At 55.6% G+C, this 57,671-nt stretch carries 60 protein-coding genes and 3 pseudogenes (2 of these 63 cut by a window edge); 44 read left to right on the top strand and 19 right to left on the bottom strand.

The window, feature by feature from the left end; genetic code table 11:
• The 4 genes from IPM59_12395 to IPM59_12380 form a co-directional block, all read left to right on the top strand.
• Window positions 1-2,540: the end of a VCBS repeat-containing protein gene (locus tag IPM59_12395; protein MBK9216367.1), read on the top strand. It extends 6,226 nt beyond the left edge of the window; only the last 2,540 of its 8,766 coding nucleotides appear in the window; the start codon falls outside the window, past its left edge; it ends in the stop codon at window positions 2,538-2,540.
• Window positions 2,537-3,076: a carboxypeptidase regulatory-like domain-containing protein gene (locus IPM59_12390; GenBank protein ID MBK9216366.1), complete on the top strand. Its 540-nt coding sequence runs from the start codon at window positions 2,537-2,539 to the stop codon at window positions 3,074-3,076. Before IPM59_12395 ends, IPM59_12390 begins: the two co-directional genes overlap by 4 nt.
• 157 nt (window positions 3,077-3,233) lie before the next feature.
• A complete protein-coding gene (locus IPM59_12385; GenBank protein MBK9216365.1) occupies window positions 3,234-5,348 on the top strand; it encodes a S9 family peptidase in 2,115 nt (704 codons plus the stop codon).
• Between the two features lie 116 nt (window positions 5,349-5,464).
• A complete protein-coding gene (locus IPM59_12380; GenBank protein MBK9216364.1) occupies window positions 5,465-5,959 on the top strand; it encodes a hypothetical protein in 495 nt (164 codons plus the stop codon).
• Window positions 5,960-5,977: 18 nt separating this feature from the next.
• On the opposite strand, the gene IPM59_12375 is transcribed toward IPM59_12380, so the two are convergent.
• The 5 genes from IPM59_12375 to pyrR are packed head-to-tail and all read right to left on the bottom strand — an operon-like array spanning window position 5,978 to window position 10,205.
• A complete protein-coding gene (locus IPM59_12375) occupies window positions 5,978-6,781 on the bottom strand; it encodes a TerC family protein (GenBank protein MBK9216363.1) in 804 nt (267 codons plus the stop codon).
• Window positions 6,782-6,793: 12 nt separating this feature from the next.
• On the bottom strand, window positions 6,794-7,309 hold the full coding sequence (locus IPM59_12370; protein MBK9216362.1) for a hypothetical protein: 516 nt from the start codon (window positions 7,307-7,309) through the stop codon (window positions 6,794-6,796).
• The gene (locus IPM59_12365) at window positions 7,306-8,712 is read right to left on the bottom strand and encodes a dihydroorotase (protein MBK9216361.1); all 1,407 of its coding nucleotides are present in this window, start codon (window positions 8,710-8,712) and stop codon (window positions 7,306-7,308) included. The genes IPM59_12370 and IPM59_12365 overlap by 4 nt, the downstream gene beginning before the upstream one ends.
• A gap of 3 nt (window positions 8,713-8,715) precedes the next feature.
• On the bottom strand, window positions 8,716-9,660 hold the full coding sequence (locus IPM59_12360; protein ID MBK9216360.1) for an aspartate carbamoyltransferase catalytic subunit: 945 nt from the start codon (window positions 9,658-9,660) through the stop codon (window positions 8,716-8,718).
• A complete protein-coding gene (pyrR, locus tag IPM59_12355) occupies window positions 9,660-10,205 on the bottom strand; it encodes a bifunctional pyr operon transcriptional regulator/uracil phosphoribosyltransferase PyrR (GenBank protein ID MBK9216359.1) in 546 nt (181 codons plus the stop codon). The genes IPM59_12360 and pyrR overlap by 1 nt, the downstream gene beginning before the upstream one ends.
• A gap of 99 nt (window positions 10,206-10,304) precedes the next feature.
• On the opposite strand from pyrR, the gene IPM59_12350 reads away from it, so the two are divergent.
• The 10 genes from IPM59_12350 to IPM59_12305 all read left to right on the top strand — a co-directional run bounded on the left by IPM59_12350 (window position 10,305) and on the right by IPM59_12305 (window position 20,908).
• The gene (locus IPM59_12350; protein ID MBK9216358.1) at window positions 10,305-11,360 is read left to right on the top strand and encodes a quinone-dependent dihydroorotate dehydrogenase; all 1,056 of its coding nucleotides are present in this window, start codon (window positions 10,305-10,307) and stop codon (window positions 11,358-11,360) included.
• Between the two features lie 399 nt (window positions 11,361-11,759).
• Window positions 11,760-14,414, top strand: a complete 2,655-nt coding sequence (locus tag IPM59_12345) for a protein kinase (protein ID MBK9216357.1) — start codon at window positions 11,760-11,762, stop codon at window positions 14,412-14,414.
• Window positions 14,415-14,671: 257 nt separating this feature from the next.
• Window positions 14,672-15,181, top strand: coding sequence for a DUF177 domain-containing protein (locus IPM59_12340; protein MBK9216356.1), 510 nt, complete (start codon window positions 14,672-14,674; stop codon window positions 15,179-15,181).
• A gap of 3 nt (window positions 15,182-15,184) precedes the next feature.
• Window positions 15,185-15,370 carry a 50S ribosomal protein L32 gene (gene rpmF / locus IPM59_12335; GenBank protein ID MBK9216355.1) on the top strand — a complete coding sequence of 62 codons (186 nt, stop codon included), beginning with the start codon at window positions 15,185-15,187 and terminating at the stop codon, window positions 15,368-15,370.
• 97 nt (window positions 15,371-15,467) lie between these two features.
• Window positions 15,468-16,448: a ketoacyl-ACP synthase III gene (locus IPM59_12330; GenBank protein MBK9216354.1), complete on the top strand. Its 981-nt coding sequence runs from the start codon at window positions 15,468-15,470 to the stop codon at window positions 16,446-16,448.
• A 112-nt stretch (window positions 16,449-16,560) separates the two neighbouring features.
• The gene (gene fabD / locus IPM59_12325; GenBank protein MBK9216353.1) at window positions 16,561-17,490 is read left to right on the top strand and encodes an ACP S-malonyltransferase; all 930 of its coding nucleotides are present in this window, start codon (window positions 16,561-16,563) and stop codon (window positions 17,488-17,490) included.
• 12 nt (window positions 17,491-17,502) lie between these two features.
• Complete coding sequence (locus IPM59_12320) at window positions 17,503-17,739, top strand: acyl carrier protein (protein ID MBK9216352.1); 237 nt, start codon at window positions 17,503-17,505, stop codon at window positions 17,737-17,739.
• A 79-nt stretch (window positions 17,740-17,818) separates the two neighbouring features.
• A complete protein-coding gene (gene fabF, locus IPM59_12315) occupies window positions 17,819-19,060 on the top strand; it encodes a beta-ketoacyl-ACP synthase II (GenBank protein MBK9216351.1) in 1,242 nt (413 codons plus the stop codon).
• A 103-nt stretch (window positions 19,061-19,163) separates the two neighbouring features.
• Window positions 19,164-19,940 (top strand): electron transfer flavoprotein subunit beta/FixA family protein, encoded by a 777-nt coding sequence (locus tag IPM59_12310; protein MBK9216350.1) that lies wholly within the window; start codon window positions 19,164-19,166, stop codon window positions 19,938-19,940.
• On the top strand, window positions 19,937-20,908 hold the full coding sequence (locus tag IPM59_12305) for an electron transfer flavoprotein subunit alpha/FixB family protein (protein ID MBK9216349.1): 972 nt from the start codon (window positions 19,937-19,939) through the stop codon (window positions 20,906-20,908). The genes IPM59_12310 and IPM59_12305 overlap by 4 nt, the downstream gene beginning before the upstream one ends.
• An 86-nt stretch (window positions 20,909-20,994) precedes the next feature.
• Here the strand turns inward: IPM59_12305 and IPM59_12300 are convergent, their stop codons facing one another.
• From IPM59_12300 to IPM59_12275, 6 genes are all read right to left on the bottom strand, one after another.
• Window positions 20,995-21,453 carry a VOC family protein gene (locus tag IPM59_12300; protein ID MBK9216348.1) on the bottom strand — a complete coding sequence of 153 codons (459 nt, stop codon included), beginning with the start codon at window positions 21,451-21,453 and terminating at the stop codon, window positions 20,995-20,997.
• 8 nt (window positions 21,454-21,461) lie between these two features.
• Window positions 21,462-21,962 carry an SRPBCC family protein gene (locus IPM59_12295; protein MBK9216347.1) on the bottom strand — a complete coding sequence of 167 codons (501 nt, stop codon included), beginning with the start codon at window positions 21,960-21,962 and terminating at the stop codon, window positions 21,462-21,464.
• Between the two features lie 21 nt (window positions 21,963-21,983).
• Window positions 21,984-22,322, bottom strand: coding sequence for a helix-turn-helix transcriptional regulator (locus IPM59_12290; GenBank protein MBK9216346.1), 339 nt, complete (start codon window positions 22,320-22,322; stop codon window positions 21,984-21,986).
• Window positions 22,323-22,453: 131 nt separating this feature from the next.
• A complete protein-coding gene (locus IPM59_12285) occupies window positions 22,454-23,809 on the bottom strand; it encodes an acetyl ornithine aminotransferase family protein (protein MBK9216345.1) in 1,356 nt (451 codons plus the stop codon).
• Between the two features lie 23 nt (window positions 23,810-23,832).
• Complete coding sequence (locus IPM59_12280; GenBank protein MBK9216344.1) at window positions 23,833-24,180, bottom strand: hypothetical protein; 348 nt, start codon at window positions 24,178-24,180, stop codon at window positions 23,833-23,835.
• Window positions 24,152-24,343 (bottom strand): hypothetical protein, encoded by a 192-nt coding sequence (locus tag IPM59_12275; GenBank protein ID MBK9216343.1) that lies wholly within the window; start codon window positions 24,341-24,343, stop codon window positions 24,152-24,154. The genes IPM59_12280 and IPM59_12275 overlap by 29 nt, the downstream gene beginning before the upstream one ends.
• Before the next feature lie 437 nt (window positions 24,344-24,780).
• Here IPM59_12275 and IPM59_12270 point away from each other — a divergent pair, with 437 nt between their 5' ends.
• Together IPM59_12270 and IPM59_12265 are read left to right on the top strand one after the other, a co-directional pair.
• Window positions 24,781-25,005: a type II toxin-antitoxin system ParD family antitoxin gene (locus IPM59_12270; protein MBK9216342.1), complete on the top strand. Its 225-nt coding sequence runs from the start codon at window positions 24,781-24,783 to the stop codon at window positions 25,003-25,005.
• Window positions 25,006-27,027 carry a thioredoxin domain-containing protein gene (locus IPM59_12265; GenBank protein ID MBK9216341.1) on the top strand — a complete coding sequence of 674 codons (2,022 nt, stop codon included), beginning with the start codon at window positions 25,006-25,008 and terminating at the stop codon, window positions 27,025-27,027. It begins immediately after the preceding gene.
• Window positions 27,028-27,085: 58 nt separating this feature from the next.
• On the opposite strand, the gene IPM59_12260 is transcribed toward IPM59_12265, so the two are convergent.
• Complete coding sequence (locus IPM59_12260) at window positions 27,086-27,370, bottom strand: hypothetical protein (protein MBK9216340.1); 285 nt, start codon at window positions 27,368-27,370, stop codon at window positions 27,086-27,088.
• 223 nt (window positions 27,371-27,593) lie between these two features.
• Window positions 27,594-27,857 (bottom strand): hypothetical protein, encoded by a 264-nt coding sequence (locus IPM59_12255; GenBank protein MBK9216339.1) that lies wholly within the window; start codon window positions 27,855-27,857, stop codon window positions 27,594-27,596.
• Between the two features lie 302 nt (window positions 27,858-28,159).
• Between IPM59_12255 and IPM59_12250 the strand changes: the two genes are divergently transcribed.
• The 6 genes from IPM59_12250 to IPM59_12225 all read left to right on the top strand — a co-directional run bounded on the left by IPM59_12250 (window position 28,160) and on the right by IPM59_12225 (window position 35,533).
• Complete coding sequence (locus IPM59_12250; GenBank protein MBK9216338.1) at window positions 28,160-29,374, top strand: GGDEF domain-containing protein; 1,215 nt, start codon at window positions 28,160-28,162, stop codon at window positions 29,372-29,374.
• Window positions 29,375-29,460: 86 nt separating this feature from the next.
• Entirely contained in the window at window positions 29,461-32,370 is a 2,910-nt protein-coding gene (locus IPM59_12245; protein MBK9216337.1) for a serine/threonine-protein kinase, read from the top strand.
• A gap of 12 nt (window positions 32,371-32,382) precedes the next feature.
• Window positions 32,383-32,985, top strand: coding sequence for a hypothetical protein (locus tag IPM59_12240; GenBank protein MBK9216336.1), 603 nt, complete (start codon window positions 32,383-32,385; stop codon window positions 32,983-32,985).
• Window positions 32,986-33,037: 52 nt separating this feature from the next.
• Window positions 33,038-33,547, top strand: coding sequence for a hypothetical protein (locus IPM59_12235; GenBank protein ID MBK9216335.1), 510 nt, complete (start codon window positions 33,038-33,040; stop codon window positions 33,545-33,547).
• Between the two features lie 7 nt (window positions 33,548-33,554).
• Entirely contained in the window at window positions 33,555-34,937 is a 1,383-nt protein-coding gene (locus IPM59_12230) for an MBL fold metallo-hydrolase (GenBank protein ID MBK9216334.1), read from the top strand.
• Window positions 34,938-35,065: 128 nt separating this feature from the next.
• Window positions 35,066-35,533, top strand: coding sequence for a hypothetical protein (locus IPM59_12225; GenBank protein MBK9216333.1), 468 nt, complete (start codon window positions 35,066-35,068; stop codon window positions 35,531-35,533).
• A gap of 69 nt (window positions 35,534-35,602) precedes the next feature.
• On the opposite strand, the gene IPM59_12220 is transcribed toward IPM59_12225, so the two are convergent.
• Window positions 35,603-36,868, bottom strand: coding sequence for an ABC transporter permease (locus tag IPM59_12220; GenBank protein MBK9216332.1), 1,266 nt, complete (start codon window positions 36,866-36,868; stop codon window positions 35,603-35,605).
• Between the two features lie 77 nt (window positions 36,869-36,945).
• Window positions 36,946-38,190, bottom strand: coding sequence for an ABC transporter permease (locus IPM59_12215; GenBank protein MBK9216331.1), 1,245 nt, complete (start codon window positions 38,188-38,190; stop codon window positions 36,946-36,948).
• Window positions 38,191-38,659: 469 nt separating this feature from the next.
• Between IPM59_12215 and sucD the strand changes: the two genes are divergently transcribed.
• Entirely contained in the window at window positions 38,660-39,547 is an 888-nt protein-coding gene (sucD, locus tag IPM59_12210; protein ID MBK9216330.1) for a succinate--CoA ligase subunit alpha, read from the top strand.
• Between the two features lie 3 nt (window positions 39,548-39,550).
• Here the strand turns inward: sucD and IPM59_12205 are convergent, their stop codons facing one another.
• Window positions 39,551-39,955 (bottom strand): hypothetical protein, encoded by a 405-nt coding sequence (locus tag IPM59_12205; protein MBK9216329.1) that lies wholly within the window; start codon window positions 39,953-39,955, stop codon window positions 39,551-39,553.
• A 176-nt stretch (window positions 39,956-40,131) separates the two neighbouring features.
• Entirely contained in the window at window positions 40,132-40,503 is a 372-nt protein-coding gene (locus IPM59_12200) for a hypothetical protein (protein ID MBK9216328.1), read from the bottom strand.
• A gap of 364 nt (window positions 40,504-40,867) precedes the next feature.
• Between IPM59_12200 and IPM59_12195 the strand changes: the two genes are divergently transcribed.
• The 13 genes and pseudogenes from IPM59_12195 to IPM59_12135 all read left to right on the top strand — a co-directional run bounded on the left by IPM59_12195 (window position 40,868) and on the right by IPM59_12135 (window position 50,561).
• Window positions 40,868-41,728, top strand: a complete 861-nt coding sequence (locus IPM59_12195) for a helix-turn-helix transcriptional regulator (protein ID MBK9216327.1) — start codon at window positions 40,868-40,870, stop codon at window positions 41,726-41,728.
• A 64-nt stretch (window positions 41,729-41,792) separates the two neighbouring features.
• Window positions 41,793-42,209 (top strand): nucleoside-diphosphate kinase, encoded by a 417-nt coding sequence (gene ndk / locus IPM59_12190; GenBank protein MBK9216326.1) that lies wholly within the window; start codon window positions 41,793-41,795, stop codon window positions 42,207-42,209.
• Window positions 42,210-42,304: 95 nt separating this feature from the next.
• Window positions 42,305-43,228: a DUF4190 domain-containing protein gene (locus tag IPM59_12185; GenBank protein MBK9216325.1), complete on the top strand. Its 924-nt coding sequence runs from the start codon at window positions 42,305-42,307 to the stop codon at window positions 43,226-43,228.
• Window positions 43,229-43,241: 13 nt separating this feature from the next.
• A pseudogene (locus IPM59_12180) lies at window positions 43,242-43,762 on the top strand (NADH-quinone oxidoreductase subunit I).
• An 81-nt stretch (window positions 43,763-43,843) separates the two neighbouring features.
• Complete coding sequence (locus IPM59_12175) at window positions 43,844-44,536, top strand: ImmA/IrrE family metallo-endopeptidase (protein MBK9216324.1); 693 nt, start codon at window positions 43,844-43,846, stop codon at window positions 44,534-44,536.
• A gap of 23 nt (window positions 44,537-44,559) precedes the next feature.
• A complete protein-coding gene (locus IPM59_12170) occupies window positions 44,560-44,703 on the top strand; it encodes a hypothetical protein (protein MBK9216323.1) in 144 nt (47 codons plus the stop codon).
• 21 nt (window positions 44,704-44,724) lie between these two features.
• Window positions 44,725-46,008, top strand: a complete 1,284-nt coding sequence (locus IPM59_12165) for a SpoIIE family protein phosphatase (protein ID MBK9216322.1) — start codon at window positions 44,725-44,727, stop codon at window positions 46,006-46,008.
• Window positions 46,009-46,896: 888 nt separating this feature from the next.
• Window positions 46,897-47,130 (top strand): hypothetical protein, encoded by a 234-nt coding sequence (locus IPM59_12160; GenBank protein ID MBK9216321.1) that lies wholly within the window; start codon window positions 46,897-46,899, stop codon window positions 47,128-47,130.
• A gap of 42 nt (window positions 47,131-47,172) precedes the next feature.
• Complete coding sequence (locus tag IPM59_12155; protein MBK9216320.1) at window positions 47,173-47,415, top strand: hypothetical protein; 243 nt, start codon at window positions 47,173-47,175, stop codon at window positions 47,413-47,415.
• Complete coding sequence (locus IPM59_12150) at window positions 47,408-47,851, top strand: HNH endonuclease (protein MBK9216319.1); 444 nt, start codon at window positions 47,408-47,410, stop codon at window positions 47,849-47,851. The genes IPM59_12155 and IPM59_12150 overlap by 8 nt, the downstream gene beginning before the upstream one ends.
• An 826-nt stretch (window positions 47,852-48,677) precedes the next feature.
• Complete coding sequence (locus IPM59_12145; GenBank protein MBK9216318.1) at window positions 48,678-49,874, top strand: PD40 domain-containing protein; 1,197 nt, start codon at window positions 48,678-48,680, stop codon at window positions 49,872-49,874.
• Between the two features lie 101 nt (window positions 49,875-49,975).
• A complete protein-coding gene (locus tag IPM59_12140) occupies window positions 49,976-50,260 on the top strand; it encodes a VCBS repeat-containing protein (protein MBK9216317.1) in 285 nt (94 codons plus the stop codon).
• Window positions 50,235-50,561, top strand: a complete 327-nt coding sequence (locus IPM59_12135) for a VCBS repeat-containing protein (GenBank protein MBK9216316.1) — start codon at window positions 50,235-50,237, stop codon at window positions 50,559-50,561. The genes IPM59_12140 and IPM59_12135 overlap by 26 nt, the downstream gene beginning before the upstream one ends.
• A gap of 289 nt (window positions 50,562-50,850) precedes the next feature.
• Here IPM59_12135 and IPM59_12130 read toward each other — a convergent pair whose 3' ends face one another.
• Window positions 50,851-51,081: a hypothetical protein gene (locus tag IPM59_12130; protein ID MBK9216315.1), complete on the bottom strand. Its 231-nt coding sequence runs from the start codon at window positions 51,079-51,081 to the stop codon at window positions 50,851-50,853.
• 208 nt (window positions 51,082-51,289) lie between these two features.
• Entirely contained in the window at window positions 51,290-51,535 is a 246-nt protein-coding gene (locus tag IPM59_12125) for a CPBP family intramembrane metalloprotease (protein MBK9216314.1), read from the bottom strand.
• 286 nt (window positions 51,536-51,821) lie between these two features.
• Between IPM59_12125 and IPM59_12120 the strand changes: the two genes are divergently transcribed.
• The 8 genes and pseudogenes from IPM59_12120 to IPM59_12085 form a co-directional block, all read left to right on the top strand.
• Window positions 51,822-52,151: a hypothetical protein gene (locus tag IPM59_12120; protein ID MBK9216313.1), complete on the top strand. Its 330-nt coding sequence runs from the start codon at window positions 51,822-51,824 to the stop codon at window positions 52,149-52,151.
• A 245-nt stretch (window positions 52,152-52,396) separates the two neighbouring features.
• Window positions 52,397-53,138 (top strand): annotated as a pseudogene (gene kdsB / locus IPM59_12115) (3-deoxy-manno-octulosonate cytidylyltransferase).
• Window positions 53,139-53,173: 35 nt separating this feature from the next.
• Window positions 53,174-53,323, top strand: a complete 150-nt coding sequence (locus IPM59_12110) for a hypothetical protein (protein MBK9216312.1) — start codon at window positions 53,174-53,176, stop codon at window positions 53,321-53,323.
• Window positions 53,324-53,477: 154 nt separating this feature from the next.
• A pseudogene (locus IPM59_12105) lies at window positions 53,478-55,173 on the top strand (CTP synthase).
• 85 nt (window positions 55,174-55,258) lie between these two features.
• The gene (gene kdsA, locus IPM59_12100; protein ID MBK9216311.1) at window positions 55,259-56,074 is read left to right on the top strand and encodes a 3-deoxy-8-phosphooctulonate synthase; all 816 of its coding nucleotides are present in this window, start codon (window positions 55,259-55,261) and stop codon (window positions 56,072-56,074) included.
• A 37-nt stretch (window positions 56,075-56,111) separates the two neighbouring features.
• On the top strand, window positions 56,112-56,438 hold the full coding sequence (locus IPM59_12095) for a hypothetical protein (GenBank protein ID MBK9216310.1): 327 nt from the start codon (window positions 56,112-56,114) through the stop codon (window positions 56,436-56,438).
• The gene (locus IPM59_12090) at window positions 56,389-56,601 is read left to right on the top strand and encodes a hypothetical protein (protein MBK9216309.1); all 213 of its coding nucleotides are present in this window, start codon (window positions 56,389-56,391) and stop codon (window positions 56,599-56,601) included. Before IPM59_12095 ends, IPM59_12090 begins: the two co-directional genes overlap by 50 nt.
• 29 nt (window positions 56,602-56,630) lie before the next feature.
• Window positions 56,631-57,671 carry the 5' end (the start) of a tetratricopeptide repeat protein gene (locus IPM59_12085; protein MBK9216308.1) on the top strand. 1,215 nt of this gene lie beyond the right edge of the window, so 1,041 of the gene's 2,256 nt are visible here — the first part of the coding sequence; the start codon lies at window positions 56,631-56,633; its stop codon lies beyond the right edge, outside the window.

The raw sequence follows: 57,671 nt of genomic DNA, 5'->3' as shown, positions 1-57,671 counted from the left end.
TTGGGGCATTCCCGGTGAGGGTCGCAGTCGGTGACTTCAACGGAGACGGTAAACAGGACATTGCCTCCCTTGAATTCAGCAGCAATCTCTCGATCTTGCTTAGGAATGCGGCCAACACGGGATTTGAGTCTCCTGTGTCGCATGCACTTCCAGGCCCGCCGGCGTCCATCGTGGTAGGTGACTTTAACGCCGATGGCATCCAGGACATCGTTGTCGGATACGCACCAACCCGTGTTCAGTCGATATTGACCGGAACCTGCACATTGGCCCCGACCCCAACGCCGACGCCGACACCGACGCCGACGCCGACACCGACGCCAACGCCGACGCCGACGCCAACGCCAACACCAACACCAACACCGACGCCAACGCCGACGCCGACACCTACGCCGACACCAACACCAACGCCAACGCCAACGCCGACGCCGACGCCGACACCAAGTCCGACGTGTTATCCGGCACCGAGCGGGATGGTGGCGTGGTATAAGGCCGAGAACAACGCGAGCGATGCGACCGGCCTTAACAACGGCACGCTGCAGGGCGGAGCGGGCTTTGCGGCCGGCATGGTCGGGCAGGCATTGAGCCTAAATGGCACGAACCAGTGGCTCGAAGCCCCTGACAGCCCGAGCCTGCGGCCAAGCGCGTTCTCGCTAGACGCGTGGATCTATAAAACGAGTGCGGCTTCGGGAGGCATCATTGCGAAGGAACTCGGCTCTGGTAATTGGAACTCGTACTTCATGTACGACGGCGGCGGGACGCTCAACCTGCAGGTCAATAACCTCACGGCCGGTGCCTACGCCGACTGGGCCGTCCTCTTCAATCCGACCCCAAACACCTGGTACCACGTCACAGCTACGTGGGCGAACACGAACGGCAACATCAATGACGCCCAACTTTACATCAACGGCGTTCCGCAGCCGACCGCCGGGTTCATTACCAGCAACTACAACTCGGGCTTCACGATCGAATACAACAGCCAGCCGTTCTATGTCGGCAGGCTGCAGTCTGGCGGATATTTCCCCGGCCGGATCGATGAGGCAGAGGTATTCAACCGCGTGCTGGCACCGGCCGAGGTGCTGGGCATATACAACGCAGGAAGTGCCGGCAAGTGTCCGCTGCCGACACCTACGCCAACACCGACGCCGACACCGACGCCGACACCGCCGGATCCTGCACCGACGGCGGTGGGGAATTCAGTGGACATAACGGCACCGGGCGGTGTGATGCACTTCTTTGACGTGACATACACGGACACGGGCTTTAATGCGGGGATGAATGTGAGTTCGCTCGACGGCGGTGACATCAGGGTCACCGGCCCGGGCGGGTTTGACGTGCCTGCGGCCTACTTTATCGTGGACAATCCGACAAACGGCACGCCTCGGACGGCCCAGTACGGGATCATCCCGCCGGGCGGGACGTGGGACTTTGCCGATAACGGGACGTATCAGATCGTGGTTCAGCCGACGCAGGTGGCAGACATCGGGCCAAACTTTGTAGCAACGGGCACTGTGGAGACATTCACGGTGAATATACCCTTCGTAACCCCAAGCCCGACACCGACGCCAACACCGACGCCGACGCCGACGCCAACTCCAACACCGACGCCAACACCGACGCCAACGCCGACGCCGACGCCAACGCCGACGCCAACTCCAACGCCGACACCGACGCCGACACCGACGCCGACGCCGACGCCGACACCGACGCCGACGCCGACGCCGACACCGACGCCGACGCCGACGCCGACGCCGACGCCGACGCCGACACCTACACCAACGCCGACGCCTACACCGACGCCGACACCGACGCCAACACCGACGCCGACACCAACGCCGACGCCTACACCGTCGCCTACGCCGTTCATTACATTCGGCTCTCTGACGTATATAGAGGACGAATCACAGACGGCCGTGATCGAGATAGTGAGAACGGGAGACCTGTCAGGCACAAATACAGTGACGTTCTCGACCTCTGACGGGACGGCAACAGGCGGGCCGGCCTGTACTTCGGGGATAGACTACATAACGGTCACGGGACAGGTAGTGACGTTCAACCCGATGGAGACGCTGAAGCTGGTAAATGTCACAGTGTGCGGCGATGTGATACCTGAGCCGAACCAGACGGTTAACCTGCATCTGACTGGGCCATTCACGGGCCGCGAGGCAGAGGGCCACTCTTACATGCCTGAGGCCCAGAACGCCGTTCTGAACATCAACGACACGGCGAGCCAGTTCCGCAATGCCGACCCGATGTGCGTAACGCTGGCCGGAACGGTCGCTCCGTATCCGTCACAACTCACCGTCTCGAATGCCCCGCTGGCCCTTGGGTCGATGCGTGTGACGCTGTATGACCTGTCATACACGGTGCCTGACAACATAGACGCCCTGCTGGTAGGCCCGCTGGGGCAGAAGTTCGTGATCATGGGCGATTCGGGCGGAGCACTGGCCATCCCGACGGGCAACCCCGTGACGCTCAGCTTTACGGATGCCGGTACGGGCGTCTTGCCCAAATGCAGGGCCGCTTGCATCAGGGAACTTTGAACCGACAACGTGGGAGTCGCCTGTCACTAACTTCCCGGGAGCGGCACCACCGGGGCCGTACTCTGAGCCGGGCAAAGACCATAGGCGGCACGGGCACACAGACGTTCTTTGGCAACTACGGCCTGACGAACGCCAATGGCACATGGAACCTCTACATCCGCGATGACGCTGGCAACCCGCTGCACGCACCTGAGTCCATATCAGGCTGCTTTGCGGGCGGCTGGGGCCTTGAGTTCTTTGCGACAACGGCCGCACAAGCCTCGATCTCAGGCCGCGTGATGACAGCCGACGGGCGGCCTATACGCAACGCAACGGTCACCGTCACGGGCAACGGCCTGAGTGAGCCCAGAGTGGTCCAGACGGGCTCGTTCGGCTACTACTCATTCGACGGCCTTGCCACGGGCGAGACGTATGTTGTCACCGTCAGCCAACGCCGCTTCATCTTCCAGACCCCAAGCCGCGTTGTCACCCTCACAGACAACATCGCCGACCTCGATTTCATCGCCGGGCCCGGCCCGGAGGTGATGGACCCGTAAATAGGCGGGACTGCGAATCGTCCGCGACCGTATGCGGACATTCAGGGCGAGGGGAACGAGGCCTCGCCCTTTGCTTTTCAGTTACGCCTAAGCACATGCTTTCGGCTATACTCGAATTATCCTATCTATAAGAAATAAGGAGTTTTTTGAGGTTATGATGAAACGCAGTCTCGTCTTGTTGGTCCTGGCGGCTTTTTTTGCCGCGCTGCCCGTAAGCGCGCAGACGTGGGAATATCCAAAGGCGCGCCGCGCTGACCAAGTCGACGATTTTCATGGCGTAAAGGTTGAGGATCCTTATCGCTGGATGGAAGACACGGAATCGGCTGAGATGCGGGCCTGGATCGAAGCTGAGAATAAGCTAACCTTCGATTACCTTGGGGCTATTCCGCAACGTGCCGCCATCAAGGCCCGTCTGACCGAACTTTGGAATTACGAGCGCTATTCGGCTCCGATGAAGGTCACCGACGGCTTCTATGTCTATTCGAAGAACGACGGCCTGCAGAATCAATCGGTGCTCTACAAGGCCAAGTCGATCGACGATCCGGGCACAGTTTTCTTCGATCCGAACAAGATCGCAAAGGACGGCACGGCGGCACTCGGCGGTTCATCGTTCACCGACGACGGCAAGATCTGGGCCTACAGTGTTGCTGTCGCCGGGTCGGACCGGCGCGAGTGGAAGTTCATGAACACGCACACCGGCGATTTGCTCCCTGACAGACTCGCACCGAACCGTTATGGCAGTTTCTCATGGCTCAATGACAACTCGGGTTTCTTTTACGGCAGTTATGCTCCGGTCGAAAAGGGGCAGGAACTGAAGGCGACGACCTATTACCAGAAGCTGTATTTTCACAAGATGGGCACGCCGCAGAGTGACGATTTTGTCGTGTATGAGCGGCCTGACAACAAGGAATACTTCAGCGGAGCGCAGGTCAGCGAGGACGGCAACTGGCTCATCATCACCGTTGGCAAAGGGACCGAGCGGATGAACATGGTCTATTTCAAGAACCTGACCATGCAGAAGGCACCGATAATGCCGCTTGTCGAAAACCTCAACAACAGCTGGAGCTTTATCGGCAACGACGGTTCGGTTTTCTATTTTGAGACCGACAAGGACGCCTCGCGCGGAAAGGTCGTTAAGGTCGATGCGCTTGCACCGCAAAAGGGCTGGACAGATGTGATTCCCGAATCCGCCGATACGCTTGGAAGTGTCTCGTTCATCAACGATCAGTTCGTTCTGGATTATCTTCACGATGCTGCAACGCAGATCAAGATCTACGAGACCAATGGCAAATTCGTCCGTGAAGTCAAGCTGCCCGGCGTCGGCACGGCGGGCGGATTTGGCGGAAAGCGAAACGATACTGAAACCTTCTATACGTACTCGAGCTACAATGCTCCGCCCACGATCTATCGGTACGATATGAAGACGGGACGGTCGTCGGTCTTTCGTCAGTCGAAGGTGAAATTCGATCCTGCGAAGTTCGAGGTCAAAGAGGTCTTTTATACCTCAAAAGACGGCACGAAAATCCCAATGTTTCTGACCTATAAGAAAGGCCTGAAGCTGAACGGCAAGAATCCGACGCTGCTCTACGGCTATGGTGGATTCAACATCCCGATGACGCCCGGCTTCTCGATAGCCCGTGTCGGATGGCTCGAGATGGGAGGCGTATATGCGGTCGCCTGCCTGCGAGGCGGCAGCGAATACGGCAAGGACTGGTGGAAGGGCGGCTCGCGGCTTAAGAAGCAGAACGTCTTTGACGACTTTGCATGGGCGGCAAAATGGCTGATCGCCAACAAATACACGTCCACGCCCAAGCTGGCGATCAACGGCGGCTCGAATGGCGGCCTGCTCGTGGGTGCGACGCTCAACCAGCATCCTGACCTCTTTGCTGCGGCTGTGCCGCAGGTTGGTGTGATGGACATGCTCAGGTTCGATAAATTTACTATCGGCTGGGCGTGGCGGAGCGATTATGGTGACCCGACGGATGAGGCTGATTTCAATGCGATGTACGCCTATTCTCCATATCATCAGGCAAAACCGGGAACGAAATATCCGCCGGTGCTGGTCACTACGGCGGACCACGATGACCGCGTGTTTCCCGCACACAGCTTCAAATACACGGCCGCGATGCAGCACGCTCAAGCCGGCGATGCTCCGGTCTTGATCCGCATCCAGACACGCGGCGGCCACGGCGCGGGATTGCCGACGACGCTCGCGATAGAGCAGCAGGCTGATATCTATGCGTTTCTGGTCATGAGCCTGGGAATGAAGTAGCGGTTGACAGAGAATACGGAGGGCGGGGTCGATGGACTGACTGGCTGACTATGGTTGATGGTGTTGCATTTTTCAGAGATCTCTGTGTCCTCTACGGCTGATATTCTGATCACGCGATGAAGTTTCAGCACGGTATCTTTGATGACGAAAAGAAGGTCGAGCCGCCTCAGGAGGAGCGGCCGTCGATCGGCGGTCAGGTCGAGAAGAATCGGCTTTTTGAGACCTTAAAGAAAGAAACCAAGAGCGAGCGAAGCTATGCAAGGCTGCTGGCTCTTGTCGCTGTACCGATCCTTATCGTCGGCGGGGCTATTTTCTATTTCACATTGCCGGGGTATGGCGATCGCGTGAGGCCGCCGACAGCAATGGAAATGGCAATTCGGGATCAGATGCTCACAAAACACCAGCGAACCAGCACGGATATAGACGTTTATTACTGCAAGGACTTCTACTGGGCTCGCATCGGCGTAGAATCACGGACCGACGTCCCGGGCAATCCATTAGCCGCTGTCACGACCTACACAGCGCGTATAACAAGTCTGGGGCAGGAGAAGTGGCAGGTAGAAACGACACCACTAACCGAGCCCGGGACTGCCAGGCCCTGCGAACGATAATCGACTCAACCAAAGAGACTAGCCTGCCGGCCGAGCCGGTGCCTCGTCTTCCCGCGTGAATTCGCTGTGGAGGACTACGGGCGGGCCTTTCTTCCGCAGCCTGATATTAAGCATCTCGACAAACACTGAGAATGCCATCGCGAAGTAGATGTAGCCTTTCGGTATGTGGAAGTGCATGCCTTCTGCGATGAGCGATGCGCCGATCATAAGAAGGAAAGAGAGAGCGAGCATCTTTACTGTCGGATGCCGGTGAACAAATGCCCCGATCGAACTCGCAAGCCCGATCATCGCAACGATCGACACCACAACTGCTGCGATCATTATCCAAATCGCCGCTTCGCCGAGTCCACCTTCCGCGACGGGCTTTGTGCTCACCATTCCGACGGCCGTGATGATCGAGTCTAGCGAGAAAACAAGGTTCAGGAGCGTTATCTGGATGACGGCAGATGCAAAGCCGGCTACGGCGGTCTTTCCGCTATCGCCCTCGGGGCCTTCGAGCGAGCCATGTATCTCATGAGTGCTCTTCGCGAGAAGGAACAGGCCGCCTATCAGCAGTATTAGGTCACGGCCTGAGATCGAATAGCCCGCGACCGTAAATAGCGGCGTCGTCAGGCCCATCACCCACGCAAGCGAGAACAGCAGAACGACGCGCATCACCAGCGAGAGCGAGAGCCCTATAAAACGGGCCTGTGAGCGCTTGGGCACAGCGACCCGATTCGACAGGATCGAGATGAAGATCACATTGTCGATGCCAAGAACAAGCTCGAGCACCGTCAGCGTGATGAAAGCGATCCAGACCTGGGGATCAGTGAGGAATTCCATACGTGAGGATAATTATTCGGTAGTTTTACACGGTTTGTCGGCTGCCGCGTCGGCGATCTCACGGGCCCTGTCGTTCTGCTTTGAGACCTCCTCGACGATATCGACGACGCATGAGCCCTTGGGACTGATCTTCGTCACAAACAACACCGATCGGCTCTGCCGGCCGGTCTCGGGATCGGCAACGTAATATCGCGAGATGAGGGCGATCGGGACGCCGCGCTTGACTCGCCATTCAAGCTTTTCACCGATATATGAAAAACTGGCAAAGAATCTAGTAAAGTCGAGCCTCGAACGCTTACCGGCAGGCGAGATGACGTTGATCGTTTGCCGCAGGTCGCCCTCGATCACCTCGAGCTTGTAGCCGCCAACACCGCGGCAGATGCCCACGTAATCGGCATGGGATTCGTCGCCGGTCTTTTTCTGCTTGCAGTCGCTAGTTCTGGTGCTTGTATAAACGGTCCTATTCTGGGCGAGAGCCGCAGAACCGAGCATGAGTATCGCGAACGAAATTACGACAGCAGTCTTCATTTTTCCTCCATGCGTTGATAGACAATACGCCCGCCGACAATACTTGCGACGACACCGCCGTTGAACTGCCATCCGTCGAACGGTGTATTCCGCGATCTGGAACGCGATTCGGCATTAGTGTATGTCCAAGTTAAGGCGGGGTCAATCAGGGTCACGTCGGCGTGCGAGCCGGGCGTTAGCGTGCCGCGTCCCTCGATGCGAAAAATGCGGGCCGGATTTGTCGCGCACATCTCGACGAGCCGTTCGAGGCTAATGACGCCCTTATGGACAAGTTCAGTTAATGCCAATCCGATCGCCGTTTCGAGGCCAATAATGCCGAATGGTGCTCGGTCGTATTCGAGGGCTTTCTCGTCGGCATGGTGCGGGGCGTGATCGGTCGCGATCGCGTCGATGGTGCCATCACGGATGCCTTCGATGATCGCTTCGAGATGTTCTTCACTGCGGAGCGGTGGCGCCATTTTGGTGTTGGTGTCGTAGGCGGAGGGAGTGCGGACACTCTTGTCCGCATCGTCGGTTCCTCCGACGAAGTTGCCGCTCGCGACGCTCGGGTTCGCGTCGAAGCGACGCTCATGCGGACATGAGTGTCCGCACTCCACGGCTCGGTCTGTCAGAGTAAAATGGTGAGGTGTGACCTCGCAGGTGACATTGATGCCTTCGTTCTTTGCACGGCGGACGGCCTCGATCGCTCCTCGTGTCGATACATGTGCGATGTGAATGTGGGCGCCGGTCTCCTTCGCGAGCAGAATGTCACGGACGGCGTCTATCTCCTCGGCAAGTGCGGGCATACCTTTGAGGCCAAGTAGGAGTGATATCTTGCCTTCGTGCATTACGCCGCCGCTCGACAGAGACTTGTCTTCGCAATGGTCGATGACCGGCAGATCAAAATCGCGTGCGTATTGCATCGCTCGTCGCATTATGCCTGCGTTCGGCACCGGCCGCCCGTCGTCTGAAACGGCAACGGCACCGGCGGCTTTCATTTCGCCCATCTCAGCCAGTTCAGAACCGTCGGAAGACTTGGTGATCGCTCCAATCGGGAAGACATTCGCGACTGCTGCCCGCTCAGCCTGCTCGATCATGTAACGAGTGATCGCGGCGTTGTCGTTGACCGGCTGGGTATTCGGCATCGGACAAACACTCGTCCACCCGCCCGCGACCGCTGCGGCACAGCCGCTCGCGATCGTCTCCTTATGCTCCTGCCCAGGCTCGCGCAGATGCACATGCATATCGATAAAGCCGGGAGCAACCAGCAGGCCGCTCGCGTCAAACACCTCACAATCCGCCGGAACAGCCTCTCCGGGCTTGATCCACGCCACGACCTTACCAGCTTCGACCAAAACGGACGTACCTGTATTCTCAGGTGCGGCGGGATCGATGAGATGGCCGTTCGCGATCAGCAATTTCATAGTTCAGTTTCCGGTCGGGCTTCCTGATGCCAGATAGAGCACCGCCATCCGCACGGCGACGCCGTATTTTACCTGGTCGAGGATCAGCGAGCGCGAGCCGTCAGCAACGTCAGATGCGATCTCTATACCTCGGTTCATCGGGCCGGGGTGAAGGACGATGGCGTCTTTCCTCGCCAGATCGAGCCGATCATTGGTGAGGCCGTAGTGTATCGAATATTCCCTTAATGTCGGGAAGTAGGCCGAGTCCTGCCGCTCGCGCTGTATCCGCAGGATCATGACTACGTCAGCTCCGTGCAGAGCATCCTCAACGTGCGGGCAGACGGTGAGGCCGTCACTGACGAAGGACGCAAGATCGCCCGGGACGAGCGTTCCCGGCCCTGCGATGCGGACGTTCGCCCCCAGTTTGGTCAATAGGTGAATGTTAGATCTCGCTACACGGCTGTGGAGGATGTCTCCGACGATCGCGACCTCGAGGCCGTCGATGTGTTTCTTATGCTCGCGGATCGTCATCGCGTCGAGCAATGCCTGTGTCGGGTGCTCGTTCGACCCGTCACCGGCGTTGACGATGGCGGCCTGCGAGACCTTTGCGAGCTGATGCGGCACGCCGGCTGACGAATGTCGGACGACGATACAATCGGGAGCCATCGCGTCGAGATTCAACGCCGTATCAAGCAGCGTTTCGCCTTTGCTCAGACTGGATGACGAGACGCTGATATTGACGGCGTCCGCCGAGAGGCGTTTTGCTGCAAGCTCAAATGAAGTTCGGGTGCGTGTCGAGGCTTCGAAGAAGAGATTGATAATGGTCTTGCCCCTAAGAGCTGGAACCTTTTTGACCTCGCGGCTCGATATTTCGGTAAATGTTTCGGCGGTATCGAGAATGCCGACGATCTCCGCCGGGCTCAGATCGCGGATGCCGAGAAGGTCTCTGCGGCGGTATGGCTTCTTCACTAGGGTCTCTCGAAAATACCGACGGCCTCAACGTCATCAAATTCCTTTAACATCACCTTGATGATCTCAGTCTGTTTTGTCGGAACGGTTTTGCCGACGAAATCGGCCTGGATCGGCAACTCGCGATGTTCGCGGCCGCGGTCGATGAGGACCGCGAGCTGCACACGTTTTGGCCGGCCAAAATCCATCAACTGGTCGAGGGCCGCCCGGATCGTACGTCCTGTGTAGAGTACGTCGTCGATCAGGACGATGGTCTTGCCGTCGATGTCTTCCTCGAGCTCCGTGCGGTTCACGATCGGATTCGCACCGACGGTCGATAGATCATCGCGATAGAGCGTGATGTCAAGAATGCCGTAGAGCGGTTTGACGCCCTCGATCTGTTCTATCTTGTCGCGGATGCGTTCGGCGAGCGGAACTCCGCGTCGGCGGATGCCTACGAGATAGAGGTCGTCGGCTCCTTGATTAGTTTCTGCGATCTCGGTCGAAAGGCGGCGCAGGGCACGCTTCATCGAAGTCGAGTCCATGATCCGCGACTTTTCGACCAGGTGAAATTCATCTGCCATTCGATGCAAATCGTAACAAACAGCCGTGCAAAGTTCAAAGTTTGTCCTACATTAACTAGAATCAAACGGACGATGTCATTCATCTGGGACAAAGTTGCGCGGCCCGCGTTGTTCGGCCTCGATGCCGAACGGGCGCACGAGATCGGCATCAGGGCAATGAAAATGGGCCTCGCGTCGCCGTTCTATGTCGATGACGCGTCGTTCGGACTGCCGCCTGTAGAGCTGTTCGGGTTGAAATTCACAAATCGGCTTGGAATTGCGGCCGGATTCGACAAGAACGGAGTCGTCGTTGAACAGCTTGCGTCGCTTGGATTCGGTTTTGTCGAGGTAGGCACGGTGACTTTGCAGCCGCAACGAGGCAATCCAAGACCGAGACTTTTTCGCCTGCCTTCCGATCGAGCATTGATCAATCGGCTCGGTTTCAATAATGACGGTGCTCACGCCGTCGCCGAACGCCTTTCCAAACTCGACCGCCGCTGCATCGTCGGGGTGAATATCGGCAGGAACAAGGATATCCCGAATGAAGGAGCCGTCGAGAATTATCTTGCCTGCTTCGAGATCATGCAGCCGGTGGCGGATTACGTCGCGGTCAATGTCTCCTCGCCAAATACCCCAAATCTACGCGATCTACAGCGTGCGGAGAGCCTTGAACCGCTGCTTTCGGCCCTGGCCGCAAAAAACAGCGAGATCGGTCGAAAACCGCTTTTGGTCAAGGTCGCTCCCGACCTGACAGAAGCCGAGATCGAGGTGACGGTAGATGTTTGTCTGAGTTTTGCGATCGACGGGATCATCGCGACGAACACGACCGTCTCGCGCGACGGATTGCAAACATCCGATGTCGCGAGATTCGGCGACGGCGGACTGAGCGGACGGCCGCTGTTTGAGAGGTCTAATATGGTCATTTCGACCATCGATCGCTACTCTGGCGGCAAATTGCCGATCGTCGGCGTCGGCGGCATCTTTACAGCCGAAGACGCCCTGGCAAAGCTCGCCGCCGGCGCGTCGCTGGTTCAGGCTTACACGGGCTTCATCTACGGCGGGCCTTCTTTTCCAGCCGACGTGAGTCGGAGCTTGGCGAGGACGCCGGACCGGCCGTCGACGTTTTTTTGCGAGACTAACGAGATCGACGTAAGTTAGCTTTCCACAAACAGATACGATCCGCTTATCGCTCCCATCACACACAATTCAGGGTAAGCCTGTGTTATCCTAACCCCATCTTGGAACCCAATATTGTGTGATTTCGAAAGTTCGGATGTTCTAATGCCGACTCATAGGGATACAGCTAAAGAACAGTCAGCGAATAGGGACAGCGAAACAAAGGCAATGACTCCGGTCGAGCCGGATGCGACTTTGATTTTGCCGATCGACGCAGCAGATCTCGATCACGAATCTCCGACCGAAATCATTCCCGATAGGTCCGATCCGTACGATCTAAGACCAAACAAGTTTAGGTCGATATCGATTTTCCTTTTGTTCCTGCTCGTCGCCACCTGGTGTTGCCTCAACGTTTACAATTTGTTGACCGAAAAAAATGATATGCCGTACGCTGCGGCGGGACGCGACGGCGTCCTGCGCGTTACGGCCCCGCAGCTATTTTACGATGACAAGGTTCGAATGGGAGATGAGGTCATTCAAATCGATGGTAAAGTCCTCGACGGCTTCAACAGGTTCCGGTTGTATGTCCGCCAGTTAGACCCGGGCGTGCCGCATGCGTTTACCTTTCGACGCGACGGCGAGATCTTTGCTCGCGAGATCACGCCAAGACCGCCCGGAATGGACCACTTTCTCAATACGCTTGAAAACGGAATATTGACGCCCGCAATTCTGATCGTCACCGCACTGTTCTTATTCCTGTTCAAGCCAAATAATAAGCTCACGCTCCTCGCCACGATCGCCTTTCTGCTCTGTGCCATGTCGATGTCTCCGATCCATTTCGTGATATTTGAAGAAACATCCATCGGCCTGGCGTCACTTTGGTTGGTCGGCTATCTGTTAAGCCTCCTTAACGCGGTCGCTCTGCTCAATTTTTTTATTTTTTTTCCGCAGCCGCTTCGCTTGGTCAAACGTTTTCCAAAACTCGAGTTTGCGATCTACCTGCCGTTTCTCCTCTACGTTATACCAACCGAGATCGGTCAACAGCTTGCGTGGAATGGTTTCGCGGCCTTCAACGTCTTCTACACGACTCCGCTCTTCCTGGGCGATATGTTTTATCCGGTATACAATGTGGCCTGCATCGGCGCCCTTGTGTCCAACTATCGAGACGCGGATGAGCTTGGTAAGAGGCGACTGTTCTTTCTGGCAATCACAATTCCGATCATTTTTGCGCCCTTCATACTCATACAACTTGTATTACCGTGGGTTGAATCGCTGGTCGGTCAGGCTGTATTCGTTGCTGGCATATGGCGCGACTTTGCTGGGAACATTTTCTATATTCTTGCTCCACCCGTATTCGCCTACGCGGTGATTCGTCATCGGGTAATACCGATTTCGTTCATCATTCGGCTCGGTCTGCGGTATCTTTTCGCAAAAAACGGACTGCGCTTAATGGTGTTGCTGCCTGTTGCTGGAATTATTTGGAATATTGTTACCGACCCGAATCGAACGTTGCCGGAAATTCTCCTTCGTAATTCCGCGTTCTTTTACTTGTGCGTCGCTCTTGCTGTGGGGATTGCGATGCTGTCGCGATTTCGCCTAAATGAGTGGATCGACAAGCGTTTTTTTCGGGCGCAGTACGACGGCGAACATCTTCTGCGCAATCTGATCGAACGAGTGAAATCGTCCGATTCGATCGGCACGCTGTCTCGCCTTGTGAGTGACCAGATCGAGGCTGCTATGCACCCGGTCTGCATCTACTTTTTCTTCGAAGACACGCGGAACAGCACATTTTCGCTCAGCTATTCGACGGGCTCAAATTCTATCAAGGCCAAACTTCCGGCCGACTCGGCATTGCTTGATACGATGCGTCATCAGGAATCGGCCGTCGAGATACAATCGCTTGTTATCGATCAGATACCGCGGGACGAAAGAGAATGGCTTACTCGGATCGACGCCAATCTAGTCGTGCCGATGCATGGAACGAACGGAAAACTCGCCGGCCTTTTTGTGCTCGGAAAGAAGCTTTCCGAAACCGCGTACACCGCGCGTGAAAAAGAGCTTCTCCTCGCCGTCGCGAACCAGGTTGCCATTGTCAACGAAAACCTTGTGCTAAGAGATAGAATGCGCAGCGATCAGCGAATCAGACACGAAGTCCTATCGCGGCTGGATGAAAGCAATATTAACCTGCTGAAAGAGTGTCCCCGCTGCGGACGTTGCTTCGATCGTTGTGACGATAGATGTCCAACTGACGGCGCGGAATTGACCTTCACCTTGCCGGTTGAGAGGACTATTGAGAATAGATATCGCCTCGATAAACTGCTGGGACGAGGCGGCATGGGAGCCGTTTATGAGGCAAGCGATCTTCGAATAAACCGAACGGTCGCGCTAAAGATCTTAAGCGGCTCGCTATTTGGAAACCGCGAAGCACAGCGCCGCTTTGAACGCGAAGCCCACATCGCCGGGAAACTCAATCATCGCAATATCGTAACCGTTTTTGACTATGGATCGCTCTCGACCGAAGGCGCTTTTCTCGTTATGGAAAAGATCCACGGCTCGACATTGGCAAGCATCCTGACCCAAAAAGGGAATCTTGACGCGAGGACGATGGTCGAATGGATCGGCCAGATGCTCGACGGTGTTGATGCTGCCCATCAAGCCGGCATCATTCACCGCGATCTCAAACCCGAGAACGTATTTGTTACACAGCAAGATGATGGGTTGGTTCGAGTGTGTATCTTGGATTTCGGATTAGCGAGGCTGAATGAGAACGAATTCGCGAACAGCGTCACTGTTCCGGGAACGGTTTTGGGCACACTGGGATATATGCCGCCGGAGCAGCTTCACGGCGAAAAGGTGAACGAACGCGGCGACCTATTTTCCATCGGCGTCATCGGCTTCGAATGTCTCTACGGCAAACGCCCCTATGCCGGCAGGACCTATCGTGAATTGCTCCAGTCGATGACAGTCCGGCCCGTATTCAAGGATGATGATCCGTTTGCAGCATTCTTTTTGCAAAGCCTTGCGCACGATCCTAATGTTAGATTCCCGAGCGCCCGCGAAATGAAACGCGCGCTCACGACCCTGACGATCAGGTAGGAACGGGCTAGGTTCTTCACTACTACGTTGTATTCGTTCAAAGGGGTCCTACCTAGTGGCGATGTTATTTCTAGTCATGGCGTTTACGATTACGGATTTCCGGCGCTTGCGGCCTTTTTTTCTTGATTCAACGGCAGGGCGTTTGATTGTGCGCCTTGAGCCGTCCGTATGGCGGTTGACACGCCTTTTTCAGGCACTATAATCATACTTTTGCCTTTTTGCGGCCCGCGGCCGCATACGGCAGGCAGATTTGACAAATGATAATTGATCTCGCGATTGCTCCTACGTCTCAAAAGCCCTTGCGGGCGGAGTTTGCAGATGACGAGATCGACCTCGCGGGCGAGGCCCGGCTGACGGGACCGGCGGTGTTTGACGGTGAGGTTTTTCGCGACGATGCGCGGACTTATCTCGGCGGGATGATCACGGCGACGGTCGAGGCCGATTGTTCGCGGTGTCTGGAGCAGGTCACTCGGGCATTTGAGATACCGTTTCGCGACGTATTCGTTGACGCGAGCCTCGAAACCGACCGGCCCGAAACCGAGATCAGCGAGGACGACCTGGACGAATCACTCGTTATCGGCGGCCGCGTAGACATTGCGGAGGTTGTTCGCGAACAGATATTGCTGGCGATGCCGGAGCAAATATTTTGCAAGGATGATTGTCGCGGTTTGTGCCCGATATGCGGCGGGAACCGTAATTTGATAGATTGTAGTTGCGAAAAGAACGAGATCGATCCACGATGGGCCGGACTCAAAAATTTGATTTAAGTTATGCCAAATCCAAAACGACGACATTCACATGCCCGAACAAGGACGCGCCGTGCCCACGACGCGCTGAAAGCGCCGCAGTTCTACCTTGATAAAGACACCGGCGAGGCAAAAGTGCCGCACCGCATCGACCGCGAAACCGGTACCTACAAAGGGCGCAAGATCATCGAAGGAAAAGAAAGCGAATAAGTTCATCGAGTTCACCGAGTTTGTAGAGTTTATAGAGGTTCACCGTTTGCAGTTGACTCTAGGAACTCTATAAACTCTAGGAACTCTAGAGACTTTTATGTCTAACGCGGGCATCATCGGGATGGGACACGCTTATCCGGAGGGCATCCTCACAAATGCCGACCTGGAAAAGATCGTTGAAACATCTGACGAATGGATCACCACGCGCACGGGCATCAAGCAGCGTTACAAGGCGGCGGATGACGAGTACACGTCGCAGTTTGCAGTGCGGGCGGCCCGCCGAGCGATCGAACGTGCGGGGATCGAGCCTAAGGACATTGAGATCATCATCTGTGCTACTACGACGCCGGACCAAATATTGCCCTCAACCGGCTGCCTCATTCAGGCTGAACTCGGCTGCGAGAATGCTGCCGCGATGGATGTATTTGCGGCCTGCTCCGGTTTTATTTATGGTATCTCGATGGTCGAATCGATGATCCGCACGGGTCAGATCCGCTACGCTCTCGTGATCGGGGCGGAAGTTTTGACCAAGTACATTGATTACACCGACCGCACGACGTGCGTGATCTTCGGCGACGGTGCCGGTGCGGCCGTTCTGGGGCCGGTGCCCGAGGGCAAAGGTGTTCTTGCAACAAAGATCCGTTCTGACGGTCGTTATGAAGAGTCACTCTATGCTCGCGGGGGCGGGACGCGATATGGCACGTCACACGAGACAATTGATAATCGGATGCATTACTTCACGATGAAGGGCAACGAGATCTTTAAGCTTGCCGTGAGGTCGATGGCCGATATCTCGCTCGAAATGCTCGCTAAAGCGGGCCGCGGCATCGACGAGGTGACCATGATAATCCCGCATCAGGCCAATCAGCGGATAACGGATGCGGTCGCCCAGCGGCTCGGTGTGTCGGAGGAAAGAGTTTATTCAAATATCGAGCGGACCGGCAATACATCGTCGGCTTCGATCCCGATCGCCTTGGACGAATGCATCGAGAGCGGCAAGGTCAAAGAGGGCGACCTTGTCGTTCTCACGGCATTCGGCGGCGGAGTGACATGGGGCGCGAGCGTGATCCAGTTCTAGTCAGAACCGCCTGCGTAAGCGGGCGGTCAGTTCGTTGCGAGTCGCGCAACTGAGCCATTGACTGGACGCAAGCCGCGGAACTGGCCGCCCGCCTACGCAGGCGGTTCTGACTATGAAGATCGCATACATATTTCCCGGTCAGGGCAGTCAGGCTGTCGGGATGGGCAAGGACCTGTTCGACAAGTCGGCCGCTGCACGAGAGGTTTTTGAAATAGCCGACGATGCGCTCGGGTTCAAGCTCTCGGAAATGTGTTTCGCAGGTGATGAGGCTGACCTCCAGCTTACCGCGAATACACAGCCTGCGATATTGACGGCTTCGCTTGCCACTTATCGCGCGGCACGCGAGGCGGGAATGCCGGAGCCTGACATTGTTGCAGGGCACAGCCTCGGTGAGTATTCGGCCCTGGTAGCGGCAGGCGTACTCGATCTCGCCGATGCGGTCAGGACGGTTCGAAAACGCGGGACGTATATGCAGGAAGCCGTCCCGATCGGCGCTGGGGCGATGGCTGCCATCCTCGGGCTTGACGTTGCGACGGTCGAGCAGGGCTGCGAGGAGGCCGCAGAAGGACAGGTTTGCAGCCCGGCGAATATCAATTCACCTTCGCAGGTAGTGATCGCGGGCAATGTTGAGGCTGTTGATCGGGCGTGCGAGATACTGAAAGAAAAGGGGGCGAAAAGGGCGATCAAGCTCAACGTGAGTGCCCCGTTTCATTGTGCGTTGATGATGCCGGCACAGGAACGGCTGTCAGGCGATCTCGCAGAAGTGAGCTACGGCGACTTTTTGTTCCCGGTCGTCCACAACGTCGATGCGACCGCGAGCACAGATAGCGTTGCTGTCGCGGACAAGCTCACACGGCAGGTGTCATCACCCGTCCGCTGGCTGCAATCGGTTGCCGAAATGAAAGCCAATGGCATCTCGAAATTCATCGAGATCGGGCCCGGAAAGGTTTTGACAGGGCTCATTCGCCAGATAGACCGTGACGCCGTTTATAGTAATATTGAAGACACGGAAAGTTTACGCAATACGTTAGAGACTCTATAAACAGGAGAAAATATGTCAGAAGTACAGGATAAGATCAAACAGATAATCGTTGACGAGCTCGGAGTCGATGAGGCTGAGGTGACCGAGAACGCTCGTTTCATCGAGGATCTCGGCGCGGATTCGCTCGATCTCGTCGAACTCGTGATGCGCTTTGAGGAAGAGTTCGACATCGAGATCCCGGACGAGGACTCTGAGAAGATCCAGAGCGTCCGTGACGCCTACGCCTACGTCGAACAGCATAAGGGATAACGAACAACGGACAATGGGCAACAGACGATGAAGGGCCCGCCCCTTATCGCCGATTGTCAATTTTTCATTATCCATTGATATGAAGCGTCGAGTAGTAGTAACAGGACTGGGCCTGGTGACGCCTGTCGGTAACGACGTGGCGATGACGTGGGACGCGCTAATGCAAGGGGTTAGCGGGGCGGCGAATATCACCAAGTTCGATGCGACGGGCTTTGCGGCGCGGTTTGCATGCGAGGTCAAAGACTTTGATCCGTTGACCTTCCTTGACAAAAAGGAAGCACGCCGGATGGGAGCCTTCACGCATTTCGCCCTTGCGGCCTCGGACGAGGCCATGAAGCACAGCGGCCTCGTGATCGACGAGTCAAACGCCGAAATGGTCGGGACATATATCAGTTCCGGCATCGGTGATTTCTGGGCCATCGAGCGCGAGCATGAAAAACTGCTTACGTCCGGTCCGGATCGCGTATCACCCTTTTTTATCGTTTCCGCGATCGTCAATTTGGCGGCGGGAAATGTATCGATACGCCACGGAGCGAAGGGGCCCAATTCGGCAACCGCAACGGCGTGTTCCGCGGGGGCACACGCCATCGGCGACAGCTTCAGGTTGATCGAACGCGGCGATGCCGACGCGATGATCTGCGGCGGGGCCGAGAGTGCGATCACGCCGATGTCGGTCGCGGGTTTCGCTTCGATGCGGGCTCTGTCGACGAGAAACGACGACCCGGAGCACGCCTCACGGCCGTTCGACCTCGAACGTGATGGCTTTGTCATAGGCGAAGGCTCGGGATTGATGATCCTTGAAGAGCTGGAATTTGCGAAGGCCCGCGGAGCGAATATCCTCGCCGAGATCGTCGGTTACGGTATGTCGGGCGATGCGTTTCATGTCACTATGCCGGACGAGACGGGATCTGGCGCGATTCGCGTAATGCAGCGTGCCTTGGATGACGCCGGACTGGAGCCGTCGCAGATCGGTTACATCAACGCTCACGGGACGTCGACGCCATACAACGACAAGTTCGAAACGCTGGCTATCAAGAAGGTTTTTGGCCAACACGCCTACAATATTCCAGTCAGCTCGACCAAATCGATGACCGGGCACGCTCTTGGTGCCGCAGGCGGCATCGAAGCCGTGGTTGCCGTCAAATCGATCCTCGAGAACAAATTGCCGCCGACGATCAATTACACGACGCCCGACCCCGATTGTGACCTCGATTACATTCCCAATGAGGCTCGCAATGCTACGGTCAATTACGTGCTGTCGAATAATTTTGGTTTCGGCGGGACGAATGCGTGTTTGATATTCAAAAGGTACGCCGAGTAGTTGTCAGAACCACTTGCGGTAGCGAGTGGTTGACCGTTATTCTTCGGCAACGTCACTAAACTAACTTCAACCGCCCGCTACCGCAGGCGGTTCTGACTTTAAGATGAAAATAATCGTTCTAATGAAACAAGTCGCCAATAAAGACGCGGTGCTTCGCATTGCGGGCGACGAGAAATGGATAAACGAGGCAGACGTGGCCCAGCAGACAAATGAGTCTGATGGCTACGCGCTTGAGGAGGCTTTGAGAACCGTCGAGGCAAAAGGCGAAGGTGAAGTCGTTGTTTGCACGCTCGGGCCGGCCGGGGCAAAGTCTGTGATTAAGGACGCCCTCGCACGCGGAGCTCACCGCGCGATCCACATCGTTGTAGAGGACAGCAAATCGCTGTCCGCCTACCAGGTCGCAAAGACGATCGCTGACGCAATCCGTGACGAGAATGCCGAATTGATCCTTTCTGGTTTGCAATCCGACGATGCGAGCTACGGGCAGACGGGCGTGATACTCGCCGAACTCCTCGGCATTCCGCATGCGACCATTGTCATCGAGGTAGATAGAGGAAGTCTCGGCGACACGCTCCGTGTCAAACGCGAACTCGAAAGCGGCTGGTATCAATGGTTTACGTATAAGTTGCCGGCGTTGATGACGATTCAATCGGGCATCTCGCAGATACGATACGCATCGCTAAAAGGCATCATGGCGGCGAAGAGCAAGCCGGTCACCGAGGTAACACCTGCGATCGAGCCATTCGCTTCGGCCGCGAGCATACAAAAAGTGTATATGCCGCTCAAAACAAAGCAGACGCAAATGCTCGGCAACGGCGACGCCAAGGCCGGTGCCGTCGAGCTTGTCGAAAAACTTCGCTCGGAGGTGCGTGTAATATGAGCATCCTCGTATTTATCGAACACAAAGATTGCGTTCTCAATAAGACGTCGCTCGAGGCGATCGCGGCGGCGCAGGCTATCGGCAAAGACCTCGGCCTTTCGATCACGGCCGTTCTGCCGTGTGATAAAGACTGCTCTTTGGCGCAGGACATTGCCGGCTATAACATCGAAAAGGTCATCGTCGCAAAGAACGAAAAACTCGGCACCTACACGCCCGACGCCTACGCTGATGCGTGGGAGCAGGTCATCAAAGCCGTAAATCCGCAATACATCGTGATGGCCCACACATATCAGGTGCGCGATTTCGCACCAAAGGTTGCGGCCCGGCTGGGACGCGAAGTCGTCGGGGATTGCATCCGTTATCGCAGCGAGGGCGGCAAACTGGTGCTGACACGGCGTATCTTCCTCGGCAAGCTCGATGCCGACGTGGCCATAGGCGGCGACGCGCCGTACTTCATCACATTCCAGTCGGGAGCATTTCGCGGTGACAGCGCCGAACGGGGAAGTGCGGCGGTGGAGACGATGGATGTGACCGTCGGTGACGTTCGCATGACACCTGAAGCACCGTTCCAGGAAGCAAAAGCTTCGGTCGATCTTACAAAAAGCGAGATCATCGTCGCCGTTGGCCGCGGCATTAAATCGCAGGAGAATCTCGCGGTCGCCCAGCAGCTTGCCGATGCTCTCGGTGCCGACATCGCGGCATCACGCCCGATCTGCGACAGCGAATGGCTGCCGATCGACCGCCAGATAGGCTCATCCGGCCAGACCGTCGCACCGAAGCTCTACATTGCACTCGGCATCTCAGGAGCCATCCAGCACATCGTCGGCATGAAGAATTCCGGCACTATCGTCGCGATAAATAAGGATGCCGAAGCACCGATCTTCGACATCGCGGATTACGGTATCGTAGGCGACCTATTCGAGGCCGTGCCCGTACTGGTCGAAGAGATCAAAAAAGCAAAAGCGTAAGAAGAATACCCACGAAATACACTAAAGGCACGAAATAGAGAAGCCCTCTTTATTCGTGCCTTTCGTGTGTTTCGTGGGTAGCTTTCCTACCCGGCGGCGGCTTCGATGTCGGCGATGATGATCTTTGTCATCTTGAACATCGCCTGAGCGACACGGCCGGCTTTTTCGCGGTCGGGGTCGGTCAGGTTTTTCATTAGCATCGTCGGCGTGACCTGCCAGGAAACGCCGAATCTATCGACGAGCCAACCGCAGGGCTGCTGTTCGCCGCCCTCGCTCAGCTTTTCGTAATAATGATCGATCTTCTCCTGCGTTTCTGCGTAGATCATAAATGAAACACCCTGCGAAAACACGAAGTTCGGATGCGGCCCGGCGTTGTAGCAGTTGAACCCGACGCCATCCAATTCGAATGTGCCTCCCGCAATCTTACCGCCGGGGCCGGGCATCGAACTGACAACACGCGAATTTGGAAACAGTGAAGTGTAGAATTCCATCGCCTCCTCGGCCTGATCGTTAAACATCAGAAACGGCGTGATCTGTTGTGACATAGCTCCTCCTAGTTTGCGTGTCCTTTTGCGTTCAACGATTCAAGCACGCTGTCGAGTTTGTTGTAGCCATCGACAACTCCGCGTTCCATACCCGATGCGACCATGCCGTCGCGGTCCTCAACAGACTGGAAAACCGATTGATGTACGAGCCGCGAACGGCCACCGCCGAGGTCCTCGAATCTTGTCGTGCCCATGATCACATGTCCCTTCTCGGGCAGTCCGTCGAATTCGAATGTGCCGATGATGCGTTCAGGGGCCAGTACCTCGTGATACACGCCGTGAAACGCATAGACATGCCCGTCACGCTCGTGCAGAAAGCGATACGAACCGCCGTCGACAGCCTCCATCCTCTCGATGGTCATCGTCAGGTCGTCCGGGCCTACCCATTGTTCATAAAGCTCGGCCTCAGTGTGTGCTCGAAAGAGCAGTTCTCGCGGCGCGTCAAACTCGCGGATGATAAAAAGTTCCTGTTTGCCCTCTTCGGCGGTGATTACGGTCTTGTTTGACATTGGTCGTCCTCCAGGTTTGTCTTATTCCTCGGCAAAGGGAAGCATCGGCTCCTCTGCCTTCATTTTCTCAAGCACGGCGTCGAGGCGGCTGTATTCGGCCTCTTTTATCGCCGCGAATTGTCGTATCCATTTCTCCAACTCTTTGATCGGTTCGGGATTCACATAATAGATACGCTGCTGGGCACGTTTCTCGACATGCACGAGTTTAGCTTCACGTAATACTTTAAGATGCTGCGAGATCGCGGGTGCACTAGCTTTGAAACACCGGTAAATACTGGTCGCCGGCATTTGGCCGTGAGCCGAGAGCAACTCAAGAATATTTCGTCGAGTCGGTTCCGCGATAGCCGTAAACGTATCCATGTGGATGATAATAAAGTAATAGCTTAATTAAGTCAAGAGAAAATTAGAAGTTTTTTAGAAGAACAAGAGAAAAGGCACAAAGATAACGAGAGAGTTATCTCTGTGCCTTCCAGCTTTCTTGTGTTGCGAGCTTAGATCGACGCGGCGATGGCCTCGTCAAATATCTCGAGGGCGACATCTACATGTTCCTTTGCAAGGATCAGCGGCGGAGACCATCTGATACCGTTCGCGCCGCAGCCGAGGATTATCAGTCCCCGCTCGTAGCAGGCATATTCTATCTTGTCACGCAGTTCCGGTGCCGGTGCGAGCGATCGTTTGTCCGTGACGATCTCAACGCCCAGCATCATGCCCAGGCCGCGAACGTCGCCGATACAGTCGTATTTACCCTTGAGACGGTTAAGTCCGGCTTCGAGATAGGCCCCGACTTCACGGGCATTATCGATGAGGCCGCCTTCGAGAAGATCAATGGTCTTCATCGCGGCGGTCAGGGCGACCGGATTGCCTCCGAAGGTCGATGCGTGCGCACCCTTGTGCCAATCCATAATGTCTGCCCGGGCTATGCAGGCGCCGATCGGCATTCCGGAGCCAAGGCCCTTGGCGAGACACATGATGTCGGCCTTGACGCCTTCGTGATGGTCGAGAGCGAACATTTTTCCTGTGCGGCCCATGCCCGATTGCACTTCGTCGACGATCAACATGATGCCGTGCTGGTCGCAGATGCGGCGAATCTCTTTGACAAACGCCGTCGGTGCGGGAATGTAGCCGCCCTCGCCCTGCACGACTTCCAAGATAATGCCCGCCACCTCTTCCGGCGGCGTTGTGGTCTGGAAAACTCGGTTCTCAAGCCAGTTGACGACATCGCGCGTGATCGTATCTTCATCGGTCGGCATATCGGTGGCGAAATGCCGAAACTTGTTTGGATACGGAATGTGGACGACGTCCAACGCCTGCCGCATGAATCCAAGCCGCTGGGCACGTTTTGAACTCGTCAAACTCAACGCTCCGAGCGTTCGGCCGTGAAATGAGCCGTAGAACGAGACGAATTTCTGTCGCCGCGTGTGATACATCGCGACCTTTAGCGCTGTTTCGATCGCCTCGGCACCGCTGTTGGCAAAATGCGTTCGCGTGGGCCCGTCGATCGGGCAGATGCGTTCGAGCGTTTTTCCAAGCTCTGGCATGTGGCGATAGAAATAATCGGTGCCGCAGAAGTGAATGAACTCATTCACCTGCTTTGTGATCGCCGCGACGACCTCAGGATGGCAATGTCCGGTCGAGCACACGGCGACGCCGGCATTGCAGTCCAAAAAGGTATTTCCGTCCGGGTCCTCGACCCACACGCCGTGGGCCCGTTCGACGACGAGCTTGTAATCCGGCCGCGGATAGCTCGGCGTCACATACCGTTCGTCGCCGGCAATGATCTCGAGCGACTTCGGGCCCGGGAGTTCTGTATTAATAACGGGACGCTGTAATTCTGTTGATGGTGTCATGATATTCTCCGTAAGCTGCAGCCTTAGGAAGTTACCCTCGCGATCGAATAGAAGACAACCCAAATCTCCTCTTCCTCAAGTTTTGACATTAGGTATGCCTTGGTCGTTTCAAGGTAAGCCAAAAGTTCGGTTCGGTGTTCGGGATCATCTAAGTCCAACTCGAAATCGCAGAACAAGATACGGATCGCATCACTGATCAGATCCGAGCCTTCTGGTGACGAGAATAGTCCGGCAAAAGGGGTGGTTGTTGTTGAGCCGCCCCGCGAATGCGCGAGATCCATTGCCAACCAGTCCAGCACAGACTGATAAGCTGCGTTATCCGAGCGAACCGGCAGATAGAATTCAACTCTTGTTCGACTTTCGGTCGGCATTGAGGTCTTCCTCAAACTTCGCGATGCGCTCACGCACACCGCGCATGCGCCGGATCGTCTCCTCAGCCGAATTCGAGGTGAAATACGGATGTATCGGATGCTTTGCCGTAGCCGTTGGGCCTCGTTCCGAGCGACGCGTGGTTCTTTCTTTGTTGCTGTTCATATCTTAGATCAAGGTGGTTATGAAAAGTTCCGAACGTCGCTACTCAGTCGCCGGCAAACAGGTGCGCACGCTGCTGGATGGGGCGAAGAGTTGAGATGCAGCGCGCGGTCATTATGCGTGCAAATATAGCAAACAATCGGTCGGCTTCAAAATCGATTAGAGCCGCCTTGCGAATATGAAACACTTGACAACACTTGCAACGCATGTTAGCTTATCTGTTAGACAAAGACGGCGGTGGAAAGTGCGAAACATATTTGTTTTTTTTGCAAAACGGTGGAACACCGTTGCACGGGAATGTTTCGTTCGCGTAACTCCATTGGACGCCATGAGTTCTGGCGTTCCACCGGCTGTTTCGTCGCAGCTGTCTGTGCCACGCAATGCATCATTTAGGCCACAGACGGCCATTTTAGCCAATTTTTGATAGGAGTGTTCCAGTGATGAAGAGAACGACATTCAATATCTCGCTGCCCGAGGCGATGGGCAGCTTTGTCAGGCGACGGATCGAGAACCGGTATGGATCGGTCAGCGAATACATACGCGAATTGATCCGCAACGACCAAAAACGCGCCGTCGGGGCGAGTTCACCGCCCGATTTCGAAGCTGCCCGACGCGAGAAGTACAACAGCTATCGTGATCCCCTGACCGGAAAATGGCGGTCATAAATGAGCGAACCTAAACACACGAACCGGCTGATCGACGAAACATCGCCATATCTGCTCCAGCACGCACACAATCCGGTGGACTGGTATCCGTGGGGCGATGAGGCGTTTGAAAGGGCGCGAAATGAAGATAAGCCGGTTCTTGTGTCGATAGGTTATTCGGCGTGTCATTGGTGCCATGTGATGGAGCATGAATCATTTGAGGACGAGGCGACGGCGGCGATACAGAACGAACATTTCGTCAACATCAAAGTCGATATGGAGGAGCGGCCGGACGTTGATCAGATCTATATGAATTTCGTGCAGCTAACCACGGGCCGCGGCGGTTGGCCGATGAATGTTTTTCTGACACCGGACAAGCGGCCGTTCTTCGGCGGGACGTATTTTCCACCGAGTCCGCGCTACGGTATGCCGTCGTGGCAGCAGATCCTGAAAGGCATTGCGGAAGCCTATCAGGAGCGGCGCGACGAGATCGAGCACTCGGCGAATGATATTGTCGGCGAACTGAGGAGAATGTCGATCGTCGAGACTGCCGGCGGACTGTCAGACACGATGCTTGATTCGGCCTTTGCGTCGTTCGTCCGCACGTTTGACGCCACCAACGGCGGTTGGGGCGGAGCACCAAAGTTCCCGCAGGCGATGTCGATCGAGTTTCTGCTCAGGTACCACCATCGCACCGGCGAGAAGAAGGCTCTCGAGATGGTAACTCTTACGCTCGACAAGATGGCTTTGGGCGGCATCTATGATCAGCTCGGAGGCGGCTTTCATAGGTATGCGGTCGACGCGATCTGGCTGGTGCCGCATTTTGAGAAGATGCTCTACGACAATGCCCAGCTGGCCCGCGTTTATCTGCACGCGTATCAGGTAACCGGCAACGATCTCTATCGCCGCATTGCCGTCGAGACGCTTGAATACGTGCGGCGAGAGATGCTCGATGCCGAAGGTGGTTTCTATTCCTCTCAGGATGCTGACAGCGAGGGCGAGGAAGGGAAGTTCTTTGTGTGGAAGCCGGAAGAGGTCGACGCGGTGCTCGGGAAAGATGCAGCGGCGGCCTTTTGCGAACAGTTTGACGTAACGGCTTCAGGTAATTTTGAGGGCCATAACATTCTGAATATTAAGGATCCGGTCGCTACGGCTCCCGGTTCTGAATTGAGTGATGCGTCCCGACGTAAACTGTTTGAACGGCGCGAAGCACGCGTTAAGCCGGGTCGTGACGAGAAGATACTGACTGCTTGGAACGGGTTGATGTTGGCGGCATTTGCGGATGCTGCGGGAGCGCTCGGCAGCGACGAGTACTTAGCGCTAGCGAAGCGCAACGCGGACTTTATTCTCAATGAACTCCAAGATGACGGCCGCCTGCTGCGGACGTGGAAGGACGGCGAAGCGAAACTCAACGCTTACGTAGAGGATTACGCGAATGTAGCTGACGGGCTGCTAGTGCTGTATCAGGTAAGCGGCGAGGTGCGTTATTTGGTAGAGGCCCGACGGTTGGCAGACACGATGATAATGGAGTTCTGGGACCCCGAAGGCGGCGGATTCTTCTTCACATCGAACGATCATGAAGAGCTTGTCGTTCGAAACAAGGACTTTTACGACAACGCCACGCCGTCGGGCAACTCTGTTGCCGCCGATGTGCTATTGCCGCTGACGAAGCTGACGGGTGATGACAAATACGAACAGTTTGCCTCGGCGACATTGCGGCTCGCTGCGTCGCAGATGCGGCGCTATCCGCAGGGTTTCGGACGCGCGCTTTCGGCGTTCGAATTTCATCTCGCTGACACAAAGGAGATCGTCATCGTTGGCGATGCAGACAGCGACCTGGCTCGCGAGGTCTTGTCGCGGTATTTGCCAGACGCTGTCTTTGCGATCACCACTGATCCAGCCTCAGATGCGTCTGCCATGCCGCTGTTCGAGGGCCGCGCGGCGGTTGAGGGGGAAGCGACAGCCTATGTTTGTGAGAATTTTGTATGTCAGCGGCCCGTCACGTCTGTGAAGGAGTTGCGTCAGTTGATCTTTGACAACTGATAGAGAAAGGCCCGGACGTCTAGAACGACCGAGCCTTCGTCAAGCCTGCTCGTGCAGACTATTTGTTTGCCGGCTTGGCGGCTGCATTGTTTGCCGGAGCGGCGTTCGAAGGCTTGACCGAATCGGTCGCCTTGTTCGCTGCGTCGGCTGCTTTGTTGGCGGCGTTTGCCATCGTATTGGCTGCGTTAGCCATCGTGTTGGCAGCGGCGTTCATCGCGTTGGCCGCAGCGTTGGCAGCGTTAGCGGCCTTGTTCACTGCAGTGTTGGTATTGGCAGCTTCGCCACAGGCCATGCCGAGGGCACCCATGACGAGAACTGCTGAAAGTGCAATTACTTTTTTCATAAGAATCGATTCTCCTGTCTTTCTCAAAGATTAGATCTAATTGTTTCGGAACGATGCAAGCACCGCCCACGGTTCCACATAAAGCTTATTTGGGGAACACTCGACAATATATTCACCGCTTAACGGGAAGTCAAACGCGAAAAGCAGAGTTTTGAATATGGGTGGAAAAGAAAAAGCACCTTGTCGGTGACAAGGTGCTCTTCAGATCTAGTTCGTAAATGAACTACTTGTTTGCCGGCTTGGCGGCAGCGTTGTTTGCCGGAGCGGCATTCGCGGGTTTGGCACCGGTGGTGTTGCTCGCGTTGGCCGGGGCCGTGTGGTTCGCAGCGGTGTTAGCCGGAGCGGTGTTGGCCGGGCTCGAGACCGGGCTCGCCGCAGGGGCTGTGTTGGCCGGCTTGTTCGTGGCGTTGTTGGCCGGGGTCTCACCGCAAGCCATGCCCAGAGCGCTCAAACCGAGAACTGTTGAAAGTGCAATTACCTTTTTCATTTTATTTAATGACTCCTGTCTTTTTCTCAAAGAATAAATCACCTGTTTCCAGGTCCCGGCTGATCGAACACAGCCGTTTGCTCCGGAACTCTTTCATTTCCGAAGCAAACGATAATATAGTTAGCCGCGAAGGTTTAGTCAACCTAAAAATCACAAAAGATGAACTTTTTTTGATTCTTTTTTTTGGGTCATTTTATGCCGATCTGCCGGGGAAATACTTGTTGACCGTATCCCACCGTCAACGCTATCTTTATAAAGGGGCCGCTTCCCACATCCCGGCCTGTCATTTCTCACAAGCTTGCATGGAAGTTCCCATCGAAACCGCGCCTGCGCGCCACGCCCGCAAGGTGTTTTCTCCTGCAATAGTTGTCTGTATCGCGCTGGGCGCGATCGCGGCGAGCTATCTGTTGGCCGTTTCCGAGCTTGATATTGGCATAAAGACGAGAGGCTTCTCCGTCATTATCGTGATGTTTCTCGGCGTAACCGTCGGCCTGCATTTGCTGCAATTTCGTCGCGAATCGACGAACACCGAAAAGGTGAACGAGATGCCGAGTTTCGAAACTAGCCTTTCGGGGCTCGACGAGGCAAAAGACCTTTTTGCCGGTTCGTTGTCCGCGGCCGACACTTTTCGCCTTGCCGCGAGCCGCATTCGCGGGCTGGTTCCGTGTAAGACCATATTGCTTTTTGTCTACGACGCGGCGGCCGACCGGCTAGAGGTCCTTCAGGCCGAAGGCTCGACAGCCACGGAGCATCGCGGCCTGGTCATCAGTCCCCGCGAAGGGTTGCCGGGCGAATGCTACCGCACCCGCGAGGTCCAAACCGACGCATCATCTGTAGCGATGCCGCTCGAGAGCGGACAATCGGCTTTCGGCGTGCTTCAACTCTTCTTCGATAAGGACTTTGACCCGCGTAAGGTGGAAAGGTCAACATTCGAGGCGATCTGCACCCGCATCGCTCCGTTGGTGATGAGCTCTGTCGCATTTGAGCAGAGCCAGGCCAAAGCTCTGACCGACAACACGACCGACCTGCCGAACGAACGCTCCTTTTACCTCGTCCTCGAAAATCAGATCGCCGAATCGCAGCGAAAACCGGACGAACGTCCACTGACGATACTCGCCTTGGACATTCGCGGATTCGACGACATCAATCAACGATTCGGCCACGCGGCAGGCGACCGTGTGCTGGCGTTTGTTGCCGGCGTCGTAAGAGAGAATCTGCGGCAGATGGATTTCTTTGCACGGGCTGGAGCGGACGAGTTCCTCGCTGTGCTTCCGACCGCGACCAAGGAGGTCTCGCATGAGATCATCGCACGGATCCACACCGGCTTCTTCGGCCGCAAACTCAAGATCACAGACGCCGATTCGATCGAGGTCGAGATCAATGTCGGATGGGCGGCCTTCGGCACCGACGGCGAGACGCCCGAGAATCTCCTGAGAGCGGCGCGCGAAAGAAAGGCACAATCGAAATCTCCAAATCCGCCAAAGGTCCTTTGGTTCCCGAGCGAACTCGCCAATTAAAAACGCTTGGCGCAGACCGGTTTCCGTCTTACACTCTTTCTTTGGTCCTAACCCAAGGAAAAAGAGGCTAAGGCAGTTATTGGCATATGGTGACGGGCGGCAAGGTCGGCCACTATGAGATCCGCGACAAGATCGGCTCAGGCGGGATGGGCGAGGTCTATCTTGCTGATGACACGCGTCTCGACCGCAAGGCTGCCGTCAAGATACTCAACGACGAACTCAGCAAGGATGCCGACAAACTGAACCGCTTTATTCAGGAAGCGAAGGCGGCATCCGCGCTCAATCACCCGAACATCCTGACCGTTTATGAGATCGGCGAGACCGACGGGCACAACTACATCGTCACGGAGTACATAAAGGGCGAGACGCTGCGGGACAGGATGAGCTCGGGCCCGATCAGCCTGAGCGACGCGCTGAAGATCGCCCTGCAGATCGCGGCGGCATTGGGAGCGGCCCACGAGGCAGGGATCATTCATCGAGACGTTAAGCCGGAGAACATCATCGTCCGCGACGATGGCCTTGTGAAGGTCCTCGATTTTGGCCTCGCAAAGCTCACAGAGCAGCGTTTTGAAACGGCTGACTCGGATGAGGCGACAAGACTACAGTTCAACACGCAGCCGGGAATGGTGATGGGCACCGTCGGATATATGTCACCCGAACAGGCGCGCGGCAAGCCTATCGATGCACGCAGCGACGTCTTCAGTCTCGGCATCGTGATGTATGAGCTATTCACAGGAAAACGCCCTTTCGAAGGCGAAGGGCATCTCGACGTGGTCAGTTCGATACTGCGAGACGATCCGGCGCCGCTCCGCGAAATTGCTCCCGCCCTGCCGCGCCAGCTTGAGCGCATCGTGGGCAAGGCCCTGCGCAAAGATCGCGATCATCGCTATCAGCACATCAAGGACCTCGAGATCGACATAGAGGACCTGAGGGACGAGGTCAGGTTCGAATCGAAACGAGGTAATAGCGGCGATCAATTGTTGCCCTCGCCCGAGGCCGGTCAAGTTGGCAAACGCTCGACATTCACGACGGCTTTTAGGACGACACGAAGATTTACCTTGCTGCATGCGATCATCTTTGTGCTCGTTGCGGCCGGCATCATTTCCGGGGTCTACTTCCTCGGTCCGGGACGTTCGGAGAATCGTGTGCCGGGGACCTACAAGGTCGCGGAGGTCGCAAGCTGGACGAGTGCGCCGGGCGAGCTTTTTAGCAGTGCACGCTTCTCACCTGACGCCAAACTGATCGCATTTGCATCGACCAGGTCGGGAAGCAAGAACATCTGGGTCACGCAGACGGGATCTACCGAGGCCATTCAGATAACCAATGATGCGTTTTCAAATACCGATCCTGTCTGGTCGCCAAAAGGTGACGAGATAGCATATTTCTCAGACCGCTCGTCGAGTTCTGACACCGCCAGGATGTCCGGCATATGGCGCGTCAGCGCATTGGGCGGAACGCCAAAACTTGTTGGCACGCTCAATGATCGCAACATTGAACTTCGACGCTGGGCCCCATCGGGGAAGATCTACTTCGAACTTCAGAAGGAACTCTATTACGTGGATCCGTCCACCGGTGCGACTGAGAAGGTGTCATCTTTTGGCCGCGATGACGTCGCGTTTATTAATATTGCTGCGGACGAACGCTCGCTGATCTATGCATTACGGCAGAAGGACGAATGGAAGATCGTGACGGGCACGCTCGGCTCCGATAAGGTCAGCGATGAGATCAGCGGAGCGGGACGCCTGGATAAGATCATCTGGCTGCCCGATGCCAAGCGGGTGTTCTATTCGTCAGCGGTCGAGGGTGTACTCCAGGCCTTTGTCTCCAAAATGGGATCGGGCGTAGGCTCACGCATAACAGCGTCTGAGACCGATGCGAGTGTCGCGGATGCAACGCCGGATGGGCGCTCTATTCTGTTTAGTTCGGCCAAAGAAGAATCGAATCTCTGGCGGGTCTCGGTAGCCGACGGTGCGGAGGCTCCGGTAGTTCGGGACCGGAACTCAAAGTTGTGGCCAAGCGTCGCTCATGACGGAACGCGCATCGCGTTCCAGTCCGAGAAAAACATGAGCCTTGGCAATCATATTTATGATTCGACGATCATGGTCCGATCGATGAAACCCGGCGCGGATAACGAACCGATGACGCGGCTCGTCGAGCACGGCTTCCTTCCGTCATGGTCGCCTGACGGTTCGATGATCGCGTTCATACGCGATGAGGCCGGCAAGAAAGACCTCTTCGTCGTAAATCCAAACGGTGGATCTGAACGAAAGCTGTCTGCCGGCGGTATTTCGGCCGCAGGTTATTCGGTCTCGCCGTATAATCTTACGCAAACAGGCGTTTTCGACTGGTCGCCGGATGGTTCGACTGTCTTATATGTAACTGACACGAGTAGTGCGGCGAATATCGCCCTAGTCAACGTTCGGGACGGCGCGCAAAGACTGCTGACTGACAACGCTGAGAAGGCACAAACCTTCGCGTGCCCAATGTTTTCGCCTGATGGAGCTCAGATCGCCGTCATCGAGCGCACGCCTGGCATTGCCGGGGCGAAGGTTCGCATCATCAACACCGATGGCAGCTCTGCATCCGAAATTCCACTTTCATCAAGCATCGTCCGGCTGCTCGGCTGGTCGGCAGATGGAAAGCAAGTGATAGTCGCGGAGGCAGGCAAACTCTCGGGCTTGCCGCCCGAAACGGTCATTCGACTGGTTTCGACCGTTCGGAGTGGAGAAAGTGTTGTAGCGAAGTTGAAAAACGCTTATTATTACAATACTTTTCTATCGGATGACAGAAAACTGATCGGTTTCGCCGCGCGAAACGCCGACAAGGATGACCTTTGGGTGGTGCCTGTCAGCGGCGGGCCCGAAAGAAGGCTGACGAACAATAACGATTCGGGCCTGTATTACTCGCGACTTGATTGGCTCCATGACGGAAGCGGCATGGTCTTTGGCAAGCAGACGCGGTTTAGTCTGCTATCTATGGTGACAGACATTGACTAGACAGGAGGCTGTATGAATAAATCTTTTCTCACAAAATATCCCATCGCTGTCGTGACGCTGATCTCTGCCGGACTGATCGGACTGAGCGGATGCGGCACTCAACCGACTGGCCCGACTGCTGGTGGGCCGTCGACTCCGGCTCCGTTGACAACACCAACGCCGACAACGATCGATTGCAACTCGACCGCACCCGAATCGATCGTCAGCGGCGTTTATGACGTACTCGAGAAAACAACGAGCTATACTCGCCAAGAGTGGCAGTTCAACATTTCGATCGCCGTCGCAGGGAGCAAGAAGACGATCAATGTGACAGGTTGGTCGCCCCAGCGCGACGCTATCTATGCACTGATCTCATCGACTGCGAGCGGCTGCACCACCGAAGGGAACAACTTCAAGGTCTCTAAAGATCTGCTTGATCCGCGGTTTCGCGTGATTGCAAGTTGCCAGCCGGGCACTTTTGCCTGCGGCGACGTATGCTTGCCCAATGGTGAGACGTGCAAACTGACAGGTGCGACCGAGACCGTTGTCCCGAGCCCGACGGTGAAGACGAGTACGGAATCAAACTCGAACTCCAACTCTGCTCCGCAGAATACAAATTCGAACAGCGGCAAGTAATCTACACGGGCCCGCGTCATTGACGCGGGCCATCACCCATAGGAGGGGCATCATGATCCGAATCTGCGTTTTGAACGTAGCCACTCGACTTTTTTACATTGTATCCATGCTCATCGTGCTCGCTGCGGGCACGGTCATCCTCAGCCAAACCTGCGGTGCGACCGATGCCCAGATCGTGGCGGGCATCTATGCTGAGATCAAGGATGACAAGGGCCTTGCATCGCAGGTATCGCATATAAACGTCGTTTCCGTTAACCAGGCCGTCAAGTTCCAGGGCTGGGCCGACAGCAAGAAGGACTATGACAAGATCGTCGGCTTCGGCATGGGGGCGAGCTGCGTCCGAATGGTCAATGTGAACAATTTTCTCGAGACGCCGCCACCTGAGAACAGCCCGATGCGCGCCGTCCGTGGTTGCGCGGCCGGGACCAAGCCGTGCGGCGACGTTTGCATTCCGGAGGGCGACGCCTGCGGCCTTGAGGCGTCGGCAACGCTGCTGAAATTCTTGTTCCCGGAGAGTTTGGCATTGCTGTCGGGTAATACCTGCGGCGGCCGCGCCTACTAGTTCGCAAATGGTAAGCATTACCTTCTACGGCGGTGTCGGTTCGGTTACCGGCTCAAAATATCTGCTCGAAGCTCACGGCCGGCGGGTCCTCGTCGACTGCGGACTCTTTCAGGGTGACCGCGAGCTTCGTGAGCGCAATTGGCAAGACCCGCCGTTCGTCGCGAGTGAACTCGATGCCGTTATCATCACCCACGCGCATATCGATCACACCGGCTTTCTGCCCCGCGTCGTGAAACTCGGCTTCAATGGCCCCGTCTTTACCTCGAGGGCTACGGCCGACCTGCTCAAGATATTGCTGCCTGATTCTGCCCGGCTGCAGGAGGAAGAGGCCGATTATCGCAACCGACATCAGTTGTCGAGCTATTCGCCCGCCCTACCGCTCTATGACGAGCAGGACGCCAAGGCCGCGCTTGCCTTGCTGCAGACCTTTCCGAATGATGGCGAATTGCACGATGTCTGCGAGGGGTTTCGAGCCGGTTTCAGCGTAGCCGGGCACATAATGGGTGCGAGCCAGGTGCTGGTCGAGATGGGGGCGACGCGGTTTCTTTTTTCGGGCGATCTAGGCCATTACGATCAGCCAATATTGAACGATCCGGCACCGCCGCCGGCGTGCGATTACCTGATGTGCGAATCGACGTATGGCGACAGGCTGCATGGCGATATCGATTCGGAAACGCAGATGGCGAGGATCATTAATGAGGCAGCGGAGCGCGGCGGGCCGATATTGATACCGGCATTTGCCGTCGGCCGCACGCAGGAAGTGCTGTATATGATCCGCGAGCTTGAGGAGCAGAAACGCATTCCGATAATGCCGGTGATCGTCGATTCGCCGATGGCATCGCAGGCGACGCAGGTCTACAATCGCTGGCACGAGGAGCACGATCGCGAATACGCAAGCTTGCTTGCCCACAAAAAGCACCCGCTGCGCACCGCCTCGATGCAGACGACGTCCACCCGCGAGGAATCAAAACGCCTGAACGATATGCGCGGCGCACGCGTAATTATCTCAGCCTCAGGAATGCTGACAGGTGGCCGTGTGCTGCACCACGCGATGCGGATACTGCCCGACGAGCGGGCGACGATCGTTTTTGTCGGCTATCAGGCCGCGGGCACGACGGGCCGCCGCGTGCAGGACGGCGAGAGGGAAGTCCGCATCATGAAGAACTGGATCCCCGTCGGCTGCCACGTTGAAAGGGTCGAGGGTTTTTCGGCCCACGCCGACTGGAAGGCTGTGCTCCGCTGGCTCTCTGGCCTCGAATCCGCACCAAGAACCGTATTCACAACGCACGGCGAACCCGAATCCGCCGAGGCAATGGCCCAACACATCCGCGACGCCTACGGCTGGAACGTCATCGTCCCTGAGTATCAGCAGACGGTCGAACTCGAATAATTGATAACTCTCCGCGTTCCTCTGCGTATATCTCTGCGTTTCTCCGCGTGGAGTTTTGCGAACAAAAGATTCCACGCGGAGGAACGCGGAGATAAGAGACGCAGAGAACGCCGAGACGGAGAAACACTATGTATAAGATAACCGCCTTTCTATTTACCTTGATTCTTGTTTCCGCTGCGGTGGCTCAGACAAAGCTCCCGGATTTCGCCGGTATGTCGGGCTGTTGGGAGCGGCGGGATGATGCTAAGAAGCTGCTTATCTCGGAGCAATGGATGGCGGTCGAGGGGACGTCGATCATAGGCATGTCGCGCACCGTGAAGAACGGCAAGACGACCGATTGGGAGTTTATGCGGATCGAGGAACGAACCGACGGCATCTACTTCGTCGCCAAGCCAAAGGCTAATCCTACCGAGACCGATTTTAGGCTGATCAGTACGGGGGCGGCCGAATTCATCTTCGAGAACAAGGCCCACGACTTTCCGCAGCGTGTCATCTACAAAGCCGTCGGCGACAAACTCGCCGCCCGCATCGAAGGCACGATCCAGGGCAAATCCAAAGGAATCGATTTCCCGCTAACCCGCGGCAAGTGCGGATGAATTCGTTAGCCACAGAGATCACAGAAAACTCTACAAAAAAACCTCTGTCATCTCAGTGGCTAATTTCCTTTATTCGTAACGCAAACACTCGATCGGGTCGAGCCTTGCGGCTTTCCTGGCCGGCAGCACTCCGAATACTAAGCCGATGCCGACGGACACACTTAGGGATGTGATGATCATCCACGGCTGGATCTGGGCGGGCATCGACGGGATGAGGAGCATCAGGAGGTTGCTTATCAGCATCGATAGCGTGATGCCGATGATCCCGCCGAACATCGTGAGCGTCATTGCTTCGAGCAGGAATTGAAAGACGATCGCTCTCTTGGTGGCGCCGATGGCTTTGCGGATGCCGATCTCTTTTGTCCGTTCGGTCACCGAGACCAGCATGATGTTCATCACGCCGATGCCGCCGACCAACAGGCCGAGGCACGAGATGGCGATGGCGACCAGGCCGACGCCGCCAATAATGCCGTCAAATTGGGCAATGAACGCATCGGCTGTCTTGACGTCAAAATTGTTCGCCTCGCCGTATTTGACCTCGCGACGGAGCCGTAGGACGCTCTCGATCTCCTCGACGGCGTCATTCAATTGGCCCTGCTTGGCCTGAATTATCATTAGCAGGTAATCACGCAGCGGTGCGACCTTTCGCGAGGTCTTGTAGGGCATAAAGACCTTGCGGTCCTCTTCATTCTCGCCAAAGAAGCCCGATTTACGCTTTTCGATCACGCCGATGATCTCCCACGTGTCGCCGTTCATCCTGACGACCTTGCCGATTGCCGATTCGTCGGGGTTTGGGAAGAGCGCTTCGCGGGCGTTGACACCGATCACGAGCACGTTGCGTCGCTGCAGGTCGTCGGCCTCGGTCAGCCAGCGGCCTTCGCGGAGCGTTAGGTTTGAGATACGGTCGTAGTTGGCTGAAACACCGTCACACTGGGCCCAACGATAGTTACGCCCCTCGTAAGTCAGGTTGTCGTCAAAGCTCGGTCCGTAATTGCCGATACCCGGATTGACGCTGGCAATGTCTTCGATGGCGGTAGATTGCGAAAGGATCGCGCTGACGTCGCCGTCGGTCAGCGGTTTGCGGTTGCGTTCGTCGCGGTTGTTGCCGCCGGGCCCCGTCGTCAGGTGAAAGGCGTAGATGTTGTTTGTGCCGTATTCCTCAACGATCGAAACTATGCTCGCACGCATTCCCGTCAGGATCGACGCCACCACCACAGCCGTTAAAATGCCGACAACAATGCCGAGGATCGTTAGCCCGCTGCGAAACTTGTGGGCGTAGATCGAGTCCAGCGCCATCCGCATTACTTCAACCGGCAATGATGTCGAAAATCTCATAACGGTGAACGGAGAATGGTGAATGGTGAACGGCCGGGTTTTCTCCTCGACCATTCACCGATCACCATTCACCGCTATCATGTCTGCGTCAATGCCACGATCGGGTCGAGCCGGGCGGCTTTCCAGGCGGGATAGAGGCCCGCCAGGATGCCGATGCCGCTGGAGACGGCGACCGACAGGACCACGTACCCGAGCGTGATCGTCATTGTCATCTCAAGAGCAGCTCCTACGAGCGCGGTCGCGCCGGTTGCGAGCACAAGCCCGAGAAATCCGCCGACAACGCATAGCAGTGCCGATTCGATCAGGAATTGCAGCAATATCTGCTTGCGTGTCGCCCCGAGTGCCTTTCGCAGGCCGACCTCGAATGTCCGCTCGGTCACCGAAACGAGCATGATGTTCATCACGACGATGCCGCCGACGACCAGGATTATCATCGTTATGGGTATCACCACACCGGCGATCGCTCCCGTTATCACGTCCATCTGTGAGCTGAATTGGTCAACATCTACGAGACCGAATGTGTCTTCCTCGCTGCCGACGAGCTGGCGTTTGTTGCGCAGAAGTGTCCGTGCCTCTTCGATAGCATCCTTGAATGTCTCGTCGCTGTCGGCTTTGCCGTGCAGCTGCATTCCGCCGGTTCTGGTGAACATTTGGCCGGCGAGGGTGATCGGTATGTAGATATTCCGGTCCTGCGAATCGCCAAAGAATGAGCCGCGTTTACCTTCAACGCCAATCACCGTCAGCGGGACGCCCTGCACCTTTATCTGGCGACCGAGCGGCGAACCGTTGGGGAAGAACTTGTCCCTGATATCAGAGCCGATGACCGTGACATTGCTGATGCGTGTCGATTCGCCATCAGTCATAAAACGGCCCTCCGCGATGGTCTTGTCCTCGATATCGGCCATGTTGGCGGTTACGCCGAGCACTCGCACCGATGCCATTTCGATGCCATCCTGCGTGATGGTCACGTTGCCGTTCATTTGAGCTCCGACCTCGGAACAGAGTTGGCAGTTGGCCTTTACATACTCATACTCGGCCCAGTTGATGTCCTTGTTGCGCCGGTTCTTACGTTCCCATTCGTCATCGGCCATGCGGCCCATCGACGCCATTCGCGTGATCATGAAGTGGTTCGAGCCGAGGATCTTCGAAGCCTTATCGACGACATACGTCTTAAGCCCGCTGATCGATGCTCCGACAACCACAACCGCCGCGACACCGATAATGATGCCGATCAGCGTAAGGAACGCGCGCAGCTTGTGCTCGAGGATCGATTTGAGGGCGATCCAAAAGGCGTCGGAATAAAATGAATATAGCTGTCGCATCGATCGGCCAATCCTGAGCGGTCCTGGAGCTATCCTAAAAACGTAATTCGCCGCAGATTTGTTCAGGAAAGTTTCAGTTTAGTTTCGCAAGTACCCTGCGCCACAATGTGGCACAAATTGCACATGTTTCACCGCGTTTCATGTTGTTTCAATGCCGGTTGAAACGCCGCAAAGTATTGCGAACACACACGTTATGCTGCCTTTTCACGGCTTGTTTCAGTATTTCGCGCAAAAAAACAATTTGTCGGACACGTGTCCGACAGATCGGCGAACGCAGTCCTGTTTACTGAGCCAAAAGGGCATGTTGCAAGGATAAGACGCACATGCGTAAATGTCAAGAAGATTTTGTAATTTAGGCCGACGATCCGGCAGGCGTAAACGGGTCTCAATGCCAATGTGCAGACGGCGATACGCCGTGTTATACTTTGCCTTTGTTTTTGCTCAGTTTTGGATAAAGTGAGGAATCATTTTGGCTGTCTTAGTCGATAAAAGCACACGCCTGATCGTGCAGGGCATTACGGGCAAAGAGGGCACGTTTCACATGCTGCAGATGCGCGATTACGGCACAAACGTCGTAGGCGGCGTCACGCCCGGAAAAGGCGGCACCACGCACGAAGGCGTGCCGGTATTCAATACCGTCGCCGACGCCGTTCGTGAAACGGGTGCGAATGCCAGCGTGATCTACGTGCCGCCGGCATTTGCCGCCGACGCCATAATGGAGGCCGCCGACGCGGGGATTCCAGTTGTCGTCTGTATCACAGAGGGTATTCCGGTCGCGGATATGGTCAAGGCCCACGAGTTTTTGCGTGACAAACCAACGCGGATGATCGGGCCGAACTGCCCGGGCATCATCTCGCCCGGCAAATGCAAGATCGGCATCATGCCCGGCCATATTCATAAAGAAGGCCGTATCGGCGTTGTTTCGCGTTCCGGCACGCTTACCTACGAAGCCGTCGGCCAGCTTACAGCTCTCGGCCTCGGCCAGTCGACGGCCATAGGCATCGGGGGCGACCCGATAATCGGCACGACGCACACCGATGCCCTCGCGCTATTCCAGGCCGACGACGAGACCGACGCCATCGTCATGATCGGCGAGATCGGCGGCACAGCAGAAGAAGATGCGGCCGCTTACGCCAAAGACAACGTCACAAAGCCGATCGTCGCCTTCATCGCCGGCCAAACCGCCCCTCCGGGCCGCCGAATGGGCCACGCGGGAGCGATAATCTCAGGCGGCAAGGGCACGGCGGCGGAGAAGATGAAGGCACTAACGGAGGCTGGAATCAAGGTCGTTCAGTCGCCAGCGGATATTGGTTTGGCTGTAAACGACGCGTTGAGATCGAACGTCGTTGCTAGTTAACAGTCATTCTGCGTATTTTATTTCGGAGATGGCGATTCGAACTACCTCGACACGGTAGTTTTTGGCGATAACCGTGCGGCCTTTCCCGCCCGCCGATGTGTAGTCCAGGACCTGTTGCTTTGCAGTCGAGCGTTCCCCTTCGAAATCATCAAGTGTGATGGTCATGGTGAACGAGCGAACGGCTTTTTCGCCATGGTTGATCCATTCAACCCACAACATCTTATTAAGGCCGACCTCGTACCGATATTCAATGTCACCGTCGGTAAACCAAGCGGACCAATCCGTGATTGCGGCAGATTCTATCGAGTTGGAGTTTGTCGGATCGCCAGCTGGAAAACCTAAGGCTCCCGCAGTGCTTGAATAGGCCGATCCGACTACAATAGTTAGCAAGAGAAGCATCGATTTCATATCATCCTCCTTATGGATAAGGCGTTTAGGGAGTATTAGCCTGCAAAAGGCCAAGCGTGACCCATCCCGGCCCGACGTGCTGCACGTAGTCAACGTGAGGTTGGGTGCCACGATATCAATAGTCTAACTGCAAAAAATGGGACCCAATTCCACCTGACTCATGCTGGTTAACATTCTCACTTTTGTTTAACCGTCAATTTCATAGTAATTCGCGATGGCCGCGCTCCTCCGTCGCATGGGTACGCCCATAGGCCAGCATAGGCGCCGGATTGCTCGCCATACGCCTTAATCTGGGTACTTCCATCATCTTCTCCGACAGAGCCGTCACTGCAATTGAACTTCGCGTCATATGAAACAGCCACCGCGTAGGAGTTGTTGTTTTCAAACTTGTATCTGACCTCATAGTTATCCACGATCTTTACTGACTTCCAATAGACTTTGACGCCGTTCGAACTCCCGATATACAAGTAGCTTTCTTGGGCGTTGATTATCTGTGCGAACATCAAACACAGCGAGAACGCGAGGATAAATTTGGTGCTAAATTTCATCGCTAACCTCCAAGTTTGTACACGTTATTTGATAGCGGCCTCGTGAAACAATACGTAAATATGCGCATTTCGGGTTGACTCACGTCTTCGGGCGGCGTAGCTTATCTTCGAAAGTCACTTTTCTCGCATGTGGAGTCTGAACTCAGATGACACGGCCAATCTGTTACTGGCAATCTCCGGCCTTCATTCTGACCTCACCGCCGGGTCGTTAGCGGCGCGTACGCTTAGCAGCGTGCAGTCCTTATTATCGAATGACTTTACGGCATTTGATAAGTTTTCAGTCACCGACAAATTTGTCGAGAACTCCTGGAATAGCGATCCTACCGTCCTGACGCCGGAGATGTATGAGCGCTTCGCGATTGTCATGGCGGAATGCCCGCACGACAATCCGCTTATCCATGAACTTCTAGAAAAGAAACATAAAGGCGCCCTGAAAATCTCGGATTTCGTCAGTGATTCCGACTTCAGACGGACTCGAATGTATAATGATTTCCTCATCGATGTCGAAGGCGCGCACATGATGGGTCTTGTACTCCCTATCTCTCCAGAGATGACGATATCCTGTGCGATCAACCGTGGAAGGTTGGATTTTTCAGAACGCGACCGGACTCTTTTGACGCTTCTTGAGCCGCACCTCATCAGTGCTGTCCGCAATTCACTTGAGTACTCGCGCCTTTGTGAAAAAGAGATCCTTCTCGAGTCTCTGCTCGAACGCGTAACGCGGGCTCGGCTCGTAGTCGACGGCGACGGCAACGTCCTGTTCGATTCTGGAGGCGGAGCGAGATTATTGCGGGAGCATTCTGAAGACGGTGGATATGAATCTGCCGGACAGTTGCCGTTGGCAGTGCGGGCATGGCTCCGGGCCAGATTAAGTGAATCGCCTTTATACGATAAGCCGACCGATATGACGTTAGACGGGGCTGAACGGACCTTAAAGATCGCCCTCGTTCCAGATTCAGCCTCGGGACGGCACAACCTAATTCTCCGGGAGCGTCAGAAACTCTCGCCCCGACTACTGCATAGTTTGAACCTGACCCAGCGCGAATCAGAAGTCCTGTATTGGATATCGGAGGGCAAGACTGATGAGGTGATCGCGGTTTTGTTAAGCATCAGTACGCGGACCGTTCACAAGCACATTGAGCATATTTTCCGGAAGCTCGGTGTCGAGACCCGGACGGGAGCGGTCAGATGTGCGATTGATTTACTTGAGGCTGCCGAATTGTAGCTTTTTGTGAATCTCGACATGGACTTTCCCATCTGCTTTAATAGGACTTCGCTATTTTTCATTTATGAATAACTTAACATTTGGAATCATAAAGCCCGACGCGGTTCGGGCGGGGAAGCAGGGACAGATCATCTCGCGGATATTGGGCGGCGGTTTTGCCATACGTGGGATGAAATTGATACATCAGACGCGCAAGCAGGCTGAGGGCTTTTACGCTGTGCATGCGGGCAAGGGCTTTTTTGACGAGCTTTGCGATTTTATGTCGTCAGGGCCGTGTGTGGTGCTGGCGTTGGAGAAAGAGAACGCAGTTCCGGCGTGGCGTGAACTGATGGGTGCGACCAATCCGGCCGATGCCGCCGAAGGTACGATCCGCAAGGATTTCGCGACCTCGATCGGCGAGAACGCCGTTCACGGTTCGGATTCGGACGAGAATGCAGCGATCGAGATCGCGTATTTCTTTAGCAAGCTGGAATTGGTGTAGGCGGTTTTAGGTCTTGGGTTTTAGGTGTTAGATTTAAGAACACCAAGGCAATTTGAGATTTGAAATTTCGAATTTAAGATCGGAGTGCGAAGCTGATGAAAAAATGCCCGACTTGCGGAAAGGAATTTGAGGATTCGATGCGGTTTTGCCAGATCGACGGCGCGGTGCTTGAGGATGCACCGGCGGCCGAGGAAGCGGCATTCGATCCCTACGCAACGATAGTGTCGCCTGCTATACAGGTGCCGGAAGAGCATGCTGTCGAAGCCGCACCGCTAGAGGAAGCGACATCTGAGGCCCCGCCCGACGAAGAACCGGTACTCGTTGCGGGCCAGTCGATACCGCCTGCTCCTATCGCCGCCCCTGATGTTGAGCTTGAGCTGCCAGGCACCGACCCGCTCAAGACGGTGTTCGTTTCCGACGAAGAGATGAAGGCCGCCATGCAGGATTCCGTGCCAGAACCCGATGTCGCAGACGTTCCGCCCGCAGCAGCCGAGCCGCCGCCTTCGCCATTCTCCGTTCCTGAGCCGCCGGCTCCGTCGTTCATCGAGCCAGAACCGGAACCGGTTCTTCCGCCGATCGCTGAGGAACCGGAAACTATCATTCAGCCTCCTCCTCCGGCTGCTTTCGAACCGCCGCCGGCACCCGTTGAGCAATGGACACCACCGCCACCGCCCGAGGTCGCTTGGCAGAATCAGGAGATCGGTTCGAACACGCCGTTCAATCCACCGCCGCTGGGCACTGCAGTGGGAGATCAAAACAAGACGTTGCCAATCGTTTCATTGATCCTCGGAATTGGTTCGCTGTGTTGCTATCTTGCTCCGATCACGGGCATAGCGGCTTTGATTACAGGTTTCTTGGGAATGAAGAACGCAAATAATAATCCAGCCGAGTACGGCGGAAAAGGATTGGCGATTGCTGGTATGGTATTGGGAGCCCTCTTCTTCCTGATTGGGATTGTTTATTACATCTTCATCATATTCTTCAACGGTATGGCGATGCTTTTGGGAGCCAGCCGATAAGCACTTTGGTTATATGTCACTTGTCGCAGACGTCATCAGATCGAGCGTGGCCGTCATCAAGGGAATGAAGCGGACGATGTCCGAGATCCCTCGAAAGAAGTGGACCGTTCAATATCCGGATGAGCCGGTCACCGTCCAACCACGCTATCGCGGGCGCATCTCGTTGCATGTCGATGAAAACGGCAAGGAAAATGCGTGGCATGTTACCTTTGCGCTGCGGCATGTCCGTCGGATTGTATATATATTGAAGCGGTTGACGATCCTCGCCCTTATTCAGAGCGTGTCGGCCGTGACGAGCGTTACGCGAAGGTCTACAACATCGACTACGGCAGATGCATCTTTTGTGGTTTTTGTGTCGAGGCTTGTCCTAAGGATGCGATCACGCATGGTTACAACTTTGAGATATCCGTCTTTAATCGAGCCGACCTCCTCAAGACGAAGGACGACCTCCTTATCACGAAACAGAAGCAGTCAAAGAATTACCGTGTTGCCCTCTCGACCGAGGACGTCGACTCGGAATTCAAGGTCGTCTAGAGCGTTGTCTCCGGGCTTGTAATCAACTATCATCGTGTCGTTTCGGCCCCGTGCTCGAGAGGAGGAGAAAGATGAAAGGTATTGGATTTGCAGCTCTCGGACTCGGCTCTAGTAGGCTTCTTTTTCTGGTTGGTAGGATGGGTCTGTTTTACTTTCCTGATCAGTTCGATCGATAGCCCTGCACGAACGATCGGCTCTGTTTGTAATTTCCTCGGGAATCTCCTGCAGTATATTTCGATCTTCGTCGTTGCTGTCGGGCTGATCATCGCGGGAGGAAACGGTCGGACGCCCCTCGTGATGTTCAGTAGTAAGAGGCCACTCCCGACCGATCGACCGCCGACACCGAAGGGAAGGCATCATGAGATACGCGGTTTGGGACTGCGTGAATTCGCCGGGCTTCGGTTCGATCATCAGAGGCTCGATCCGTTCAGCCTTGCCCGATTTGCGAACCTGTTCGTCGCGTCGTTTGATGAGATCGAGCCGTTGCTTTCGGAGGAGACGCGTCAGCATCTTACAGGGGATGGCAAGGATCTGTGGTCAGGCGGGGCGGCATCGCACACGCTGCCGGGCGGCGAACGCCTCATCATCCTGAACCCGACACACAGCCGAAATCGTCAGAATGCTACGCTGATGGAAGAGATCTGCCACGTCTTCCTCGGCCACAAGCCGAGCCGATTGGCGGTCGAGGCCCGCAACAAGGACGGCAAGGTCATCGCTCGCGATTACAATCACGCCATTGAGGAGGAGGCCTATTCTACCGGTGCCAGCCCCTAGTTCCCTACACGGCTATCAAGCGAATGGTCGCTGAGGGGCTGACGTCACAGCAGATCGCTCGCCATTTCGTCGTCAGCCGTGCACTGGTTGAATACCGCATCAAAGTTTCGCGCCTTTGGGCCGAATACAAGGCAAATCAAGGCCTCACGAGCGGCGATGATGTATAATCGCCCTTCCGCGATCTGACAATGCCTCGCACCAAGCCAAAAACCACGTCTGAAAGCCTGACAACTGTCGATAAGCTCAGGATGCTGCTCGACATCACCAAGACGATCAGCCGTTCGCTCGATCTTGACGAGGTGCTCAATCTCGTGATGGACACGCTCGGATCGCTGATTCCATACGATGCGGCGGGCATTTACCTGATCGAATTCAGCCCCGAGGACGGGAGCCCATACGTCTTTAAGTCAAAGGTCATTCGTGGCTATCAGATCAGTTTTGAGTTGATAGAACCGAGGCTCAAGATGGGCGAAGGCTTTATCGGGACCGTCGCGCAGACGGGGAAAGCCATCGTCTCGCATGACGTTAGTAAGGACCCGCGTTACTTTGCGGCACGCGAGCGAACTCGGTCGGAAATGGTCGCTCCGATCATCTCAAATGACCGTGTTATCGGTGCTTTTGACCTCGAGAGCGACCATTTGGACGCCTACTCCGACGACGATCTCGCGATACTTCAACTGTTGACGTCGCAGGTCGCGATCATCATCGAAAAGGTCCGGCTGCACGAGCAGGTCGTCGAGAAAAGGCGACTCCAGGCCCAGCTGGAGGCCGCTCGGCAGGTGCAGATGGAGTTGTTGCCCGCGCGCGACCCGAAGGTCGAGAATTTTGACATCTCAGCCTATCTTTTTCCGACCGAAGAGGTTTCGGGCGACTATTACGATTGGGTGCCGATATTCGAGGACCAGATCGGCATTGTTGTGGCCGATGCGGTCGGAAAGGGCATTCCGGCGGCGTTGCTTATGTCCTTTCTTCGTGCGAGCTTACGCGCGAGCATACAGGCGGGTTATGCGTCGCACATTGCCTTTTCTAGGGTAAGCCAGCTATTGAGAGATTCGATCGAGGACAACCAGTTCATCACGGCGATATACGGCATTCTTGATTCGACAAATCGGACGTTCGTATTTTCTAATGCCGGCCACAATCCGCCGCTTCTGATCAAGCCCGACGGCGATTATCGCTTTGTCGAATATGGCGATATGGCGTTGGGAATGTTCGACGACGTGCATTATCACCAGCATTTTATTAGGTTTGACGACGAACAGGTGATGGTCATCTACACCGACGGCATTACCGAAGCGACAAATCCCAACGGTGAAGAGTTTGGCCCCGACCGCTTTGCAAAACGCGTCCTCAGCGGCATTCACTTGCCCGCCAAACAGATGATCGACCACGTCCGCAAAGGCGTCGCCGATTTCACCGAACGAAAATTCCTCGATGACGACGGCACGCTATTTATCGTAAAAGCCCTCTGAATGAAACGCGTCCCAAAACCGTGAAAACGGTATGACCAAACGGCATTTCGTATGACCCACGGTATAGGAAAACGGACCGTTTTCAGGGACGCGAGGATATTCGCTGCGGATGCTGAATTGTTTGCATCCTTTTGTGAAAACCCGGAACGCGGGCAAGACTCAGGGTGTCGGAACGCGGGCATCCTTGCCCGGACGTAACGAACGTCCTTCCTTGAACGCAGATTCAACGGATCGGGCGGATACGGACGGATAAGACAATGGTTCTTCATATCCGTTTTTTTCCGCTTGATCCGTTTCATCCGCGTTCTAGTTTAGGAACGCCACGAGCGGGCAGAGATGCCCGCGTTCCGACGCCTTGACAAGTGTGAATGAACGTGCTATTACTGCAACATCAAGGACGAGATACAAAACCAACACTCACGGAGAAACCCATGAACACACTAGACCACCATTTTGAAAATTCACGCTCGGGCGCTGCCGTCGAGGCGGCCGGTGCAGGAGGCGCAGGGTTACGATCAACAGCAAGGGCCTGATCTACCTCAACGCCTACACCTACGAACGGCTCGGCAGCCCAAAGCATGTGACGCTCTATTACAGCCGACCCGACGACGCCATCGCCATCGAACCAACCTTCCCACCCACGCACGAGACCTTTCCGGTCACAAAAAGAACGCGGCTGGAAGATCTTCGCCTGGCCCTTCTGCCAACACTACCGCCTACGCATCCCGACAACCCTGCGCTTCGTCGAGCCAGAAGTAAATAACGGAATTCTGGTCCTAAAACTGTCCGAAACCGTCGCAATTGGATTCTCGAAGCGCGGAAAACCAAACATAATTCAGACAACAAAGGGGTTGCAGAATCGGATATGATCTTCCTGGGAGAAGTCTTATGTCAGAAGTTGTCTTAACTCTGCCAGATGAGCTAGCGGCGGAAGCGAAGGAAATGGGGTTGTTCAAGCCTTTGTTGGCGTCCTCTCTGTTCAAAGCGGAGATCCGCCGCCGAAAGGCAAACAGGCTGTTTGAGGCCGCCGACCGTTTAGCTGAGGCCGGGGAACCGATGACGGAAGAAGAGGTAATGGCTGAGATCAAGGCGGTCCGAGAATGGCGGCCCCATCGGCTTTGATCTCTTGAAACGATCATCCAAACTAGTTATTCTACCGACGTTATGAACGCAATTAAGGCCTACGAGGAAGTTGTCGATTTTATTGCGTCGGGCACGACCCCGAAGAACGTGATCGCGTTTCGGCCTTCCAAAGCGGCACAAGAGCGGGTTTCCGATCTTTTGCAGCGTGACAAGAACAGCGACCTGACAGGTGCAGAAAGATCCGAACTCGATTACTATATGTTGCTTGAGCATCTGATGCGGCTTGCAAAGGCCCGTGCCCGTGACTTCGTGGTGAATGAGTAGCCATATCAGCCCCGCGATCCGTGAGCAGGTTGCGAAGCGCGCAGTTAATGTTTGCGAGTATTGCCTGATAGCCGAGGAAGACTCTTACTTCTGTCATCAAATCGAACATATAGTCAGCCTGAAACACGGCGGGTCATCCGACCTCGACAACCTTGCCTTGGCTTGTGTCTTCTGCAATCGAAACAAAGGCAGCGACATCGCCGCCGCCGTCCCCGGCACCAAGCGAGCGATCCTGTTTTACAACCCGCGAACGGACCGCTGGACCGATAATTTTAGAATAGACGGTGCAGTCATAGAACCGCTTACTGAATGCGCCGAAGCGACTGTAAGAATTCTACAGATGAACCACCACGATCGAATCGTTGAACGTGAAATACTAAGCCGGCGCGGCCGCTTTCCCAGCGATGCCGCGAAGCTGTTCGTTCTCGAACATTGAAGCCCAGACTCTCTACCCGCCAGATCGCCGAAGGCGAGACGCGACAGGAACGACCGAAAACTCCACCGCCGGCAAAAAAGGCGGCCGCATCGCAAAACGCGCCCGCCTCGAATTTGAAGACAACCGGTAGAAACTTCGTCGCCGGCGAAAACGTCCTGCCGCCGGTCAAACATGAATGAATTCAGCGATTGAGAATCGCAGTGCCTGACCCCGTTCATCCTACATGGCATGATTTTGACGTGAAGGTCCGGTTGTCGCATCGGTCTCGACGGTCATAACGAATTCTGTTATCGTAAGAAGATATAATACTAACTTGGGAGGACCCTTCATATGCGTGCGACTTCGGCGACCTTTTGGGTCGCAGGCCTGTTGCTGTTAGGCTTAGGTGTCGTCAACGGACAGACGCCCAAAGCTGATTACCGATTTCAGGGAAATTTAAGCAGTTCGGTGGGCTCTCCCCCCGTCCTGACCAATCTAACCGGATCTGGAGCAAATTCATTTCAGAGTGATGTGGTTGACGGATACACGCGCCAAACCTTGCGGTTTCCTTTCAATAGTGGCGTCGCCCTAAATATAACCGACTTGATCTCCCCAACCAGTTACACCATCGTTGGTCTGTTCAGGCTGGACGAGACGAGCGGTTTAAGGAGGATCGCCGGTAGCGATCCAACAGACGATTCTGGCGCTTACATTGTAGACGGGCGACTCATACTCGAACCGACAGCGAACGTGCCGTTCGTAGCGGATACCTACATTCAGGTCGCGGTCGTGCGAGAGGCAACTGGGCGGGTCAGGGCATATCGGGACGGTAGCTTGAGGGGTAGACGTGCCCGATGATGACGGCGAGTTCATTCTGGGCTCGGTTTTGCGGCTCTTTCAGGATGATATTTTGAGTCCTACCCAGGCGTCTGCGGGGAATATCGCCAGGCTTCGTCTTTATGACGGGCCGCTGTCCTCAGATCAGATAGCTGCGTTAGATAGGGTAGCGGAAGCCACTGGCTCCGGCGATCAGCCAATACTGTTTGGTTCGGCCCGCGATGGATTCTACGAGATTTACTCCTCAAATGTCGATGGGACGAATCAACGCCGACTTACCAATAACCAACTTCATGACTATCAGGCAAAGTGGTCGCCAGACGGGCAGAGGATCGTCTTTAGCCGAAGCATTGCATCATCCTCCAATTATCGTATCTGGATAATGAACGCAGATGGTTCGGGCCAGGCTCCACTTACGAACGCCGCGGGGACAACCTACGATTATTGGCCGCAATGGCGGCCTGACGGGCAAAAAATAATGTTCTCACGGTGTGCTCCCGCCACCGGCATATGCGATATTTACTCGATGAATCCTGATGGTTCCGATCAGGCTCCCATGCCCTTGATAAACACAGCGAACGATGAGGATCAAGGCACGTACTCGGCGGACGGTTCAAAGATAGCGTTCCTGTGCTCCACGGGTGGAACCTCTTTCACGAATCCTAATATCTGCTTGGCGAATGCTGACGGCGGCGGCAGGCAGACCCTGACAAGTTCTGTTTCGCCGACTACTGTAACGGGCCCATCCTTCTCGCCTGACGGTACTAAAATAGCGTATATCTCTCAATCTAACCCTAACGACGCATTTACGTCGGAGGTGTTTGTGATTAATGCATCGGGTGGGTCGCCAGTCAATATCACAAACAACGCGTTTTTCGAATACCTACCGGTCTGGTCTCCCGACGGTTCACGATTCTTGTGCGGAAGCCAAAGAACCGGTGTTTATGCGGAAGTCTATACGTTCAACTCAACGAATGGGAGCGGTCCGGCTCGGCTAACGACCAACTCAGTTGGTGAGATCGTTTCCGACTGGCGAAGACCGGTAGTAGTTCCGCCTGATCCTGCACTATTCGACTACGACGGCGACGGCAAGACGGACTTTTTCGGTGTTCAGGCCGTCGAGCGGGGCGTGGTATCTGCAGCGATCGACCGCCGGATTTCAGGGGCTGCAGTTCGGGGCGGACGGCGACAAGCTGACGCCTGCTGATTATGATGGGGATGGGAAGACGGATCTTGCGATGTATAGGCCATCGACGGGTATTTGGTACATCCTGAACAGCTCGAACGGGACGGTCTCGTATCCGGTGTTTGGGGTGGCTGAGGATCTTCCTGCTCCGGGGTGACTATGACGGCGACGGAAATGCAGATCTGACGGTGTTCAGGCCAAGTCAGGGGACGTGGTATCGGACGAATTCGTCTAATGGGACGACCTTCGGGATGCAGTTCGGGGCCAATGGCGATGTGCCGGCGGTCGGCGACTTTGATGGGGACGGAAAGAACGACCTTGGCATCTTCCGCCCGTCCGTCGGCGACTGGTACAACATCCGAAGCTCGAACGGTTCTGTGTTTGGCGAGATTTGGCCAGACGGGTGACCGTATCGCACCGGCTGACTATGACGGCGACGGCAAGACAGACATTGCCATCTACCGCCCGTCAACAGGCCTTTGGGTGATCCGCAACTCGGCGACGGCGACTTATTCGTATTACGTGTTCGGGGCGGCGAGCGACGTTCCGATTGCGGGCGATTATGACGGTGACGGACGGGCTGACATCGGCGTGTGGCGGCCTTCGGACGGGACTTGGTACATACAGCGGTCGTCGAATTCGCAGTTTATCGTATTCCCGTGGGGACAGAACGGCGACAGGCCCACTCCATCAGCCTACGGGAATTGAGGATTGAGAATGCTTGACTCTGTATTGCCGTTGGCTTTAGACAACGGTTGTCGGTAACACAAGAAACCGGGCTTTAGCCCAGCGCGACAGTTGGGCTAAAGCCCGAGATATTCTTCAGCACATGACCGTTGCCTTAAGGCAACGGCAATTCAGAAGGCCCGCGACGCGGTCGACCTGCTCGTAGGCTGACAGCCCCAATGCGACGGAGAACGCACAAAAGGCAGGAGATCTCTCTCCTGCCTTTTGTTTTTGCTTCGAGCGTTCCTCGCTGCCTGGGAAATTGCGGGGCCTAATGGGCCGTTATGGTTGTGTGGAGGTTGTCGCCTCCGGGGACGACGGGTGTTGTCAGGTGGTCAAGATCGATCTTTTCGTTATTGGTCGAGAAGGCGTAGGCGTCGAAGCCGTAGGCGTCGAGAAAATCCGTCAACTGCTGCGACCGGTTGAGATAGAGTGTCTCGCTAAAACCGAGTTCCCGCGTAGCTCCAAAAGCCGTTCGATGACCTCGAGCGGGGCGAAACATTCGTGCGGATCTTTGAAAGTGGCCATAGCGGTGCGACCATGCCGGTCGAACAGTTAGATAGCGTTTAGGCGAGGAAGGTTGTTTAAGAAAGTTTGGATTCACCACAGAGACACGGAGGCCACAGAGAAAACGATAAGAATGCCGATAGAAATTGCGAGTCGAGCTCCGCTTTTTCCCGTGTCCTCCGTGCCTCTGTGGTGAATTTTTCTTATGCGAACGGACACAGCAGTCGCACCAGCGTTCCGGACGGGTCCGGGACTTGTTCGGGTTTGAAATAGGGCTCGGCGATCAGCAGGGCTGATTGCAGGCCGTTGAACGCGGTGTGGAGAATGATGCACGGGAGCAGGTTGCTGGTGCGGACTCGAACCCAGGTGAGAGTCACGCTGAGGAGCGTCAGCAGAAAAATCGTCGAATAGCTCGGCAGGTATTGCGGGACGTGTACCAGTGCGAACAACAGTGACAAGGGCGAACGCTGGCTTGACGCCGAATGAGCGTTGGAACGCCGAGTAGAGCACGCCGCGATAGACGACCTCCTCGACAAGCGGAGCTGTGAACGTAGCAAGAAAGGCAACGATGTAAACCGCCGCTCGTGAGCTATTTAGAATGCGGATGAGGTCGTGTTCCTGCTCAGGAAAATAGCTGCTTACGACCGATGCGATCACGAAAAAGACGCCGAGCAGGATGCAATAATGCCACCATCGAAATCCGCCGCGTTGCCATCCCAGCGTCGCGGTAAATCCATGCTTTCTGAATCTGGTTACAACTGCCCACGCCAGCAGCAGGGTCAGAAGATGCGCGGGGATGATGCCGACGACCTGCAGGATGATCGATGTCGGATCGCTCTTAGCAAACTCAACGATCTCGGCGGTGTCGGTGACCGGCGGATCGAGCGATGCGAGGTAAGGCAGCAGCAGCATCGCGGGAACCATCAGGATCAACAGCACGCTGACAAACCATACGCCAATCGCTTCGAACGAGGTCCACGGCGGATCGTTCGGGCCGGCCGGGGCCTGCGTTTCTGGCTGTTCGTATGGTCCGTCGAGCAGATGCTCTTCGCTTTCCATCTGTGAGAGTGTAGCGAATACAGCGCGGCGATAAAGTTCGCCGGTCGGATCGGCGTTTTCATTCGTGCATTAGTGGCTAAATTCCGGCCGCAAGAAATAGCCACGAATGCACGAATAGGAAGTTCGATGGTTGCTCTTTGGGCCGAATCAAGATAACCTAAAATCCCGTGGAGCACCACGGCGAAAAACCTCTACAGAATGTGATCGCGATAATACCGGCACGGTACGCTTCGACGCGTCTGCCGGGCAAGATGCTGCGCGATATCGGCGGGAAACCGTTGATAGTGCATACCGTAGAGCGTGCGCGTGCGGCGACGTCGGTTTCGCACGTGATCGTCGCTACGGACGACGAACGTATTCGTGATGCCGTGATCGCAGCGGGATGCCCGGCAGTTATGACCTCGAGCGAGCATCAATCCGGCAGTGACCGCATCGCTGAGGTGGCCGCGACATTGCCCGATGGCTCGATCATCGTCAACGTCCAGGGTGACGAGCCGCTGATCTCGCCGGAGACCATCGACCGTGCGGTCCAGGCGTTGGTGAGCGATCCGACGGCGGACATTTCGACGGTTTGCGGAGCCCTTGACGAGCCTGCATGACGAACTGTTGAACTTTAACGTCGTGAAGGTCGTGTGTGCCGAAGATGGCAGGGCACTTTACTTTTCCCGGTCACCGATGCCGTTTCCGCGTGAAGCGAGCCTGCGGCATGGCGGCGATCGGAACCAGGCGTTTGAGAACGAACCGGGGCTTTTTCAGAATTACAGGAAGCACGCGGGCCTGTATGTTTATCGTCGCGAGTATCTCTTGGAATTTACAAGGCTGCCGCAGACGAGGCTTGAGAAACTTGAGGCGCTCGAACAGCTTCGTGCCTTGGAAAATGGGGCAAAGATCGTGGTCGTTGAGGCGGCCGGGGCATCGGTCGGTGTGGACACGGAAGAAGACCGAAAAGGTGCGAACGCTGATCGAACCGGGAGTCTCTGCACAGATGATTAGTAATTACTGATTATTGAATTACTAATTAGTACCTTATGGCGGATTGGATCGGAGTTGCGTTCTTTGTCCTGCTGATCGTCGGTGCGGCGGTCGGGCTGAAGCTGTTATCACGGCCGCAGACAAGGACGGCGGAAGAGTTTGAACGCAACGCCCTGAGGGAACGACGGCGTTGGGAGCGAGCATGAATGCCTGCAGGAACTGATGAATCCCGAGGCGGCGAAGTCTAAGGAAGTTATTACACAGATGAAAGATGGACGCTACCAGAAAAGAGGCGGGAAGGGAAGGCGGACGGTTCGGGAATAACTGAAAACTGAGAACGGATAACTGATAACTAAAGCTATGACCAAATACATATTCGTAACAGGCGGCGTGGTTTCGAGTTTGGGCAAAGGGCTGGCGGCGTCGAGTATAGGCTGTTTGCTCGAAGCTCGCGGACTGAACGTCCAGATGATGAAGCTCGATCCGTATATCAACGTCGATCCGGGCACAATGTCGCCGTTTCAGCACGGCGAGGTTTTTGTTACGGACGACGGGGCCGAGACCGATCTCGACCTTGGGCATTACGAGCGGTTTACGCACGCCAAGCTCTCGCAGGCTAATAACTGGACGACTGGTCGCATTTATCTCTCCGTGATCGAGAAAGAGCGTCGCGGCGATTATCTCGGCAAAACGATCCAGGTGATTCCGCACATCACTGACGAGATCAAGGCGGCGGTTCGCACGGTAGCAAATGCCCATCGGCCGGATGTTCTGATAGTCGAGATCGGCGGCACGGTCGGCGACATTGAGTCGCTGCCGTTCATGGAAGCGATCCGTCAGATGGCCAACGAGGAGGGCCGTAATAACGCTATTTTTGTTCACGTTACGCTCGTGCCGTATATTGCTGCGGCAGGCGAATTGAAGACAAAGCCGACGCAGCACTCGGTGCGTGAGCTCATGGAGATCGGAATCGCTCCGGACGTTTTGCTTTGTCGCTCGGATCGGCCGATACCGGCCGACCTCAGAAAGAAGATCGCTCTTTTCTGCAATGTTCAGGAAAACGCCGTTATCTCCGCCCTCGACGTCGGGACGATCTACGAGGTTCCGCTGGCGTTTCACGAGCAGGGGCTGGACGATCTGATCGTCAATAACCTTCACCTGAAAGAGCAATTTCCATCGGCCGATCTCAAACGCTGGCGAGACCTCGTTGCGACGATCAAGGAGCCGAGCGGCGGATCGGTGAGGATCGGTATCGTCGGAAAATATGTCGAGCTTGAGGATTCCTATAAGTCACTCAACGAGGCGTTGACCCACGCGGGCGTGGCGAATAACGTTCGTGTCAATGTCACCTGGGTTGAATCCGAGAACCTGATGAAGGACGAGTATGAGAACGACCTGCAAGACTTTGACGCTATCCTCGTGCCGGGCGGTTTTGGCAAACGCGGCATTCCGGGAATGCTCCGGGCGATCAAATACGCGAGAAAATCGGGAACGCCGTATTTCGGCATTTGCTTGGGAATGCAAACGGCTTGTATCGAGTTTGCGGAATGAATGCAAGATGAAAGACGCCGACTCCACGGAGTTCGACGAGGGAACGCCGTATCCGATCATCTTCAAACTGCGCGATCTGGTTGACGTGGAGGAATATGGCGGCACGATGCGGCTCGGCGAGTGGGAGTGCGATCTAAAAGAAGGCTCGCTCGCTCGCGAGGTCTATCAGGGAGCGACGCGCATCGGTGAACGTCACCGGCATCGATACGAATTCAATCCACTGTTTCGCGAGAAGCTGGAGGCTCAAGGGATGGTCTTTAGCGGCGTCTCGCCGGACGGTAAGTTTGTCGAGATGATCGAGCTGCCGCGAGAGACGCATCCGTATTTCATAGCGTGTCAATTCCATCCTGAATACAAGTCGAAGCCGCTAGCGGCGCATCCGCTCTTTGACGCCTTTGTTTCGGCAGCGTGGAATAACAAGCTCCGCAGTGAGAACCTCGAACACGACGTGACCAGCGACAAACAGGTCGAGATGCCCGAGCGGGCTGAGGCAAGATCCGAATAAAGAAACAACGGATTCACGCGGATTTGCGCCGATCAGGGACTCAGACGATCTGTGTTAATCTGTGTAATCCGTTGTTCCTTCTTCTATGGGAATTTTTCAGGTCGGAGACGTTTCCTTTGGCGATGGTGGTTTGACGATCATCGCCGGGCCGTGTGTTGTTGAGTCGTCTCAGCACGCGCTATTCATGGCGAAGGAGATCAGTGATGTCTGTAAGCGCGTCGGGCTTGGCCTTGTATACAAATCGTCGTTCGATAAGGCGAACCGTAGTTCGATCGACAGCTTTCGAGGTGACGGGATGGAGTTCGGATTGTCGGTGCTCGCTCAGGTGAAGGACGAGATCGGCGTGCCGGTGATCACGGACATCCACGAGCCGTGGCAAGCTGAGAAAGCCGCCGAGGTTGCGGACATGCTTCAGATACCGGCATTTCTCTGCAGGCAGACCGATCTGCTGGTTGCAGCGGCGAAGACGGGCAAGGCGGTCAACGTGAAAAAGGGACAGTTCCTTAGTCCGTGGGACGCCGAGAATATCGTTGAGAAACTGCGGGCTGCGGGCTGCGAAAAGATATTGCTAACCGAACGCGGGACGAGCTTTGGCTACAATAATCTTGTCGTCGATCTGCGGTCGTTTCCGGTGATGCGATCGTTCGGAGTACCAGTCGTGTTTGACGTGACACATTCACTCCAATTACCCGGCGGCCTTGGAAAGGCAACGGGCGGTCAGGCCGAATTCATCGAAGATTTCGCCCGTGCAGGCGTCGCCTGCGGCGTTGATGCCGTCTTTATGGAGGTCCATGACGACCCGACGAACGCGCCAAGCGATGGTCCGAATCAGCTTCCATTGGGCCGATTGGAGCCGCTGTTGCTCAAGCTGAAGGAGATCCATTCGATCATTCGCAGATAGATCGTCGATGTTGAGGTGATCACCTGCGAAGTATCCTGTGGCCATTCTTGCGTTTGTCTTAGCGGTGCTCGGGTGCGATCTTTCAAGATTTACGTCGAACAGCAGCGCGAACAATACGAACGCGGTCCCGATCGCGACAAAGACGCCGTTGCCGACTCGTTCGCCAGTCGCCGAGGCGTCGCCGGCCACTCCGTCGTTTATTTCCACGTTGGAGAAGGCGTCCGGAAAGTATCCGGCAGATATCAAGCTGCTGAAGATACCGGAACTTAGGGACAGGTTGAAGAAGCTGCTTGGCAAGGACTTTGCGGACCTCGATGCATTGGAACGTCGAGTCGCCGATCCAGATAAAAGATGGCGTATTTAAGGCCAGCGCCTGCGAGGCTCATAACTGCGGAGCAAACACCTACTTCATTTTTGTTGATCTAAAGAAGAACAACATCAACGTCTATCATATCGAGGACGATGTCACGAAACACTATTTTGAGGCGGGCAAAATAGAGCTTCCGGCCGGAGCGCTGGAGTTTTGACGTTATTCGTTTCGCTTCGAGAAATGACTATGAGACTGATTCATACTGTTTTAGCCTGCCTGTTCGTTATCTGCGCTGCAGGGTTTGTATTGGGCCAGGATCCGGCAAAGCCTTCGGCGACTTGGCAGGTCCAAAAATATGATATCGATGTTACCTTGCCGGCCGACGGCTCAAGGTCGATCCCGATCCGTGCCCGGCTTAGCCTTAAGAATATCTCGCCGCGTCCTGCGTCCTCGCTAACCCTGAGGATCTCGCCGACCGCAGAAATTACGACAGTTAGGCTCAATGATGCAGATTCGGACTTCTCCAAGAATGAGGAGAAGATCAATTCAGGCGTGAGCCTGCAACGCGTTTCTTTGAGGCCGGGACCGATCATTGCCGGCGGAGTGTTAGCGGTCGCCGTCGAGTACAGATTGAACATTAAGGAGAATGGCGGGGCGGCGTCATTGACTCAGGGCGGGGCCCATCTCTTGCCGTCCTCGTACTGGTATCCGACGCCGAATAGCTGGTTCTTTACCCAGGGCCCGGATCGAGCACCTACTCGAATAAAGGTCAATTTCTCGGCCGGACTTTCGATCGCGTCGTCAGGAATGGCGTCTGCCGGAGCTTTTGATGACAGATTGCTGGTGCAGCCGTTCTTCGTCGCCGGTGACTGGGGCGTCACAACGCTGAACGGCGTTTCGGTTCTTGCTCCTAAGGGGACCGGGCCTGAGGGACAAAAAAGGGGTGACGAGATGACGGCTCTTTTCTCCGAGGCCCGCAGCTTCATGTCGGGGTTCCTGGGGAAAGCACCTGATGCTCCGTTGAGGATCGTCTCGACGCGACGCGGGGCTGGATTCAGCGGCGGCGGGACGCTCTTGGTGGACGAAGCGGCCTTTCGCCGGTCGGCCGTGGATTCGACGACGGCGATGAACATTGCGGAAGCTGCGGCGCGCTTGTGGCTGGGCAATTCGGTTTCGGTCGCCGGTGATGGTTATGGGGTGATAAGCGAAGGCATGGTTCGATACCTGGCAACGCAGTTTATCGAGAACAAGTTTGGTAAGGACATCGCCGACATTGAACGACTACGA

It is taken from the genome of Chloracidobacterium sp. (assembly GCA_016715795.1).
Taxonomy (GTDB): domain Bacteria; phylum Acidobacteriota; class Blastocatellia; order Pyrinomonadales; family Pyrinomonadaceae; genus OLB17.
The sequence above is the reverse complement of the archived record's forward strand: the minus strand, read 5'-3'. Positions and strand labels throughout refer to the sequence as shown.

Coding starts and splice junctions, on each gene's coding strand:
- IPM59_12280 (MBK9216344.1), bottom strand. CDS start 24,180: ATGCCGACCGAAAGTCGAACAAGAGTTGAATTCTATCTGCCGGTTCGC.
- IPM59_12195 (MBK9216327.1), top strand. CDS start 40,868: ATGGCGGAATGCCCGCACGACAATCCGCTTATCCATGAACTTCTAGAA.
- IPM59_12150 (MBK9216319.1), top strand. CDS start 47,408: ATGAGTAGCCATATCAGCCCCGCGATCCGTGAGCAGGTTGCGAAGCGC.
- IPM59_12265 (MBK9216341.1), top strand. CDS start 25,006: ATGAGCGAACCTAAACACACGAACCGGCTGATCGACGAAACATCGCCA.
- IPM59_12220 (MBK9216332.1), bottom strand. CDS start 36,868: ATGAGATTTTCGACATCATTGCCGGTTGAAGTAATGCGGATGGCGCTG.
- IPM59_12340 (MBK9216356.1), top strand. CDS start 14,672: ATGATAATTGATCTCGCGATTGCTCCTACGTCTCAAAAGCCCTTGCGG.
- kdsA (MBK9216311.1), top strand. CDS start 55,259: ATGGGAATTTTTCAGGTCGGAGACGTTTCCTTTGGCGATGGTGGTTTG.
- IPM59_12165 (MBK9216322.1), top strand. CDS start 44,725: ATGCCTCGCACCAAGCCAAAAACCACGTCTGAAAGCCTGACAACTGTC.
- IPM59_12200 (MBK9216328.1), bottom strand. CDS start 40,503: ATGAAATTTAGCACCAAATTTATCCTCGCGTTCTCGCTGTGTTTGATG.
- IPM59_12090 (MBK9216309.1), top strand. CDS start 56,389: ATGCATTGGAACGTCGAGTCGCCGATCCAGATAAAAGATGGCGTATTT.
- IPM59_12285 (MBK9216345.1), bottom strand. CDS start 23,809: ATGACACCATCAACAGAATTACAGCGTCCCGTTATTAATACAGAACTC.
- IPM59_12310 (MBK9216350.1), top strand. CDS start 19,164: ATGAAAATAATCGTTCTAATGAAACAAGTCGCCAATAAAGACGCGGTG.
- fabD (MBK9216353.1), top strand. CDS start 16,561: ATGAAGATCGCATACATATTTCCCGGTCAGGGCAGTCAGGCTGTCGGG.
- IPM59_12385 (MBK9216365.1), top strand. CDS start 3,234: ATGAAACGCAGTCTCGTCTTGTTGGTCCTGGCGGCTTTTTTTGCCGCG.
- IPM59_12290 (MBK9216346.1), bottom strand. CDS start 22,322: ATGGATACGTTTACGGCTATCGCGGAACCGACTCGACGAAATATTCTT.
- IPM59_12155 (MBK9216320.1), top strand. CDS start 47,173: ATGAACGCAATTAAGGCCTACGAGGAAGTTGTCGATTTTATTGCGTCG.
- IPM59_12320 (MBK9216352.1), top strand. CDS start 17,503: ATGTCAGAAGTACAGGATAAGATCAAACAGATAATCGTTGACGAGCTC.
- IPM59_12230 (MBK9216334.1), top strand. CDS start 33,555: ATGGTAAGCATTACCTTCTACGGCGGTGTCGGTTCGGTTACCGGCTCA.
- IPM59_12330 (MBK9216354.1), top strand. CDS start 15,468: ATGTCTAACGCGGGCATCATCGGGATGGGACACGCTTATCCGGAGGGC.
- IPM59_12245 (MBK9216337.1), top strand. CDS start 29,461: ATGGTGACGGGCGGCAAGGTCGGCCACTATGAGATCCGCGACAAGATC.
- IPM59_12375 (MBK9216363.1), bottom strand. CDS start 6,781: ATGGAATTCCTCACTGATCCCCAGGTCTGGATCGCTTTCATCACGCTG.
- IPM59_12235 (MBK9216335.1), top strand. CDS start 33,038: ATGATCCGAATCTGCGTTTTGAACGTAGCCACTCGACTTTTTTACATT.
- IPM59_12240 (MBK9216336.1), top strand. CDS start 32,383: ATGAATAAATCTTTTCTCACAAAATATCCCATCGCTGTCGTGACGCTG.
- IPM59_12120 (MBK9216313.1), top strand. CDS start 51,822: ATGCTTTCTGAATCTGGTTACAACTGCCCACGCCAGCAGCAGGGTCAG.
- IPM59_12380 (MBK9216364.1), top strand. CDS start 5,465: ATGAAGTTTCAGCACGGTATCTTTGATGACGAAAAGAAGGTCGAGCCG.
- IPM59_12255 (MBK9216339.1), bottom strand. CDS start 27,857: ATGAAAAAGGTAATTGCACTTTCAACAGTTCTCGGTTTGAGCGCTCTG.
- IPM59_12225 (MBK9216333.1), top strand. CDS start 35,066: ATGTATAAGATAACCGCCTTTCTATTTACCTTGATTCTTGTTTCCGCT.
- IPM59_12370 (MBK9216362.1), bottom strand. CDS start 7,309: ATGAAGACTGCTGTCGTAATTTCGTTCGCGATACTCATGCTCGGTTCT.
- IPM59_12250 (MBK9216338.1), top strand. CDS start 28,160: ATGGAAGTTCCCATCGAAACCGCGCCTGCGCGCCACGCCCGCAAGGTG.
- IPM59_12110 (MBK9216312.1), top strand. CDS start 53,174: ATGGCGGATTGGATCGGAGTTGCGTTCTTTGTCCTGCTGATCGTCGGT.
- IPM59_12270 (MBK9216342.1), top strand. CDS start 24,781: ATGAAGAGAACGACATTCAATATCTCGCTGCCCGAGGCGATGGGCAGC.
- IPM59_12295 (MBK9216347.1), bottom strand. CDS start 21,962: ATGTCAAACAAGACCGTAATCACCGCCGAAGAGGGCAAACAGGAACTT.
- IPM59_12305 (MBK9216349.1), top strand. CDS start 19,937: ATGAGCATCCTCGTATTTATCGAACACAAAGATTGCGTTCTCAATAAG.
- fabF (MBK9216351.1), top strand. CDS start 17,819: ATGAAGCGTCGAGTAGTAGTAACAGGACTGGGCCTGGTGACGCCTGTC.
- IPM59_12205 (MBK9216329.1), bottom strand. CDS start 39,955: ATGAAATCGATGCTTCTCTTGCTAACTATTGTAGTCGGATCGGCCTAT.
- ndk (MBK9216326.1), top strand. CDS start 41,793: ATGAATAACTTAACATTTGGAATCATAAAGCCCGACGCGGTTCGGGCG.
- IPM59_12275 (MBK9216343.1), bottom strand. CDS start 24,343: ATGAACAGCAACAAAGAAAGAACCACGCGTCGCTCGGAACGAGGCCCA.
- IPM59_12130 (MBK9216315.1), bottom strand. CDS start 51,081: ATGTTTCGCCCCGCTCGAGGTCATCGAACGGCTTTTGGAGCTACGCGG.
- IPM59_12260 (MBK9216340.1), bottom strand. CDS start 27,370: ATGAAAAAAGTAATTGCACTTTCAGCAGTTCTCGTCATGGGTGCCCTC.
- rpmF (MBK9216355.1), top strand. CDS start 15,185: ATGCCAAATCCAAAACGACGACATTCACATGCCCGAACAAGGACGCGC.
- IPM59_12160 (MBK9216321.1), top strand. CDS start 46,897: ATGTCAGAAGTTGTCTTAACTCTGCCAGATGAGCTAGCGGCGGAAGCG.
- IPM59_12365 (MBK9216361.1), bottom strand. CDS start 8,712: ATGAAATTGCTGATCGCGAACGGCCATCTCATCGATCCCGCCGCACCT.
- IPM59_12345 (MBK9216357.1), top strand. CDS start 11,760: ATGCCGTACGCTGCGGCGGGACGCGACGGCGTCCTGCGCGTTACGGCC.
- IPM59_12185 (MBK9216325.1), top strand. CDS start 42,305: ATGAAAAAATGCCCGACTTGCGGAAAGGAATTTGAGGATTCGATGCGG.
- IPM59_12215 (MBK9216331.1), bottom strand. CDS start 38,190: ATGCGACAGCTATATTCATTTTATTCCGACGCCTTTTGGATCGCCCTC.
- IPM59_12300 (MBK9216348.1), bottom strand. CDS start 21,453: ATGTCACAACAGATCACGCCGTTTCTGATGTTTAACGATCAGGCCGAG.
- IPM59_12170 (MBK9216323.1), top strand. CDS start 44,560: ATGGTCGCTGAGGGGCTGACGTCACAGCAGATCGCTCGCCATTTCGTC.